This is a genomic window from Desulfogranum marinum, from assembly GCF_016918565.1.
Classification (GTDB): Bacteria; Desulfobacterota; Desulfobulbia; order Desulfobulbales; family Desulfobulbaceae; genus Desulfogranum; species Desulfogranum marinum.
Map to the genome: position 1 here is coordinate 346,029 of NZ_JAFFQD010000001.1, position 57,671 is coordinate 403,699.

The 57,671-nt window shown below is 47.5% G+C and carries 49 protein-coding genes and 1 pseudogene (2 of these 50 cut by a window edge); 7 read left to right on the forward strand and 43 right to left on the reverse strand.

The genetic code is table 11. The features are described 5' to 3' along the window. Positions 1-88, forward strand: partial view of a TRAP transporter small permease subunit gene (locus tag JWH17_RS01510; protein ID WP_205220782.1) — the final stretch only. It extends 473 nt beyond the left edge of the window; only the last 88 of its 561 coding nucleotides appear in the window; the start codon falls outside the window, past its left edge; the stop codon is at positions 86-88. Continuing rightward, positions 78-1,469, forward strand: a complete 1,392-nt coding sequence (locus JWH17_RS01515) for a TRAP transporter large permease (protein ID WP_205220783.1) — start codon at positions 78-80, stop codon at positions 1,467-1,469. The genes JWH17_RS01510 and JWH17_RS01515 overlap by 11 nt, the downstream gene beginning before the upstream one ends. An 81-nt stretch (positions 1,470-1,550) precedes the next feature. Here the strand turns inward: JWH17_RS01515 and JWH17_RS01520 are convergent, their stop codons facing one another. Next, on the reverse strand, positions 1,551-2,777 hold the full coding sequence (locus tag JWH17_RS01520) for an aminotransferase class I/II-fold pyridoxal phosphate-dependent enzyme (RefSeq protein ID WP_205220784.1): 1,227 nt from the start codon (positions 2,775-2,777) through the stop codon (positions 1,551-1,553). Between the two features lie 142 nt (positions 2,778-2,919). On the opposite strand from JWH17_RS01520, the gene JWH17_RS01525 reads away from it, so the two are divergent. Beyond that, positions 2,920-3,408, forward strand: a complete 489-nt coding sequence (locus JWH17_RS01525; protein WP_205220785.1) for an Lrp/AsnC family transcriptional regulator — start codon at positions 2,920-2,922, stop codon at positions 3,406-3,408. A 115-nt stretch (positions 3,409-3,523) separates the two neighbouring features. Further along, positions 3,524-4,699: an amino acid aminotransferase gene (locus JWH17_RS01530; protein ID WP_205220786.1), complete on the forward strand. Its 1,176-nt coding sequence runs from the start codon at positions 3,524-3,526 to the stop codon at positions 4,697-4,699. Between the two features lie 418 nt (positions 4,700-5,117). Here the strand turns inward: JWH17_RS01530 and JWH17_RS01535 are convergent, their stop codons facing one another. The 27 genes from JWH17_RS01535 to recN all read right to left on the reverse strand — a co-directional run bounded on the left by JWH17_RS01535 (position 5,118) and on the right by recN (position 37,907). Then, the gene (locus tag JWH17_RS01535) at positions 5,118-5,729 is read right to left on the reverse strand and encodes a response regulator (protein WP_205220787.1); all 612 of its coding nucleotides are present in this window, start codon (positions 5,727-5,729) and stop codon (positions 5,118-5,120) included. Beyond that, complete coding sequence (locus tag JWH17_RS01540; RefSeq protein ID WP_205220788.1) at positions 5,729-8,050, reverse strand: PAS domain-containing sensor histidine kinase; 2,322 nt, start codon at positions 8,048-8,050, stop codon at positions 5,729-5,731. The genes JWH17_RS01535 and JWH17_RS01540 overlap by 1 nt, the downstream gene beginning before the upstream one ends. A gap of 215 nt (positions 8,051-8,265) precedes the next feature. Continuing rightward, positions 8,266-9,333: a glycosyltransferase family protein gene (locus tag JWH17_RS01545; protein WP_205220789.1), complete on the reverse strand. Its 1,068-nt coding sequence runs from the start codon at positions 9,331-9,333 to the stop codon at positions 8,266-8,268. 5 nt (positions 9,334-9,338) lie between these two features. Beyond that, positions 9,339-10,895 (reverse strand): two-component system sensor histidine kinase NtrB, encoded by a 1,557-nt coding sequence (locus JWH17_RS01550; RefSeq protein WP_205220790.1) that lies wholly within the window; start codon positions 10,893-10,895, stop codon positions 9,339-9,341. Beyond that, positions 10,804-12,603: a radical SAM protein gene (locus JWH17_RS01555; protein WP_205220791.1), complete on the reverse strand. Its 1,800-nt coding sequence runs from the start codon at positions 12,601-12,603 to the stop codon at positions 10,804-10,806. The genes JWH17_RS01550 and JWH17_RS01555 overlap by 92 nt, the downstream gene beginning before the upstream one ends. Positions 12,604-12,845: 242 nt before the next feature. Beyond that, positions 12,846-14,063 carry a cell division protein FtsZ gene (ftsZ, locus tag JWH17_RS01560; RefSeq protein WP_205220792.1) on the reverse strand — a complete coding sequence of 406 codons (1,218 nt, stop codon included), beginning with the start codon at positions 14,061-14,063 and terminating at the stop codon, positions 12,846-12,848. An 87-nt stretch (positions 14,064-14,150) separates the two neighbouring features. After that, complete coding sequence (ftsA, locus tag JWH17_RS01565) at positions 14,151-15,374, reverse strand: cell division protein FtsA (protein ID WP_205220793.1); 1,224 nt, start codon at positions 15,372-15,374, stop codon at positions 14,151-14,153. A gap of 6 nt (positions 15,375-15,380) precedes the next feature. Continuing rightward, on the reverse strand, positions 15,381-16,262 hold the full coding sequence (locus tag JWH17_RS01570) for a cell division protein FtsQ/DivIB (protein ID WP_205220794.1): 882 nt from the start codon (positions 16,260-16,262) through the stop codon (positions 15,381-15,383). Positions 16,263-16,341: 79 nt separating this feature from the next. Continuing rightward, positions 16,342-17,271, reverse strand: a complete 930-nt coding sequence (gene murB, locus JWH17_RS01575; RefSeq protein ID WP_205220795.1) for a UDP-N-acetylmuramate dehydrogenase — start codon at positions 17,269-17,271, stop codon at positions 16,342-16,344. Continuing rightward, on the reverse strand, positions 17,271-18,662 hold the full coding sequence (gene murC / locus JWH17_RS01580) for a UDP-N-acetylmuramate--L-alanine ligase (RefSeq protein ID WP_205220796.1): 1,392 nt from the start codon (positions 18,660-18,662) through the stop codon (positions 17,271-17,273). Before murC ends, murB begins: the two co-directional genes overlap by 1 nt. Before the next feature lie 5 nt (positions 18,663-18,667). Beyond that, positions 18,668-19,774, reverse strand: a complete 1,107-nt coding sequence (gene murG / locus JWH17_RS01585) for an undecaprenyldiphospho-muramoylpentapeptide beta-N-acetylglucosaminyltransferase (RefSeq protein ID WP_205220797.1) — start codon at positions 19,772-19,774, stop codon at positions 18,668-18,670. Beyond that, complete coding sequence (locus JWH17_RS01590) at positions 19,765-19,977, reverse strand: hypothetical protein (RefSeq protein WP_205220798.1); 213 nt, start codon at positions 19,975-19,977, stop codon at positions 19,765-19,767. Before JWH17_RS01590 ends, murG begins: the two co-directional genes overlap by 10 nt. Then, a complete protein-coding gene (murD, locus tag JWH17_RS01595) occupies positions 19,974-21,359 on the reverse strand; it encodes a UDP-N-acetylmuramoyl-L-alanine--D-glutamate ligase (RefSeq protein ID WP_205220799.1) in 1,386 nt (461 codons plus the stop codon). Before murD ends, JWH17_RS01590 begins: the two co-directional genes overlap by 4 nt. Positions 21,360-21,361: 2 nt before the next feature. Further along, on the reverse strand, positions 21,362-22,441 hold the full coding sequence (gene mraY / locus JWH17_RS01600; RefSeq protein WP_205220800.1) for a phospho-N-acetylmuramoyl-pentapeptide-transferase: 1,080 nt from the start codon (positions 22,439-22,441) through the stop codon (positions 21,362-21,364). An 11-nt stretch (positions 22,442-22,452) separates the two neighbouring features. Continuing rightward, positions 22,453-25,470 carry a UDP-N-acetylmuramoyl-L-alanyl-D-glutamate--2,6-diaminopimelate ligase gene (locus JWH17_RS01605; RefSeq protein WP_205220801.1) on the reverse strand — a complete coding sequence of 1,006 codons (3,018 nt, stop codon included), beginning with the start codon at positions 25,468-25,470 and terminating at the stop codon, positions 22,453-22,455. 6 nt (positions 25,471-25,476) lie between these two features. After that, on the reverse strand, positions 25,477-27,186 hold the full coding sequence (locus JWH17_RS01610; RefSeq protein WP_205220802.1) for a PASTA domain-containing protein: 1,710 nt from the start codon (positions 27,184-27,186) through the stop codon (positions 25,477-25,479). A gap of 146 nt (positions 27,187-27,332) precedes the next feature. After that, a complete protein-coding gene (locus JWH17_RS01615; protein WP_205220803.1) occupies positions 27,333-27,701 on the reverse strand; it encodes a cell division protein FtsL in 369 nt (122 codons plus the stop codon). A 41-nt stretch (positions 27,702-27,742) separates the two neighbouring features. Then, positions 27,743-28,639 carry a 16S rRNA (cytosine(1402)-N(4))-methyltransferase RsmH gene (gene rsmH / locus JWH17_RS01620; RefSeq protein WP_205220804.1) on the reverse strand — a complete coding sequence of 299 codons (897 nt, stop codon included), beginning with the start codon at positions 28,637-28,639 and terminating at the stop codon, positions 27,743-27,745. Between the two features lie 7 nt (positions 28,640-28,646). Next, positions 28,647-29,135 carry a division/cell wall cluster transcriptional repressor MraZ gene (gene mraZ, locus JWH17_RS01625; protein WP_319550510.1) on the reverse strand — a complete coding sequence of 163 codons (489 nt, stop codon included), beginning with the start codon at positions 29,133-29,135 and terminating at the stop codon, positions 28,647-28,649. A gap of 357 nt (positions 29,136-29,492) precedes the next feature. Further along, a complete protein-coding gene (gene ruvB, locus JWH17_RS01630) occupies positions 29,493-30,539 on the reverse strand; it encodes a Holliday junction branch migration DNA helicase RuvB (RefSeq protein ID WP_205220805.1) in 1,047 nt (348 codons plus the stop codon). 35 nt (positions 30,540-30,574) lie between these two features. After that, positions 30,575-31,195: a Holliday junction branch migration protein RuvA gene (gene ruvA, locus JWH17_RS01635; RefSeq protein WP_205220806.1), complete on the reverse strand. Its 621-nt coding sequence runs from the start codon at positions 31,193-31,195 to the stop codon at positions 30,575-30,577. 109 nt (positions 31,196-31,304) lie between these two features. Further along, complete coding sequence (ruvC, locus tag JWH17_RS01640) at positions 31,305-31,808, reverse strand: crossover junction endodeoxyribonuclease RuvC (RefSeq protein WP_319550508.1); 504 nt, start codon at positions 31,806-31,808, stop codon at positions 31,305-31,307. A gap of 2 nt (positions 31,809-31,810) precedes the next feature. Beyond that, positions 31,811-32,560 carry a YebC/PmpR family DNA-binding transcriptional regulator gene (locus tag JWH17_RS01645; protein ID WP_205220807.1) on the reverse strand — a complete coding sequence of 250 codons (750 nt, stop codon included), beginning with the start codon at positions 32,558-32,560 and terminating at the stop codon, positions 31,811-31,813. A gap of 128 nt (positions 32,561-32,688) precedes the next feature. Further along, on the reverse strand, positions 32,689-33,300 hold the full coding sequence (locus JWH17_RS01650; RefSeq protein WP_205220808.1) for an SAM-dependent methyltransferase: 612 nt from the start codon (positions 33,298-33,300) through the stop codon (positions 32,689-32,691). 336 nt (positions 33,301-33,636) lie between these two features. Then, entirely contained in the window at positions 33,637-35,157 is a 1,521-nt protein-coding gene (locus JWH17_RS01655) for a tRNA nucleotidyltransferase/poly(A) polymerase-related protein (RefSeq protein ID WP_205220809.1), read from the reverse strand. A gap of 12 nt (positions 35,158-35,169) precedes the next feature. After that, positions 35,170-36,216: a thiamine biosynthesis protein gene (locus JWH17_RS24280; protein ID WP_205220810.1), complete on the reverse strand. Its 1,047-nt coding sequence runs from the start codon at positions 36,214-36,216 to the stop codon at positions 35,170-35,172. Further along, on the reverse strand, positions 36,213-37,907 hold the full coding sequence (gene recN, locus JWH17_RS01665) for a DNA repair protein RecN (RefSeq protein ID WP_205220811.1): 1,695 nt from the start codon (positions 37,905-37,907) through the stop codon (positions 36,213-36,215). Before recN ends, JWH17_RS24280 begins: the two co-directional genes overlap by 4 nt. Positions 37,908-38,622: 715 nt before the next feature. Between recN and JWH17_RS24285 the strand changes: the two genes are divergently transcribed. Continuing rightward, positions 38,623-39,126, forward strand: a complete 504-nt coding sequence (locus tag JWH17_RS24285) for a metal-dependent transcriptional regulator (protein ID WP_319550505.1) — start codon at positions 38,623-38,625, stop codon at positions 39,124-39,126. A 19-nt stretch (positions 39,127-39,145) separates the two neighbouring features. On the opposite strand, the pseudogene JWH17_RS24290 reads toward JWH17_RS24285, so the two are convergent. Continuing rightward, a pseudogene (locus JWH17_RS24290) lies at positions 39,146-39,331 on the reverse strand (Rdx family protein); the annotation flags it as partial. A 212-nt stretch (positions 39,332-39,543) separates the two neighbouring features. On the opposite strand from JWH17_RS24290, the gene gspF reads away from it, so the two are divergent. Continuing rightward, positions 39,544-40,767, forward strand: coding sequence for a type II secretion system inner membrane protein GspF (gene gspF, locus JWH17_RS01680; RefSeq protein WP_205220813.1), 1,224 nt, complete (start codon positions 39,544-39,546; stop codon positions 40,765-40,767). On the opposite strand, the gene gspE is transcribed toward gspF, so the two are convergent. The 13 genes from gspE to JWH17_RS01745 all read right to left on the reverse strand — a co-directional run bounded on the left by gspE (position 40,760) and on the right by JWH17_RS01745 (position 55,902). Then, positions 40,760-42,484 (reverse strand): type II secretion system ATPase GspE, encoded by a 1,725-nt coding sequence (gene gspE / locus JWH17_RS01685; RefSeq protein WP_232370813.1) that lies wholly within the window; start codon positions 42,482-42,484, stop codon positions 40,760-40,762. The two genes, gspF and gspE, sit on opposite strands and share 8 nt — an antisense overlap. A gap of 51 nt (positions 42,485-42,535) precedes the next feature. Continuing rightward, a complete protein-coding gene (gene gspD, locus JWH17_RS01690; RefSeq protein ID WP_205220814.1) occupies positions 42,536-44,764 on the reverse strand; it encodes a type II secretion system secretin GspD in 2,229 nt (742 codons plus the stop codon). Between the two features lie 105 nt (positions 44,765-44,869). Then, positions 44,870-45,625: a type II secretion system protein N gene (locus tag JWH17_RS01695; RefSeq protein WP_205220815.1), complete on the reverse strand. Its 756-nt coding sequence runs from the start codon at positions 45,623-45,625 to the stop codon at positions 44,870-44,872. Between the two features lie 2 nt (positions 45,626-45,627). Then, positions 45,628-46,560: a type II secretion system protein GspN gene (gene gspN / locus JWH17_RS01700; RefSeq protein ID WP_205220816.1), complete on the reverse strand. Its 933-nt coding sequence runs from the start codon at positions 46,558-46,560 to the stop codon at positions 45,628-45,630. A gap of 73 nt (positions 46,561-46,633) precedes the next feature. After that, the gene (locus JWH17_RS01705) at positions 46,634-47,164 is read right to left on the reverse strand and encodes a type II secretion system protein GspM (protein ID WP_205220817.1); all 531 of its coding nucleotides are present in this window, start codon (positions 47,162-47,164) and stop codon (positions 46,634-46,636) included. Between the two features lie 5 nt (positions 47,165-47,169). Further along, complete coding sequence (gene gspL / locus JWH17_RS01710; RefSeq protein ID WP_205220818.1) at positions 47,170-48,636, reverse strand: type II secretion system protein GspL; 1,467 nt, start codon at positions 48,634-48,636, stop codon at positions 47,170-47,172. A gap of 23 nt (positions 48,637-48,659) precedes the next feature. After that, the gene (locus JWH17_RS01715) at positions 48,660-49,709 is read right to left on the reverse strand and encodes a type II secretion system minor pseudopilin (RefSeq protein ID WP_205220819.1); all 1,050 of its coding nucleotides are present in this window, start codon (positions 49,707-49,709) and stop codon (positions 48,660-48,662) included. Then, a complete protein-coding gene (locus JWH17_RS01720) occupies positions 49,699-50,379 on the reverse strand; it encodes a type II secretion system protein GspJ (protein WP_205220820.1) in 681 nt (226 codons plus the stop codon). Before JWH17_RS01720 ends, JWH17_RS01715 begins: the two co-directional genes overlap by 11 nt. Beyond that, positions 50,363-50,788 carry a type IV pilus modification PilV family protein gene (locus JWH17_RS01725; RefSeq protein WP_205220821.1) on the reverse strand — a complete coding sequence of 142 codons (426 nt, stop codon included), beginning with the start codon at positions 50,786-50,788 and terminating at the stop codon, positions 50,363-50,365. Before JWH17_RS01725 ends, JWH17_RS01720 begins: the two co-directional genes overlap by 17 nt. Positions 50,789-50,795: 7 nt before the next feature. Further along, positions 50,796-51,332, reverse strand: coding sequence for a pilus assembly FimT family protein (locus JWH17_RS01730; protein WP_205220822.1), 537 nt, complete (start codon positions 51,330-51,332; stop codon positions 50,796-50,798). A gap of 29 nt (positions 51,333-51,361) precedes the next feature. Next, entirely contained in the window at positions 51,362-51,823 is a 462-nt protein-coding gene (gspG, locus tag JWH17_RS01735) for a type II secretion system major pseudopilin GspG (protein ID WP_205220823.1), read from the reverse strand. 42 nt (positions 51,824-51,865) lie between these two features. Next, complete coding sequence (locus JWH17_RS01740) at positions 51,866-54,577, reverse strand: delta-60 repeat domain-containing protein (protein WP_205220824.1); 2,712 nt, start codon at positions 54,575-54,577, stop codon at positions 51,866-51,868. Between the two features lie 284 nt (positions 54,578-54,861). Beyond that, the gene (locus JWH17_RS01745; protein WP_205220825.1) at positions 54,862-55,902 is read right to left on the reverse strand and encodes a molybdopterin-binding protein; all 1,041 of its coding nucleotides are present in this window, start codon (positions 55,900-55,902) and stop codon (positions 54,862-54,864) included. 352 nt (positions 55,903-56,254) lie between these two features. Here JWH17_RS01745 and JWH17_RS01750 point away from each other — a divergent pair, with 352 nt between their 5' ends. Next, positions 56,255-57,328, forward strand: coding sequence for an esterase/lipase family protein (locus JWH17_RS01750; protein ID WP_205220826.1), 1,074 nt, complete (start codon positions 56,255-56,257; stop codon positions 57,326-57,328). A gap of 68 nt (positions 57,329-57,396) precedes the next feature. Here JWH17_RS01750 and phnE read toward each other — a convergent pair whose 3' ends face one another. Continuing rightward, positions 57,397-57,671 carry the final stretch of a phosphonate ABC transporter, permease protein PhnE gene (gene phnE / locus JWH17_RS01755; RefSeq protein ID WP_205220827.1) on the reverse strand. It continues 526 nt past the right edge of the window, so the window shows 275 of its 801 coding nt (coding positions 527-801); the start codon falls outside the window, past its right edge — the gene reads right to left on this strand; the stop codon is at positions 57,397-57,399.

Here is a 57,671-nt window from a genome sequence, read left to right on the forward strand (position 1 = left end):
GTTTTTTTTGGCAGCCCTGGCCCGCATTGCACGGGCTGTACTGTATATAACCGGCAGCATAGAAAGGAATCAGCAGCATGGAGCCTAACGATATTCTGGTCATCGCCATGATGCTGACCTTCATAGGTCTACTGTTCACCGGGTTTCCCATTGCCCTGATTCTGGGGGGAGTGGCCATGCTGTTTACCCTGGTTGGCTATCTTTCCGATATGTATCTGGACACCATGACCGGTCTGGATTTTATGGCTATCGGGATGGTGGTCAACCGCATGTTTGCCACCATGAGCAACTGGATCATGGTGGCGCTGCCCATGTTTATTTTCATGGGCCTTATGCTGGATCGTTCCGGCATTGCCGAAAAAATGATGCACAGCATACAAGCGCTTTTCGGCAAGGTGCGCGGGGGGCTTGCGGTTACCGTCACCCTGATCGGCATTATCCTGGCGGCAAGCACCGGTATCATAGGTGCATCAGTGGTACTTTTGGGGCTCTTGAGCCTGCCGGTCATGCTCAAGCAGGGGTACTCCAAGACACTGTCCATCGGCACGATTTGCGGCGCAGGTACGCTGGGCATCCTGATTCCCCCCAGTATCATGCTGGTCATGATGGCCGACCGTCTGGGCCTGTCTGTGGGCGACCTGTTTATGGGCGCACTGTTTCCTGGCCTGCTTTTGGGCACTCTTTATATTGTTTATATTTTAGTCCTGGCACTGATTAAACCAGGTGAGGCCCCCCTGCCGGAAGCCCAGGCCGACACCAGGATGGATGTCTGGCTTGTACTCAAGGTGCTGTGGACCTGTATTCCACCTGTCATACTTATTTTCACGGTGTTGGGCAGCATTTTTTTCGGGGTTGCCACCCCAACGGAAGCCAGCGGCATTGGTGCCGTGGGCGCGTTGGTGCTGACCGTGGTTAACAGGCGAATGAGCCTGACCGTTCTTAAAGAAGTGGTGTATCAAACCTTCAGCACCACGGCCTATATTTTTGCGATCGTACTCGGAGCCACCTGTTTCGCTCTGGTGCTCAGGGAACTGGGCGGAGACGCGTTCGTTGAAAATGCCTTAACCAGTCTGCCGTTGGGCCCTTATGGTTTGGTGGCTGTTATCCTGGGTGTGGTCTTTCTGCTGGGATTTTTCCTGGACTGGATTGAGATCACCTTGATCATCCTACCGCTCCTGGCGCCCATCGTGCCCAACTTAGGGTTGGACATCGGCCACTGGCCCCATCTGGATAATCCCACCCTGATCTGGTTTGCCATCCTGGTGGCAGTAACCCTGCAGACTTCGTTTCTCACGCCTCCGGTGGGATTCGCACTTTTCTATCTTCGCGGGGTGTGCCCCCCTGAGATAGAACTGCGCGATCTTTACAAAGGGGTGATTCCCTTTATCATACTGCAGGTCATCGGCCTTTTGCTGGTGGTTTTCTGGCCCGAGCTGGTGTTGTGGCTGCCTTCTGTGGCGTATCAGTAAAAATCAGATCATAACAAACAAAATCCTGATGCGTTTTCAGAGTACCTATCCAAAAGTTTCTTGCAATGTCGGTAGATTTCATCACTCAACTCCAGTTAAAACTTTTTGAACCCCTCTTTTCATTTGCACCATCCGAGTTTCCAGGTCGCCGGTGTATCCCAAAGCAATCCTGAGCAGTCCTGGTGATAAGCCCATCTTCTGCTGGTCTTCAGTCTTGATCTCGGAAGATGTGGAGGAGCCGGAGCAGCTGATCAGCGTATCGAAATACCCAAGGGAAACGGCAATCATGCCAAAAGATTCTTCGTTCTGCAGTACATCCATCAATTCTTCCGCTTTTTCCCGTGTTCCACAGTCAATGGTCAGAATGCCACCTAAGCCATATCCGTCATTGCCTAATTCCTGAGCTTTTTCATGTTGGGGATGCTCCGGTAAGCCGGGATAGCAAACCTTGACGTCCATCTGTTTCAGCATTTGCGCCATTGCTTGCCCTCTTCTACTGTGCTCCCGCATACGGATGGGAAGATGTGGGATCCGCTGCAGGATATCAAAAGCTACCCGAGGATCCATAGTCGGTCCCAGCAGCATGATTCGGCCGGTATGCAGATCCATTAAATCCTGGATAAAGGACTTATCTGCGCAGACCGCGCCTGCGATTAGGTCACTGGCCCCGTTGATGTACTTTGTCAACGAATACACCACCACATCGGCACCGAGGATCTTGGGCGTAAAAATCAGCGGTGAAAAGGTATTGTCTACCACCAACTTGATATCCCTTTGGTGTGCTGTTTCTGCAAGCGCAGGGATATCAGCAATTTTAAGGGTGGGGTTACCCATGGTTTCCGTGTAAATCACTTTTGTTTGTTGCGTCATTGCAGCTTTAACCGCTTCAAGATCCGTGATATCAACAAAAGTTGTTCTGATATTCATCTGGGGTAAAAGGGATTCAAAGAGAGCATGGGTCCCTCCATATATACTTTCACTGGCCACAATATGATCGCCGCTGTTACATATTTGCAGGATAGTACAGGATATGGCTGACATGCCGCTGGCTGTGCAGATTGCGGCTTCAGTACCTTCCATGGCGGCAAGATAACGGGACAGAACATCTACAGTAGGATTGAAATGGCGACTGTACAAGAAACACCCACCTTGTTCAGGGCCTCTGAGACCAGCAAAAATTTCCGGCATGGTTTTGGGGTGCATGACCGTAAATGTAGAAGACCTTGAAATGGATGGGGCAACACCGCCGTGTTCTCCGAATTCTCTACGCGCTTTTAATAGTGCATGCTCAGGGTTGTAAGCTTCCATAGTTAACCTCTGGTGACTCATTAAAATGAAGGATTCAATGAAAACTTTACCATCTAATCATTGGAATATCCTTGCTTTTCCTTCTTAATATAAGGCAATATTCGAAAGATTATTTCATTTTTAACCGCACAGAGGAAATAAATTGCCAAAACATAAAATTGATGAAACAGATTGCGCCATACTCAACCTGCTCCAAGAAGATGGTCGAGCACCCAACGTAAAACTGGCAGAGACACTCAATTTGAGCGAAACACCCTGTTGGCGTAGACTTAAACGCCTCGAAGAAGAGGGGTACATTCAGGCCTATCAGGCTAACCTGAATCGTAAGCTTTTAGGCTTTGGGGTATTGGCTTTTGTGGAAATCAGTTTTTCCACACATATGGAGCAAACTTTGGTTAAATTTGAACAGGCTGTTCAGGAAATCCCAGAAGTCTTGTTTTGCCACAATATCTCAGGAGAGTCGGATTACCTGTTGCAGGTCGTGACGGAAAACTTGGAGTCTTATGAAAAATTATCACGAAATGTTATCCGACGGCTTCCAGGAGTAACGTCGGTAAAAACAAGTTTTGCTTTAAAAGAAATAAAAGCGTCGACAAAGTTGCCGGTATCTACTAGTCGGAATTTCTCATGACCATTTTGCCTTTTTATTAAAAGACCAATTAGTTCAAATTTATACTATTTCAATCAATCAGATAGAAAATGAACAAAATGCTCATTTTTTTATAATATCAAGTGGAGATCAACTCATGTTACATAACTTATCTACTATGGCTGGAGACCCTCTATGGGAGCTGACTAGCCTGTTTAACCAAGACAATCGAAAAGAAAAAGTTAACCTGATTGTCGGCGTTTATCGGGATGAAACAGGAGTAACTCCCGTTATGCAGGTTGTGAAGGACGCTGAGCACGAATTAGCAAAACAAGCGAAATCAAAGTGTTACGGCGAATTATCCGGCAATCTGAAGTTTAATGACCAGATAGCCAGTTTCCTATTGGGTGACAGTGAGAATCTTAACAGGCAGTGCACCATTCAAACCGTGGGTGGTACTGGTGCTTTACGATTGCTCGCAGAGTTCGTTGCTCACCTTTCCCCAGATTCTATTATCTGGAACACAGATCCCGGCTACATCAATCACAAGCCAATAATGGAGAGTGTTGGTCTTACAGTAAAGCCATTTAGATGGCAGCAGCAAGCAGGAGAACTGGATATTCAAACTTGTCTCACCGACTTGGAAGATGCACATGAGGGGGATATCGTATTGCTCCATGGATGTTGCCATAATCCAACCGGAATTGACCCAACCCCTGAGCAATGGCAACAGTTTGCTGATGTTTTTAAAGCAAAGGGCATTGTTCCCCTTGTCGATATTGCCTATCAGGGATTTGCTGAAGCTCCTGACAAGGATGCAGCAGGATTAAGGTTGTTTGTTGACCAACTGGACCTGGTCCTTGTTGCAGCCAGTTGCTCAAAGAATATGGGGCTTTACTGTGAACGAACCGGGGCTGCAATGATAGTAACACCTGACTCCAATAAGTTGCAGAGCATCCGTACCCTTCTGGAGTCTCTTACTCGTGCAAACTACTCGATGCCGCCGGAACACGGCGCTGCTGTTGCCAACTTGTTATTCGACAACCCCGTTCCATGGCTGAATGAATTATCGGTTTATCGAAACCGTATTAAGCAAACTCGTCAGAAGTTGGGGGCTATTCTGGCCGATCTCAACGCTGCACCCGAACTACAGCTCATTTCGCAACAAAACGGTATGTTTTCCATGCTCCCTCTCACCAAAGAACAGATGGCTGTGTTGCGAGAGAAGTATGCTATTTATGGAGTGACCAATGGTCGTATCAATATTGCAGGGCTAAAACAATCACAAATTGAGCCTCTTGCTGAAGCTCTCGTTGGTGTAATGAACCAATAAAACAGTACGAATAGTCATAACCGAAATTTGTGATACAGGGGCATAAATGCATAATATTTTTTGCTCACTTTTTCTAGCCCCGATTTTTCATCAATAAAATTTTTCGCAGGGCAAGGCACAAACCGCGCAACAGGTAAGCGAAGACTCCGGTAATAAACTACCGCAAGCGGTTAGTAGCTTAGATCCTGCGGAAAAATCTATTGGCCCGAAAGGGAAACCTTTTGATTGAAAACGAAAAATAGACGGTTAATTAAAACACTCTTCTTTAAACAATAATATCAATTATTTGAGTGTAAAATCAAAACGTTCATAAGGAATTCGAGCTGGTGAAGTGTCGGATACAGTAAAAAATATTTGATATTGCCGGCTATCGCTTGCATCATACTTGCGTTTTCGGGCCAAACCCGAGGCCGCCTGCTTATTCTTTCCTTGTGGGCTGGTTCGTCTTCTTCATGAACAGATCCAGCTCCTTGATCTTTTTCTTGTAACATTCCGGACAGATACCATGGCTCAAGTCACTGCCTGTGGTCTTGCTCAGATACTTTTCAATGCTAATCCAGTTTTCCCCTTTTTCTTTTGTTGTCGAACTGTCATCACGTATTTTTTTACATTCGCTGCAAATGGACAACAGGTTTTCATACATTTTAAGAGTTTTCTCCATTTTCTGCATGGCCAGACAACGTCCAACTCGAAGAATCATCTCATCATAGTCGTAAGGTTTCAGCAAGTAGTCTGTTGCCCCTAGCCGCAGCGCAGCGATTGCCGACTCCAACCGCCCGTAACCGGTAAGAATAAATACAGCCTGCTCTGGACGCTTTTGCTTGATAGCATCCAGTAAATCAAGACCGTTCATTTCTCCCATTATAAGATCGGTAATAATGAGAGAATATTCCTTCTTGGCCAGCTTTTGCAAGGCGATCTCGCCCCCTTCTGCAGAATCTACCAAATATCCCTGGTCGAGTAGGTCCTGCTGCAGGGTATGGCGTACAATGGGCTCATCATCTACTATTAAAATGGAATGTTGTTCCATTAGTACCTCACCGTATTTGAAAGTGGCTCAACAGGCAGCAATACCTTAACCACCGTTCCTTTCCCAGGGGTAGCTTGCACATTGACATCACCGCCATGATTTCGAACAATACTCTGCGACATGGCAAGCCCTGCTCCCCCTCCTCTTTTCGCAGAACAGGAAGAATCAAGTGGATCCCAAAGCCCCATGACTTCCTCTGCGTTAAGCCCTTGGCCATCATCGGCTATAACTAGTTCGATGTGGTCGGCGTGACGAGTTGTGGTCAGAATAATAGAGCCTCCGGTTTCCGGTATGCTATTTATGCTTCTGATGATCAAAGAAAGACAAACCTGCTTGAGCTGATCCTTTGCCCCTACCACCTGAAGCGTCCCTGTGTAGGCAAAATTAAGCGACACCTTATTCTGCTTAAGATATTTCTTTAAAAACAATGCAACACTGTCCAGCATTGTATGCAGGTCAAATGCAACTTTTTCTGTTGTTGGCGGCACACTGAAATTTTGAAGATCGCGTACCATTTGCTCGATCCGTTTACATTCATCCAGAGCCAGCTGCATGAGAGAGGACTCCATCTCACCCATATCAGCCTTGCGAAGTACTCGCTGCAGAACATTCTTTATGCCACAGACAGGACTATTAAATTCATGGGTAATCGAAGCTGTCAAGGCACCGATTGCGCTGAATTTTTCCGCCTGTATCAGTTGTTTTTGCGTATGTTCTAAATCTCTCTGGATTTTTCTCTGAGCCGAAATATCCAAAAAAGTAAGCACTATCCCTTTTAACTTTCCAGCGGTGTCCTTGAATGGGACAGCATGCACTGTACAAATCTTTTCCTGCCCATTAATGGTACGTTCAACATCCTCCACTATGTTTGCAGCCCCTGCTGCAAACATTTTTAAATAACACTTGGCAGTGTGGCAATGGTTGCATAACCACAACTCTTCACCCGTTTTTCCCAGTATATTTTCTTCGCTCAAGCCAAGGAAATGGCAAAAGGCCTGATTCACCCTGACGACTCGACACGCAGTTGAAAGCAGGCAAAGAGGAATGGCAACGTTATAGATCTGATCAAGTTCATTATACGCCTGTAAGGCTTCTCTTTCGGCCTGTTTTGCGGCAGTAATGTCAAAAGCAGTAACAAGCAAATCGCCCTGAGCTTGATTTTCCTTCACAACTGACTGTACACTTAACAATACGTTACAATACGTATTGTCCTTCCTGCGCCACAGTCTTTCAACGGGCTGGTTACTATCGTCCTGATCACTATTGTTGTTCATCTCAACAACGGAATTGGCTCTGTCGGAAGAGGTGAAAAGCATCTCCCACTGTTTACCGACCAGCTCTTCAGCCTTATACCCGGTAAGTTTCTCCATGGTGTCATTGACATAGCTGAATATGCCTTGGCTGACAATACCGATTCCCGCTGCAACGGTATCCAGTGCATTTTGCAAGAGCTGAGTATTTATAAACAGTTCCCGGGTTCGGATTTCAACCATCTTTATCAAACGCTGATTGAACAAATGGAGTTTTTCTTCATACTGTTTTCGTTCTGATATATCTCGCACTATCCCCTGAACGCCTGCAATCCCCTCTTTTTTATAGTAAGGGGTTGCATGAATCTCCATCCACACAGGCATCCCGTCTTTGCCGAATGTATGCAGAATGAGGCTTTCCTTGTCCTTACCTGCAAGCAGTTCTGAAAATGCTTTACCGGCAAGTGCATGATCTTCATGGGCTATACCTGAAAGGTAATGACGGCCATCCCACTCCTCGTGATTGACACCGAGCAACACACTGCTTGCAGGCGACAGGTACGTAATGCGCCCTGTTCTGTCGAGCCTGAAAAAAACATCCTGCGATGTTTCAGCAAAGGAACGAAAAAGAGCTTCACTCTGCTCTAGTTGCTGCTGCTGTTTCCTTTGCCTGGTGACTATTCTACCGCTGCCCATAGTACCGATCAGTGTCCCCTGGTCATCAAAAAGCGGTGATTTATATACATCCAGATAAAGAAATTTACCTTGGACGTTGCCAAACTCATCAAAGCGTTGCGCTTTGCGCTCTTTGATAACAACCTGATCTGAATCCATACACAGTTCGCCAAAGGTATGCCAGTTGGGATTGTCAGGGTAAAGTGCCCGTTGTCGATGGGCAAAAAAGAGATCTGTTTTTCCCAAAGGCTCTTCTATCCCGTCGGCGATCAGCAATTTTTCGCAGACGACACTGTTGACAAAAATATATCGCCCTTCCAGGTCTTTTGCCCACAGAAGATCCGTAGAATTTTCTGCAAGTAAGCGGTATATACTGTCCTTAGGTAAATTATTCATGGCATGAGCAATGGTATTTATCCTGACGGGGTTGCAATTATTAGCCTTTGTGAAACAACGCTACACAACAAACCTTGTGCAAAAAGGACAAACATACAAATACACAAAAAGAATCAAGTACATAGTAGCTGTGACACGTTTGCAAAACAAGTGAAAACAGCCCATACCCAGAGTGAAAACCGGAATACTTCATGGCTCATCCCCCCGAGCTCTGGTCAGGCGAGCCTAAGAAGAAAATCAGCTATATGTTCGGCACCGTTCTCCTGGACCGGAAAAAACGCCTGCCCCTTGAGTGCGATAAGATCATCAAGTTCCTCCGCCCACCTGCCGCTGTAAAACGCTTCTCTTGTTATCTGCTTCGAGGCCATATGCTCTGCCGCAAACTTGCACAACACTTCAGCCTCCGGAAAATAAGGCCTGGATATGTAGGCAAACACACTTCCTGCCTGATAAACCTCGGCCAGGGTGGAATAACCGACTTTGCCAACCACGATATCAGCTGCTGCTACAAGATCCGGATGATACACTGAAGAGCACCGGTCAAGATAACAAATATTGCCATCATTTATCGTTGGCCCCTCATTGCCCGTGACGACAAACGAGTACCCTTTTTTGGCCCGTACCCCTACCGAGGAAAAGGAATCCCGATTCGTACCGCCCATGGTAACAAGTACCAGTTTGTCGCTGCCTTGACTAAATCTGCTCCGCAACGCCGGCGCTGATGCTTTTATACTCCTTGCAACCGGCGGGACACGGCAATCACAGCCTATAGACAGGCAGACAGGTTCTGTCTGCACGTGAAAATCGGCCTGTTGAAAAAGGTGATCGAGATAGTCTATGTGGCTACGAAGGGAGGCACTTTTCTGTTCATAAGCCGCATAGATCCAATCCCATGTAAAATTTTCCACCAATATCGAAGGAATTTTTGCCTGTTTTGCAGCCAGGATTCCCAATGGCGCAATATCGCAAATCACCATTCGACATTGAGAAAAGAAAGCAGCGCAAGCCTCTATTTTTGACCGAGTCAAAGGATAGAAAGTATCCAGGGCTGCTGCTGTGGCTGGAATATTCTCCTCCAGTCCCGTCAGCTGCACCATGCCGATATCAGTGAGTATGGAATGATAGTTGAAGGGGGCCTGCAAAGATTGGCTGAAAAACCATTTCGGAACAGTGGTGGCAATAACAAACTCCACACTCTCTCTTTTAGCCAGAGCCTGCATCACCGCTACGGCTCTAGCTGCATGCCCGAAGCCATGAGAGGTAATGCAAAAGCCTATCTTCATGGGCCTCAGTTTGGTTCCGCTGGTTGCACAGGCAGAATGATGGTAAAGCTGCTTCCCACTCCCATTTGACTCTGTACAGTTATCTGTCCGTTGTGCTTTTCAACAATGCTTTTGGCAATAGACAACCCCAGCCCGGTCCCTCGATTTTTCTCAGTATAAAATGGGGTGAAAATCTGTTCCTGTTTATCAAGCTCAATACCCGGTCCAGTATCATCGACCGTCAACCACACCTGCTCTTGGTCAATATCAAAACCGGTTTTCATCGTCAACGTCCCGCCTTGTTCCATTGCCTGAATTGCGTTGAAAACAATATTAAAAACGACCTGGTAAATTTGCTCGCTGTCCATAGAAACAAGTGGCAGATCAGGGGAAAAATCCACCTCAACGGCTATCTGTTTCTTTGCAAATTCTGATTCCATAAAACGCATCACCCGCTCGCCGACATTATTTATGAATTCCTGCTTCACGGCACCTTCCCGTGGACGTGCAAAATCAAGAAATTCTCGGACGATGTTATCCAAACGGGTTGTTTCTTCTACGATAATGCCGGCAAGATGCTCATTTCCAGGGGCAACAGACGCAATTCGTTTGAGTAAAATTTCCGCAGTGGATCTAACGATACCCAAGGGGTTTTTTATCTCATGGGAAACAGAAGCCACCATTTTACCAAGTGATGCCAACCGCTGAGCCTTGTTGAGTTGTTCTTCCAGCTGAATACGTTCTGCTGCGCGCCGAGTCATGGTACGGTTAGCCTTGACAACTATCAAGCTGAGGATGGCAAAAAGAACGCCCATAATGGATAAAGAAAAAACGATGATCCTGGCCTGGAGCTTGATGATAGCTTTTAGGTCATCGGAAAGATCCTGGCGAATTTCAACCACACCCATTATTTCGCCGGTACGCTTGCCCAATCGGTCTTCCTGGTGAAAAGGGACAAAGGTTTTGAGTGTACAAAAAACTTCCGGCATTCCAGGCAGTAAACTGAAAAGCGACCCACCGGTTATGACGATGGTTGTATTCTCTCCCTCCAACGCTTTTTGATATTCGAGACCACCCATATTGAGTTTGCCCATTAATTCCGGCTTGGTCGAATAGCTGATCCTGTTTTCACCTGCATCAAAAATGGTCACAGAATCGATACGTAATCCACGGGTAATATTACGAACAATCTGGTCAAGACGGTTATACTGTTTTTCTTCGGACAGAGCGATGCGCCCATAGCGAACGACGGTAGGCAAAACAAATTGAAGAAAAACCTGACGATTAAGATTATCTGCAAAAAGTTGCGAATAGGCCTCGCTTCTTTTGAGCAGTACACTTCGGGCGTTGTTTGAAATCATCCAGGAAAGGACGAAAGAGGTAATCAGCATAGCCAGCAAGGCTGTAAAGGAAAAATACTTTACCAGCTCAAACGGCAGTAGACCGTCACCTTTTTTTCCGTGTTTGAAAAAATTTCCCAGCCGATGAATATCAGGACGGGGGATTTTCGCCACATATACCGCAGCGGCGGCATAGAGTTGTTTCGCATGGCGGAGTAAATTGCCCTGCCATTGATTTTGCATATTCCTTCCAGAGATATCCAGGTTTCAGCCCATGATCAACGACTTCCCAGCACATACGTTCATCACCTTCCCGAGGTCGAACAGCATACTGCCAGCTACTGAGATCATATTGTTTAAGAGCCTGTTTAAATGTTAACCGGCCCATGCCCACATCAAGCAGCAACGGGGCAATCCTCCTGTCTGCTCTGGCATACACGGCCTGCTGTAAAACCCGTTCAGGACGATCGACCTTGATCCGAAAATTGGGCACTTTAGTCAAGGCTTTTCGAAGATACTTTATTTTTTGTTTCAACGCCATGACTGACTGGGCAGTGGACTGTTCTCCCGTTGCCTGCTCAGTATCAATCCCTCCAAAAGAACAGTATTGAAAGGGAGTCCATGGTTTAGGTACAAAAGAATTCACGGACAGGCTGATTTCCGTTAACCTGCCACGTTTGCGGCCAATGGGTAAAAGTGCTTGCTGTACTTTTTTAACGAGGTTGACAAACTCCTCAAGATCCTGGTTGGTTTCCGTGGGTAACCCAATCATAAGATAGAGTTTCAAGTGAAAAATCCCTACCTCTGCTAATCTGATGGCAGCAGAAAGCAGATCCTCTTCACTCAGTCCTTTATTGATGAGCCTGCGTAACCTCTCTGAAGCACCATCTGGAGCGATCGCAACACTTTTGAGATGAGAGGCGGCGAGCAGTGAGAGTAATTTATCAGAAATATGATCCGCTCGAAGAGAGGAGAACGAAAGCGAGCAGTTATTTGTGTGCAGGTACTGGGCTATGGTATCAAGGGTTTCGGAGTGAGCCATCTCCATGCCAAGCATTCCTACCCGATCGACACTTGCCGGTCGCTCAGCAAATGCTTTTAAAATTGCTTCACTGTTCCACAACCTGGGAGGACGATAGATGTATCCGGCAGCGCAAAAACGACAGCCTCGACTGCAGCCGCGCCCGAGTTCCACCATGTACATATTAAGTTCGGCCTCAGGTGACAGCAATTGCGAATGTCCTGCTCTTTCCTGTGGCGGAGCTATAACCTTTTTAATTCGAGCCGGGATTCCCGGTGGAGCGGTCACTTGCTCCACTCTTCCCAGATCATCATAGGCAACAGTATATAGGCTCGGCACATAGCATCCTTGACATTGCCTTGCTATCTGCTGCAAAACATCTTTCCTGTCAGCGCCGGCACACTGCTCCACCACAGTGAGCAGACTCGCAAGAATGCCTTCAGCCTCGCCGATAACCATAACATCGGCAAAAGGCGCGAGTGGCTCTGGATTCATAAAAACCGCCACTCCCCCCAATATCACCAGGGGGCTGCCTGGAGCAATGAAAGCAGCTCTTTTTTCCGCAAACGGTTCGACCCGTCCAGCAGGCAGCATTGCTGCCAACCGGGTATAATCCTCTTCAAAACTGATAGAACCACAAATTACAGGGAAATCACAGAGGGCTCGCCCACTTTCAAGAGAGCGAAAAGAGGAACCTGTATCAGGATAGACAAACCTTTCACAGACAATCCCCTCGTATGCATTGAGCAAATTATAAACAATTTGCAGGCCAAGGTTGGAAACCGCTACGGAATAAGTATTGGGATAAATTAAGGCAACAGGCAGGCGGTTTGCCCATTTTTTGTGGACAGTACCGATTTCTTTAGCGAGTAAGGGGAACAAGTATACAATACACCGGTTGAACTGCACATAAGGTAGAACCAGCACCATCTTGTGGATCCAGGCGTCGACGGTGCAGTTGTTCTGTTAACAGGGAGTCGATTCGATAATGTTATTTTCGCCCGACTCAGGGGGCATACTCACAAAATAAAGTTTGGAGGTAAACGCAGGCTCTAATATCGTATATGTGCCAGTGCTTGTTTTTTAAGCGCCCCCTGATACAAATAAAATGCCCTCTTCTCGGACAAACTCCTAGTCCGACTCAGGGGCATCTTCTCTCTTTCCCTTGAAATTTAATTTGCCTTCTTCCTCAGGTAGGCAGGCTCATCATAATCGTGGTTTTCACGATCTTCAAAAATCGGCCTTGGCATCGAAGGCAATCCTTGGGGCTGTCTGTTAGGTTTGGCTGCGGCAAAGGAGTTACTTTCCCCCCCTGTAAATTTGCCATCGGCTTCCGCTACGGATTTTACCTGGCTCGTTTTGGCGGTGGGCTGTGGCGGCTCCTGATTTCTCCTCACAACTTCGAGCTGAGATATGGTTTCCGTTTCATCAATGCTTGAAATACCAGTGGCGATGACAGTGACCCGTAATTCATCTCCCAGCGATTCATCAAACAAGGCACCGATAATAATATTAGCCTCATCATGCGCCTTTTCCTGAATCAAGGCAGAAGCCTCCATGAACTCATTCATGGTCAGGGTTTCTTCGGCGGCCGAGATATTAATAAGGATTCCTCTTGCGCCATCTATACCGACATCTTCAAGCAGTTGATTATCGATCGCCCGCTTGGCAGCCTCACTGGCACGATTCTCACCGACTGCTGCACCAGATCCCATAATTGCCGGCCCGACTTCTTTCATGACTGTTTTAAGGTCGGCAAAATCCACATTGATATGACCGGGGAGATTAATAAGGTCGGTAATACCTTTTACGGCCTGTAAAAGGACATTATCAACCATCTTCATCATATCCACCAAGGTGGAATTTTTGTTCATCAAACCAAGGAGCCGATCATTGGGTACGGTGATAATGGTGTCGGCATACTCTTTGAGTTTTTCCCAACCAGCCTCTGCGTTACGCATCCGCTTTTTGGCCTCAAAATAGAATGGCTTGGTCACAACCGCAACCGTCAGTGCTCCTGCTTCTTTACTGAGCTTCGCTATCTCAGGTGCAGCGCCTGTTCCCGTGCCGCCACCAAGTCCGGCGGTGACAAAAACCATATCCGCACCCCGCATAGCTTGCTGCAGGTCCTCGTAGCTTTCCTGGGCAGATTCTTTCCCCATCTCGGGGTCAGCACCGGCGCCCATGCCCTTGGTTATCCCTGGTCCCAGTTGCAGACGGACATCAGCACGTGATTTCTCAAGTGCCTGCATATCCGTATTGGCCACAATAAACTCCACTCCGGCCAACCGGTTTTCAACCATTGTATTGATAGCATTACCACCACCGCCACCAACACCGATTACCTTGATTACAGCAACAGATTCTTCTTCAGCCATTCTAAACGGCATGCTCATCTCCCATGAACAATATTCCTAGATTAATTGCACTCGAATATACCATTAATTGTTCTTAGACCAAAGGTATTTTAAGGAAATCTATACAATTTGTTTCAACCAATTTTTCAACTTACTCACCATCGTGCTGCTCTCTTTCGGCACGTAGTGATTTGCCTTACTGCCATACAGAACCAACCCTACTCCGGTGGTGCAACGAGGGGAATTAACATCCTCCATTCGACCCTCCATCCCACTGGGATAACCAATCCGCACCGGCAGATCAAAAATCTGTTCGGCCATCTCGACAATATTGGCTAACAAAGCGGTACCGCCGGTTATTACCACCCCGGCATTTATCCGGTTACGATACCCTGAGCCACAGATATTTTTGTTAACCATCTGCAGAATTTCTTCCATCCTGGCTTCAAGAATTTCGACCATCACCCGCTGTGAAACCTTTCTCGGCTTACGGTCACCCACAGTCGGAACTTCAATGATCTGATTTTCTTTTATCATTGACGACAAAGCACCACCGTACAGGTATTTTAATTCTTCCGCCTCCTGGAGGGGCGTACGCAACCCCACACTCAGATCACTGGTTAAATTGTTCCCCCCAAGGGCCAGTTCCCAGGTATGCTTGATGGTGCCGTTACAAAAAATGGCCAGATCAGTTGTTCCGCCGCCGACATCAATCAAGACAACACCCAACTCCATCTCATCCCGAGTTAAAACCGCATGGGACGAAGCCACTGATTCCAATACAATCTCTGATACGGCCAAACCGGAACGATTGCAGCTTGTAACCAGATTATGCAGAGCAGTAACATCAGCGGTAACGATATGGACATTGGTCACCAAACGAACACCGGTCATACCAAGAGGATTTTGAATACCAGTATGGTCATCGACCATGTATTCCTGCGGCAGAACATGAACTATCTGCTGATTATCGGATATTTTGACGGTCTGGGCAGCCCTGATAACCGCCTCAATATCCTTTTCCTTTATTTCCTGATTATTAACGGCAATGATCCCTGGAGAATTAAAGCCCTTGATATGATTGCCGGCAATACCGACGTAAACTGTCTCAATATCACACCCAGCTTGATCTGAAGCAGCGGCAACAGCCTGGCGAATCGCCTTGACCGTTGCCTCAATATTGACGACAACACCATTCTTCAGCCCAGATGACGCAGCAGTGCCCACCCCAACCACTTCAATCCTGTCTTCAAAAATTTCGCCGACAACAGCCAGGACCTTTGTTGTACCTATATCCAGCCCGGCTATCAGCTCACCGGATCCACGTACTTCGATTTCTTCCATGCTACCCTACCTGTCAAGTTCAGCTCGAGCGACTAAGACCTTATTTTCCATGTAATCCATCCGGATGGATGCAATCCCTTCTATCTTTTTTTTGCGGTACAGCCGTTCCAGAATTTTTACTAGACGGTAGTACCTGGTATAAATTTTTTCTGTCCCGAAGTAGATAGGAAAAGGCTGATCAACCAAATAAACTATCAAACCCTGCCGATTATCCACATGTACTTCAGATATTGATTGTATAGGGAGAATAGCATTCCCCTTGGCGGCCAGCTTCAGCAATACTAGTGCCGATTCCGCCAAGGTACCTTGAGGCAGTTGGTTTGCCGATTTTACTGTTCCCCACTTAATACCGGTAATGACAGGATAATCAAAATCCTGCCCCAAAAGCAAGGGCGCAAACAACGCCCCCTTATTATTAAGATAAAACAACTTACTGCCGGAAGCATTTTCGATATTCACCAGTGCCAGCGGTCGATGCTCCCTGACCTTGATTTCAATTGCCGATGGCCATCGCTTTGTAAGAGTAACCCGCTCTACCCAAGGCAAACTGCTGATCGCCCTTTCGGCTGCTTTGGTATTCACGGCAAACAGACTCTGCCCCTGCTCAATGTTTCCCTTTTTTAAAATCTGTGGCAGAGCACTTACCCTTTGCCCTTTTACCTGTATCTCGGTGAGTCGAAAAACATCTGAGCGCATGAGGAGCGCATAGGCCCCCCAGGAAAAAAAACCGGCAATAACGCAAAGAAAAACCAGAGTCGCCACGCCCCGTGAGTACCACTTAATCTGCGCCTGACGCTGGACACCCACAATAGAATGCTGCATTCCCGGTGGCGAGGGATTGTGCTTTTTCCTGGTAATTTTTCTTTTCAAGCGATCCAGTATGCGCACCAATACCCCCTTCTTTTTGCTTGGTGGGCGGGGAGAAAAGCCTCCTGGTGTGTAGGCGACCATACTGTTTCGATATCCTTTAATAAATGTGTACTTCCGGTTCCAGCTGAACCCCTATTTCTGTTTCGACCTTTTCCTGTATAAGTTCCATGAGATTGATGATATCCTGCGGTACGGCACCACCATTATTTATGATGAAATTAGCATGTTTGTCGGAAATTTTAGCTCCACCCAACTGAAAACCTTTTAAGCCAACCGCCTCTATCAATCGCCCGGCTGAATCGTCCTTCGGGTTTTTAAAAAAAGACCCTGCAGATCCCGATCCGCCTGGCTGGTGCAACTTCCGCCAATGGGCGTATTCTCTGCATCGTTGCTGAACCTGTTGTGCTTCCCCTAATGTTAACTGCAAAGTACAACCGGTTATAACATATCGCTGCCCTGCTGATTCACGGGGCAAACAAGTTGTCCGATACCCAAAAGTAATCTCTTCTGCAGGCACTTCCCACTCCTGCCCTGTGTGGTCCATCAGCATCACCGAATGCACGATATCGGCCATTTGACTTCCATGGGCACCTGCATTCATACGAATCGCGCCCCCCACTGTTCCGGGAATGCCTGTCGCCCATTCCATGCCGGTCAACGCCTTTTGCGAACAAAAGGAAACCAGCTTGCCTAACCTGCATCCAGCACCAACACTAACAAAAATATTGCCGGCAGTTTCCCTTTTTCCCGCCACTTGAATTTCCGTAAAACGGTCACCAAGCTGGAAAAACATACCTTTTACATGCCTGGTTACAACAAGGATGTTCGACCCGCCGCCAAGTATTGTCCATGATATGCCCTCTGCTTCTGCCCAGAGCAAAAAAGCGGCAAGTTCGCCTCGTGTTTTCACTTTCACCAACGCATCCACCCTACCGCCGACTTTAAAGGTCGAATGGATCCCCATATCCACATGCCACTGCACATGCGAAACGCGCTGCTCTAATTGTCTGCGCTGGTTGCTGGTCATTAATCCCTTCTATTTTTTTCGGTAATAAGGTGCAGCATTTGTTCGCCGGTACGCACAATATTGCCTGCTCCCAAGGTTAACAGCAAATCATTTTCCTGCAAAAGAGGAAGCAGTTCGGACGGTGCATCAATGAGCCTTGGAATATAGAAAGTGTTGCGTTGTCCATGCTTTTTTATTGCTTCCTGCAAGGCCAAAGCAGTTACGCCCTCAATCGGCGCCTCACTTGCCGGATAAATATCAGTAAGAATCAATACGTCCGCCCGGTGGAAAGCTGTAGTAAACTCATCAAACAAGCCCTGCGTCCTGCTGTAACGATGGGGCTGAAACGCTACCACCAGCCTCTTCTCCGGCCAGGCTTCTCGTACCGCATCGAGGGTTGCCCGAATTTCTGTCGGGTGATGCCCGTAATCATCTACCACCAGCACCCCCCCGGACTCGCCTTTAACCTCTATACGTCGCTCAACCCCTTGAAAACCTTGCAGTGCAGTGGCGATAATGGAAAAATCAATTTCAAGTTCCAGCCCCACTGCGATAGCTGCCAGACTGTTGTAGATAGTGTGTCGTCCCGGCCAGTTGAGGGTTACCTGACCCAATTCCTCCTGCCGTCTCTTGACGGTAAAACTGGTACCACCATCGGCAGAGACAATCCGAGTAGCATACAGATCAGCCTGTTCAGTCAGCCCGTACGTTATGGTTCTTTTATGGATCTCCGGTAGCAACGCAGCGACATTTTTATCGTCAAAACAAACAATTGCAACGCCATAAAAGGGTAATCGGTTAATAAACTCCAAAAAGACATCTTTGATATGCTCTATGTCACGGTAGTAATCCAAATGCTCCAAATCAATATTGGTTACCACTTCAATCACAGGAGACAATTTCAAGAAAGAACCATCGCTTTCATCAGCCTCCGCCACCAGGAACTCACCTTCGCCCAGCTTTGCATTACCTCCCAGGCTTGCAACCTTGCCCCCAACCACTATGGTCGGATCCAATGCAGCCTCACCTAAGATAGTAGCAACTAAAGAAGTAGTAGATGTCTTACCATGACTGCCGGCAATTGCTATACCGTATTTTTTTAACCGCATCAGCTCGGCAAGCATCTCTGCCCGTTGAATCACGGGTATATGTTCTTCCAGGGCTTGAGCGACTTCCGGGTTGTCTTCTGCAATAGCGGTAGAGGTGACGACAACATCAGCACCACCCACCCATTGGCGTTCATGTCCACGATAGATTTTAGCGCCAAGTTGCTCCAGTTTTGCGGTTATATCTGTTACCTGCAGGTCAGACCCACTTACGGTATAGCCAAGATTCAAAAGCAGTTCGGCGATCCCGGACATACCAATCCCACCGATTCCGACAAAATGAATATGTTTTGTTTTTCTGTACATAGCTTTTAATACTCGTTTTGCTTGCCCTGCTTTTTATTTTCAATAAGGCGCAAACACTGTTCCACGATTCGATCAGTAGCTTCCGGCACTCCCATTTCCCGCATATTGGCTGCCATTGCACACAACTCATCTTCCGGTTTGAGCAATAAACTTCGCAGCAACGTTGCCAATTCATCCCCTGAAAGAGTATCCTGATGTCGTACTAGACATCCCCCTCCATTGGCGTAATATTCTGCATTAGTTTGCTGATGATTATCCGCTGCGTAGGGATAAGGGATCAGCACTGCCGGCAGTCCTACCACGGCAAGTTCAGCCAAGGTTGTGGCACCCGCTCTCGATACCACAAAATGAGCACGCCTGTAAAGCTTTGCCATATCTCTAAAAAAAGGCTGTACCTCGGCCTCCACATCCAAGTCATCATAAGCTCCGGCAACCATCTGGTAATCCTGCTGACCTGTTTGATGTATAACATGGAAGCGGTGTCCTTTTTCTACCATTTTCCTGACTGCTTCAAGAAATAAAACATTGATCCTGTGCGCGCCTTGACTGCCCCCTAAAACAAGTAATGTTAACGGTTCCTGATACACTTTGGAAACTTTGGCTATATCCAGGATTTCCCGGCGTACCGGGTTGCCGGTCTGCACGACCTTTGCCGCAGGAAATCTATCACCGCATGGAATTGAAGTGCAAATAGTATCAGCTATCCTTCCGGCAAGCCTGTTTGCAAGTCCCGGCACAGAATTCTGTTCATGAATGCACACTGGTATAGCCAGTAATTTTGCGGCAACCATCACAGGTCCGGTAACATACCCACCAACTGCAAAAACCAGATCGGCTTTAAATCGTCTTAAAATTTTTATAGCGCTTAGCACAGCTGCGGGCTGTTGAACCAGGCTGCGAGCCTTCTCGATAACCGTTGACCCTTTCAATCCACTGCAGTTGAGTACCACTGTCTCCATATTCGTCCCGGCCAGGACCTGCTGATCAATCGCCCTTGAAGTTCCAATAAACAAAACCTCTGTTTTCTCAACAGCTTGCTGCATTGCCTTTGCCAGAGCTAACCCTGGAAACAAGTGCCCTCCAGTTCCCCCACCAGTAACAACTAAACGCATTCGCCACATCCGCCATGGTGCAATTGCAAGCTACTGCCATCGAGATCCGGAGCAAACATTTTCTCAATTTCCGCCATGGTTTCTTGAAAACACTGCGGACAATAGCCATGGCTGACAACAGCCCCTTCGACGAAACGATTGCTATACCTCCATATGCCGCTACGCTCTACCCTGTTGCAGAGACAGCACACTTTGATTGTCATTGCACCCCCTTTTCTTTCTTCTCATGCTGCAATCGATGCACACTCTCCATGAACACCCTTCCCCGCTCTTCATATCCGGCATACATGTCAAAGCTTGCACATCCCGGGGCAAGCAAAACCAAGTCTCCACGCTGTGCACACCTGCGAGCTACCTGAACGGCATCATCCATTGACTCTGCAATGGCAACAGGCACTATATCGCCAAACACCTGCTTCATTTTTTCTGCTGCCTCTCCAAGCAGTATAAGCCGGCGCACTTTTTGTGCTACGACATCGCGCAACAACTGCCAGTCGCCACCTTTTTCTCTGCCTCCCGCGATCAATACCACCGGCTCCGTGCACCCTTTGAGTGCAGCATGCATTGCACCATAGTTGGTTGCCTTCGAATCATTTATGTATCGAACACCTTCTATCACTGCGACTTCAGTCATTCTATGTAGGGGAGGCTCAAATACCTTGAGTCCACCTTGAACCTCCTCTCGTTTACAACCGGCAAGCCTAACTGCAAGAATGGCTGCTGCTGCATTGAGGCGATTAACAGAAGAGGTAAGATGCGTATCTTGCAGGTTATAGGTTTCCTGCCTCAACACCCCGTTCTCTTTGAAGTTCAACTCTACTGCATCTCCGTTAACGACTGCCTCGAACCGCTTGCCTGTCCCAAACCGATAGACGTCAACATTATCCACGCTGGTAATTTCAGCCAAGCGCTGATCATCTCCCCCCAAAATAAGTCGATCACCTGGACGCTGATGGCTGACCAGCTTGAGTTTGGCGTCGACATAAGCGTCTATTGTATGATGACGATCCAAATGGTCTGGCGAAATATTTAAAACCAGGCCGATATCAGGTCTAAAAGCTCCAGCCATGTCCAATTGAAAACTTGAAAGCTCTAACACAACTACACTCGATTGCTCTTTGCTTGAAAAATACTCAAGCAAAGGGGTACCGATATTACCTCCAACAAACACCTGCTGCTGAGCATGGGCCAACAACGAGCCGACTAGAGACGTCACAGTTGTTTTGCCATTGGAACCAGTAACTGCAATTACAGGGACTTGAAAAAGTCCGGCGGCCAATCCGAGCTCCCCTACAATCTTAATCCCCTTTTGCCTCACTGCATGCAATACAGGCAGATCAAGTGGGATACCAGGACTGGGCACGACAAAATCAAATGAACTTAAAAATTCTTCTGTATGCCCTCCAAACTCAAACTGCACCCCTTTGCTCTGCAAATCAGCAGTCAAAGCAGCGTCCAGTTGATCTGCAGTCCTTCCTTCAGATACCCCTACGCAAACATCACGATCCAGCAAAAATCGAACAGCAGACAGGCCGGCCTTTCCGCAACCGACCACGACACCTTTCATTCCTGGAAGAAGCAGCACTGTTACCTCAACTTTAAAGTAGCCAGCCCAATCAGGCCAAGTATAATCGAAATTATCCAGAACCTGACCACTACTTTGGGTTCAACCCACCCCTTTTTCTCAAAATGGTGATGAATTGGAGCCATGAGAAAAATCCGTTTCCCTGCTGTGAGCTTAAAATATCCCACCTGAAGGATGACGGAAACCGCTTCCAGCACAAATATACCGCCAACAATGGCCAGCAGTAATTCTTGTTTGGTAATAATGGAAACAGCACCAAGTGTTCCCCCAAGAGAAAGTGAACCGACATCACCCATAAAAATCTGGGCAGGATAGGCATTAAACCAGAGAAAACCAAGACATGCGCCGACCAAAGTGCCGCAATACACGGCAACTTCACCAGCACCCTGGACAAAAGGAATCTGTAAATACTGGGCAACGACCATGTTTCCTGCAACATAGGAGAAAACAAGATACACCGCCCCGGTAATAACAATCGGACCGGCAGCCAGTCCATCAAGGCCATCGGTCAGATTGACGGCGTTGGAAGCACCCACAATCACCAGCACTGCTAAAGGAATGTACCACCAACCCAAATCCGGCAGAATGGCCTTAAAAAAAGGTAAACTCAACACCCCGTCGTAGACTGGATGCAAGATAAGATACAAGCCGACAATAGAAGCACCCACCACCTGCAGCGCTAGCTTTTCCCTGGCTGTCAACCCCCTGGAATTGCCCTTTCGGATCTTTTTCCAATCATCAACTGATCCGATAATGCCAAAAAAAATGCTAACCCCGAGCAACAACCAAACCAGGCCATTGGTTAAATCAGCCCAAATGAAGGTTGAAAAGATCATGGCCGCTAATATGAGCACGCCTCCCATGGTGGGTACGCCCTGTTTTGAAAAATGTGATTCAGGGCCGTCCTCCCTTATTACCTGGCCGATTTGTTTCTTTTTTAGCCAGGCGATAAAAATCGGGCCGACTATAATCACAAAAAGAAGGGCCGTAATAGAACTGCCAATGGCCCTAAAGGTAATATAACGAAAAACATTGAGCCAGCTGTAGTCGATATGAAGAGGATAGAGAAAGTTATAGAGCATAGCGCATCCCGTTAAAGTTTCAGGAGCTGTTCCAGCTCTTCGATAATAGTTTCCATCCTCATTCCCCGCGACCCTTTGGCAAGAAGCCAGTCATTTTCGGCAACCACTCCATTGGAGATCAGGTGATACAACCAGGTAGCAATAGCCTTGGGATCGGCGAAAATATGAATGCTCGATTCTGCCATACCGCCAGCCAGCGCCCCTTTTGAAACAGTAGTTGCGTATTCTCCGGTAACGGCAAGCTCGTTGTAACCAAGTTCAGCTGCCAGACGTCCTACCTGTTCGTGAGCTGCCTCTGCGAGCTCACCCAGCTCAAGCATATCTCCCAGCGCAGCAATACGCTTTCCCTGCTCGCCAAAAGAAGCGACCGTTTGCAAGGCAGCCGCCATAGAGGCTGGATTTGCATTATAGGTATCGTTTACAACCTGCAGGCCTCCAGGCAACGTAACAGTAACCATACGCTTATCATAGGCAGCATAGGACTCGAGCCCGGTCACGATATCTGCAACAGGAATACCTGCAGCAACAGCTATCGCTGCTGCCGCCGCTGCATTACTCACATTGTGATTGCCGGGCACCTGTAACGAAACCCGTTTTTTTTCACCCTGGACATCCAGGGTGAAATTGGTTCCCAAATGCCCTTTATTAAAAATACGTGTTACCTGCACAGCAGGTTTGTACCTTCTCCCTGTTGCGGTAACGGCAAACCCGATTTTTTTTCCTTGGTCGCCCTTTAATAATCTGCGAACGTGTGGGTCGTCATAATTAACCACCTTAGTGCTCTCTGGTCGCATGCCGGCAAATAATTCGCCCTTGGCAGCAGCGACCCCTTCAACGGTTCCCAGCCCAAGTAGATGTGCCGGCTGCACATTATTGATACAACCAATATCAGGATCGGCAATGGCTGTCAGCTTTGCAATCTCGCCGAAAGAATTCATGCCCATCTCCAGAATGGCTGCTCTGTGGGCGGAGGTAACCGGCAGCAGTGACAATGGGAGCCCAATTAAGTTATTGAAATTGCCTTCGGTTTTCAGCACCGAGTCTCCGTATGCTTGTTTTTGTCCATCGCAGGCAGCAAAAATAGCAGCGGTCATCTCCTTTACTGTTGTTTTGCCGGAGCTGCCGGTTATAGACGCCACAAGCAACCTCTTTCCCAGCAACCTGCGTCGGTAAGCAGCAAGTGCGCCCAAAGCAACCAGTGTATCAGCAACCTTTATGACAAGAACACCAGGATTGACAGGACCACACTCCCGATCGACCACAACCGCGGCAGCGCCGTTTTCAACGGCTACCTCAATAAAATTATGACCATCAAAGTGTTCACCATGAAGGGCCACGAAGATATCGCCGGGCTGTATTTTTCGGGAGTCGGTTGACACTCGCTTATAGCAATCTTTCCGGCTCCCTGAAACTATCTGTCCTTTGGTCGCAGCCAGCAAATGTTTAACAGACCAAACCAATAACCCCTGTAATGCTTCGAATCGATCATCAAAATAATGTTTTTCACGACCAACTATCTGGTATGTTTCATGCCCCTTTCCGGCAATAACAACCCAATCTTTATTTTCAGCTTGACTACAGGCAAAGCTAATGGCTTTGTGCCTGTCAGTGACCACGGAAAAACTTTTTGTATCTTGTGACCGTTCAAAAAGCTCTTCAGGTGAAACCATGATTGCTCCCGATGCTTGCACACCGGGAATAATATCTTGTATTATTTGCTCTGGATCTTCCGTTCTCGGATTGTCGGAAGTGACTACAATACAATCTGCCCATTGACCAACTATCTTGCCCATTTCGGGCCGTTTACCGCGATCACGATCACCCCCGCAACCAAACACGCAAACTAACCGGCCCCTGCAGAGTTGTTTGACTGTCCTTAAAACATTATCCAGCGCGTCAGGCGTGTGCGCATAATCAACAAAAACTGCAGGCTGTTGCTCTGGGTGTTGTTCATTTAGCACCACTTGTTCCATTCTCCCGGGAACGCTTTCAAGAGCGGCCAACCCATTGCGTACCTGTTGGCAACTCAGTCCCAAGGCATGACTGACTCCCCCTGCAGTGAGCATATTGAGGATATTAAACTCTCCAGTCAAAACAGATTCCACTTGCACCTCTTGATCAGCAACGTGAAGGGTACAACTCGTCCCGCTTTTCCCCTGTACTGTTTCAGTGGGCCAGATATCATTTGTAGAGTCCAAACCGCATCGATACACTTGCAAAGACGGGAGAGCATCAGCAAGTCGTGCTCCCCAGTTTCGTCCTTCCGCGTTTTCCCTATTAACGATGACAGCAGCGCCATCAGTTTTGAGATGCAACTGAAATAGACGCTTTTTTACCGCGAAATACTCCTCCAAATCATGGTGGTAATCAAGGTGATCCCTGCTCAAATTTGTAAATGCAGCAACATCAAACAACAGGGAGCCCAATCGCTTCTGATCAAGAGCATGGGAGGAAACCTCGATGAGTACATGTGTCACCCCATTATCAGCCATGCGTCGTAGCGTCTTCTGCAATGTCACTGGGTCTGGAGTGGTAAGGGGTGCCTCTTGCAGTACTGTTGTTTCTTTTTGTTTTACATACCGGTAGTTTACCGTACCAATTACACCAGGAACGTATCCGGCTTCCGCCAATATTTTCTCCAGCAACCATGTGCAGGTTGTTTTGCCGTTGGTCCCAGTCAACCCAACCAGCACCATCTCATCAGCCGGTTTTCCATAAAAAACAGCAGCCAACTCCGCTAAAGCAGCTCGCGGATCGTCAACCAACCCAACCAGTTGTTTTTCCCTCCCGGCTTTAACCGGTATAGTGCAACCTTCCTGAGCAACCACCAGGATAGCTCCCCTGGAAATCGCATCAGCGATAAATGTATGCCCGTCTTGATGCACACCTTTTACTGCTATAAAAACACTACCAGGACGCACCTCTTTACTGTTGCAGGTCAAGAGGGTAACCTCCTGCTCCATATCAACATCTTTGCCGTTCAGGACAGATGGCTCAAGTACTGCAAGTATTTTTTTTAGAGTCGGCATGGGTGGCTAAATCTCTTTTTGTAGAGTTAAAGAACACTCATCAACACTTGCCAGAGGTTCTCCCGGCGCTGGATCCTGTGCGACAATTTTTCCGGTTCCACTTATCCGCACCCTGATATTCTGCGTATTGATTCTCTGCAGCCCCTTGCGTAAGCTCAACCCTATCAGCTCCGGCATATGCACGGTTGCGGCAACGGCTGTTTCCACAGGTTCTTGGAAATCAAGTCGCTTGCTAATAAAAAACTGATGAAAATTCTCAGGATTTTTTTGTTGCGGATAGGGTGGTCTCTCCACATGCGGCTTATTCATTAATTGGCTCAGCACATCCTTACCGATATTGGCCAACTTCTCTTTTTTCTTGTTTCCGGGAGATGGCAGCAGGGTGTCTTTTTCAACAGCCATCACCAACATATAACGCGGCATTTTTACAGGTAAAAGTCCCATGTAGAATTCTTGCATCAGATACTGTGACAACCCATTGTTCACGTTTAAGGCTACATGCGATGTAGTAAAATCAACCAACCCTTCCATCTCACCTTTTTTGGGATTTTGATTGCGAAACAATTCTCTTCGTACAATGACCCCTGAGGCAGGGTCAAGAATATGTTCACGCTCCGTAAACTCCTGATCTCTTACATATTCCCTCTTAGTGCCGTGATCATAGATTCCCTCCAGAATATATGGCGCTATTCTCCACCCTCCATTAACAAGACTGGCCAGCGCAACGCTCATTTGCGCGCCGGTCAGTGTGTCTTCTGCGGGACTTCCTGCCGATTCTTTTTCTAATTGTTGATCCTTGGTGTTCGTTCCCCACTGGTCAAGCACATGCTTTTCCAACCCTAACCGCGTTTCAAACTGTTGCAGAGTCTGTTCATCAACACCGTACCTGGGCGCAGCAACGGTGGGAGGCAACATTTTTTTGATTGTCAGGCCTTCTCTGGCTATGGCTGCAGCTTTAGCAATGATCGGCTCAATCAGTGCCTTATGAAAATCGTGCCGATAGACCCTGTTCAACCGAACTTGATCATCAGCCTGCCAGAAATAATTGGGATTAAAAGAGGGATAGTTCATTACCGCCAGAACCTTACCAGTCAATGGCTCGAGTAAAACCCCCATACCCTTGACGGCTCCCTGTTGATCCAGATAACTGCGAAAACGCTTTTCAAGCTGCTTTTGAATGTCGATGTCAAGGGTCAACACCACATCCGTCGCTTTTCTGCCTAAAATTGGTTGATCTGACAAGTCAATCTCTTGTACATCCTCCTTTCTAAAAGCCCCCGGCTGCAGCAGTGTATCATATCTTCCTTCCACCCCGGCCAGTCCAATTCCCTCGCCCACGAAACCCAGCACATGGGATGCGGCAGTATGCGCCGGGTAAAAACGGACCTCTTCGGATTTACAGTAGACCCCCGGCAAATCTGCTTTATTGACCGCCTCCGCCTGCTCTTTATCCAGATCATCTGCCAACTCGATAACGCGTTGACGACTTTTAAGTTGAACTTCCAGTATATCCGGGCTTTCTTCCAACACCTGCCCTAAAAGCGCAGCGGCCTCTTTTCGGTCCTTAATTTCAGCAGGATGGACAAACAAGGAAAACAAGTGATACGAGACAGCCAGTTCCTTCAAGGATCTGTCGTAAATAGTACCTCTTAAAACAGGTTCAGCGAACGATTCGCCCGCTGAAAACCATGCATTTTTATCTATCAAAGCAGCCATTTTTCCACCCAAATCCTGAATTACCACAGGATTTCGGTAGAAAAACACACCGCCTATTATCAGCAAAACGCAAACTATGGTACTAAGGCACCGTCGTCGTCTTCGCTGCTTTATTATTCGTGGAGAAACTGTGCTTACCATTTCACCTACATCTTGTGCACCTGCCCCTGGGAGGGCACGTAAAGTTCCAGACGTGCCCCTGCCAAAGCCTGGATATGGCTTTCCGACGTGAGCTGTGCCCTTTTTGCCAACAGTATCATGTGTGAGTCATCAAGCACTTTCCGTTGCTGTTGTACCTGTTGCAGTGTTTTTTGAGCACGTTGAATCTGCCAACTGAAAAGCTGACTTACACCGGCAACCAAAACCACCGCGGCAATCAAGATAACAGCCAAAGGTCTCTGCAAATGTTTAAGTGGCGAAATCGCCAAAGGTTTACGCCTGACTTTTCGCCTTGCCACGGAAGTAGTACATACCGTTCCTGGTCTATAAGGCCTAACACTTACATTTGTAATCATACTCCTGCCTCCACAGTTCAATGAGAGCTAAAGTCGTTATATTAATGACATCGCGTAGCCACTCTCATCTTGGCACTGCGTGCTCTCGGATTACTTGTTATTTCTTCTTGGGAAGCCTGCACCGGTTTCTTGGTTATCACCTGATACGCATCGCTCTTTGCAAAAGCCTGTTTTACAATCCTGTCTTCGATGGAATGAAAACTAATCATGCAAATCCTAGCGTCTTCTGCGAGCACCTGAGGAGCCGTGCTGATCAACTTCGTTATATTTTCAAACTCACGATTGACCGCTATGCGCAAAGCCTGGAAAACCTTGGTTGCCACATGAATCTTTTTTGGATGATATTTAAAAGGGACGGCACGCGAGATTACATCAGCCAGTTGTGCTGTCGTATATATGGGTTCCCTTTCCCTTGCTTCGACAACAAACCGCGCTATGCGACGGGCCTGACGCTCCTCTCCGTAATGATAAAAGATGTCGGCCAACTCTGCCTCGCTCAACTCTGCAATAAGTTTTGCCGCCGTCAGGGTAATGTCCTTGTTCATGCGCATGTCCAACGGAGCATCAGCTTTAAAGGTAAACCCCCTTTCACTACGATCCAAATGAAGCGACGAAACCCCCAAGTCCGCAACTAAACCGTTGATGCGGTCTACACCGATACGATCCAGTTCCTCCTGCAGATGGGCATACGATGCCTGAACCAAAACAAATTGACTGCCAAAAGAAGCCAGCCGCTCTGCAGCAAGCTCTGCAGCATCACCATCCCACTCAAACCCGATTACCTTTGCGATGCCGGGCTCAAAGGTCAACAAAGCTTCGGTATGCCCGCCAAGCCCCAACGTGGCGTCCACATACACGCCCCCAGGCACCGGTGACATCCAGTACAAAACCTCTTGGGTGAGTACCGGAACATGTATTTCTCGGCCTCGATTACCCATAATAGCCTTAAAGAATTCCTAAAGAAGAAAGTCCGGAATTGAAATCCGGAAAACGATTTCTGGTCTTGCGGGTCTGCTCAATCCAAGCAGTTTTATCCCATATTTCGAAATGGTGGAGCATACCGTTCAACACGACATCTTTGTCAATTTCAAATTCTGACCGCAGCGTTGCAGGCACTAGAATTCTACCTTGCTTATCTAACGTACACTCTGTCACACCTGAGATAACGTAGCGAACAAAATCTCCAAAGCCAGGCTCCATCTGCCCTTGCCCAAGGAGCTTTTCTTCAAGTTCTTCCCATTCGGAAACAGGATAGGCTCGGAGGCATTTTTCCCAGTTGGTCACAACAAGAGTCTCTGTATACACTTCGCGTAATACTTCCCTGAATCTAGTAGGAATATTGAGGCGCCCCTTGCTGTCAAGCGTGTGCTCGGAACGGCTGCGAAATCTGTATTCTGAAATATTGCCTTTCAATGCACCTACCGTAGTTACCACGCAACCCTTTTAAACCACTTTACACCACTTATAACCATTTTTTATACCAAGGAGGTGGGTGCGTCAAGGAAATTTCTCAGAAGATCAATGGCTTGTCACCCCACCCTAAACAAAGAGAGCACAACATATTGTATGCCAACCACTCACGAGGCACAAAAATCAATCTAGACGAACATCCTTAACAGTGGCAAACAACAGCTTCTGGGCGTGCGACCTGGGATCAACACGTTGATATAAAGATACTTTTTCAGGCGAAGTTGGAGAAAAACAGAAGGGGAGAAAAATCACAAAAAAACGAGGGGGCAAAGTGGGGAAAAATTACCAGCAATAGAAAAACAGTCTACTTAAGGAAGTAAATCAGTCAAAGAGTCGCGACTGTCGCAATGGTGTTGGTGCTGTATAATCAAAATGTTTATAGGCCGCTTCGGTGGCCATCCTGCCGCGGGGTGTACGGATTAAAAAACCAGACTGGATAAGAAAAGGTTCGTAAACATCTTCCAAGGTGTTTTTTTCTTCACACACTGCAGTGGCAAGCGTTTCCAGGCCAATAGGGCCACCCTGAAACTTATCTATCAAGGTCAACAAAATCCGGCGATCCATGTCGTCGAGACCCAACCGATCGACGTTAAGCATATGCAATGCCTTATCTGCGATGGGACCGGTAATAATTTCCTGACCAGCCACTTCAGCAAAGTCGCGAACCCTCCGTAAAAGACGATTGGCAATCCTCGGCGTACCACGAGAGCGCCTGCCAAGCTCCAGCGCTCCTTCCTGGTCGATACTGACTTGAAACAAACCGGCAGCCCGTTGAACAATTGTCTTCAATTCTTCCGGGGCATAAAACTCAAGACGTAAAATCACGCCAAACCTATCGCGAAGTGGCGGGGTCAACAAACCGGTTCTTGTCGTTGCTCCAACCAAAGTAAACCGGGGCAGATCCATTTTGACCGAACGGGCTCCAGGCCCCTGGCCGATGACCAGATCCAGTTGATAATCTTCCATGGCCGGATAGAGTATTTCTTCCACCACATGGTTCAACCGGTGTATTTCATCAATGAAAAGCACATCCCCAGCCTGCAAGCTGGTAAGAATAGCAGCCAGGTCGCCGGGACGCTCAATAACCGGGCCTGAAGTAACCTTGATATTTGCCTGCATTTCATTGGCAATAATATAGGCAAGAGTTGTTTTTCCCAGGCCAGGAAAGCCATGGAAGAGCACGTGGTCCAAAGGTTCTCCACGCCTGCGCGCCGCCTCGATAAAAACGCGCAGGCTTTGCTTCAACTGTTCCTGGCCGATATACTGATCAAGCCTGTCAGGACGCAACTCCAGCCCTGGCTGTTGATCCGCCTGCAACTCGGAACTTGACACCAGGCGCTTACCGGTGAGGTCTTCTTCAAAATTCATAACTCACCTATTGTCTCTCCAATTACCATTGTCGGTCATGCCAAACCCTGTAAAGCAAGACGGATAAGCTCTTCCACTGCCATGGCATCAGCCCCCTCACCATGCTGTTTCTGTACACGACGCAAGGCCTGCCATGCAAGGTGTTGTGGATAGCCAAGATTAATCAGGGCCGACACAGCATCCTGGACAGCATTCCCCTGAGCGGGACTTCCTGATACCACAGATGGCTGCCCTTCAACTCCAGAAGGCGCTAAACGACCTACCTTCTCGCCCAATTCAACGCACAATCGTTGCGCTGTTTTCTTACCAACTCCGGAAATTGCAGTTAACCGAGCATAGTCCTCCATACTTATCGCCGTGGTCAATTCTTCACTCCCAAGCCCGGAAAGAATTGCCAACGCCAGCTTAGGGCCGATGCCGGATACAGTTACCAGCAAAAGAAATAACTCCTTGGTCTCCTGCTTTTCAAACCCAAAAAGAGTAATTGCGTCCTCGCGGACATTGGTCTGAATCAGCAGAAAACACTCTTCACCGATTGCCGGCAGCAAATCATAGGTCCTGGAAGAGATAAACACCTCATACCCGACACCCTGCACATCAAGTACAATGGAACCAGGCGACTTAGAACGTACAATACCGTTGAGCGAAGCAATCATGAACGTATGGCGAAAATGCCAAAGAAATCAAACCAACATGTCGCCGAGCTTGCTAAAAAAGGACTAGCAACCTCGGCACCAAAATACCCTGTATCAACCATTGCACCTCTCAACAATTCAACCGCTCCCCATATCTTAAATGATGAGCATGGCAAATGGCCACCGCAAGGGCATCGGCTGCGTCACTGGAAGGACTTTTCTCCAACTCAAGCAACACTTTGACCATATGCTGCACTTGTTTTTTATCAGCCTGGCCATAGCCGGAGATAGCCTGCTTGACCTTCCTTGCTGTATAATCAAAAGCCTCCATGGAATGCTGCATAATGGCAACAATGGCTGCACCTCTCGCATGTCCGAGCTTCAGGGCCGATCGAGGATTACGATCGACAAAAACATCTTCAATGGCAGCAACCTCGGGCTTATGGGTAAGAATGACCTCATTCAAACCGTTAAAAATAACAGAAAGGCGTCTAGAAAAGTCCTTTTCATGGGTAGTGCGTATCGTCCCGCATGCGATAAACCCAATATTTTGTCCCTCGGTAGCTATCACCCCATATCCGGTTATTCTGGACCCGGGGTCTACCCCAAGGATACGCACCACCTTTGCCGACACGCTCAGGAAAGAGCCTCTATCAACTCATCCGGGATATCAAAGTTGGCATGCACTTTCTGCACGTCATCATGGTCTTCAAGGTTTTCCAACAATTTCAACAATGATTTGGCAGGCTTTTCTTCATCTACCTCAACCACATTTTTAGGAATCATGGAAATGGTGGCCTCGCTGCATACCACTTTATTTTTCTCGAGTTCGTCAACCACTTCGCTGAAGTCTTCAGGCTCGGTGAGAATCTGGAAGTTATCTTCTTCCTCAACCACGTCTTCTGCACCCGCTTCCAAAGCAATGTCCATCAACGCTTCTTCATCAATACCTTCCTTATCAACCAGGATAGAACCTTTCTTATCAAACATCCAAGCAACACAGCCGGATTCGCCAAGGTTGCCGCCGCTTTTTGCAAAATAATGCCGAATATCGGCAACGGTTCTGTTCTTGTTGTCGGTCATCGTCTCAACCAGGACAGCCACCCCACCTGGACCGTATCCTTCATACAAAATCTCTTCATAGACCGCACCGTCTAGATCACCGGTACCTTTCTTAATAGCCCTGTCGATATTATCCTTGGGCATATTTTCAGATTTAGCAGCTGTTATCGCACTTCGCAGACGAGGGTTACCATCGGCATCTCCGCCACCCATTTTGGCGGCAATGGTAATTTCTTTAATTAATTTGGTAAAAATTTTTCCACGCTTGGCATCGTTTGCCCCTTTCTTACGTTTAATGGTGCTCCATTTAGAATGTCCAGACACTGCGAAACTCCCCCTCTCTAGTATTTATCTCAAACCATGTAGTTAATGGTTATTTTTCGGTTATTTCCACTTAATTTTTTTTTATTCGGCGCCACCTGAAAGGGACACTCCTACACAAAAGCCACTCTTTACTTCTGCACGGCTTTTTGACGAAACCCCCGCCCGAGAATAAAAACCTCTCGGCTTTCTTTACGCGAACTCTTCGGCTTGACCACCTTTACCGTCTGGAAAAAAGCTTTACACGCCTGTACCACCGCTGGAAAGTCTTCTCCCTGAAAGGCCTTTACGTACAATGTCCCGTTTTCATGCAACAGATTCACAGAAAGCTCCAACACTCTGCGCACCAACCGCATCGATTGCTGATGATCTGCATATTGACTGCCGGTTGTCCTTGGTGCCATATCACTGAGAACGACATGAAAACCAGGCCATTTTTCACGAAGCAGGGTAACCAAGTCGTCGGCGTACACATCATAACAGAGCCAATGAATTTCAGCATTGGGTTTTTGACTGGGAAAATCTGTTGGCTGGATATCGACCCCAACAACAGTTCCACGTTCACCAGCCACCTCTGCTGCATACAAACTCCAACTTCCGGGATGGCAACCAAAATCAATAATCCGCTGCCCTTTTTTCATAAACTTGTATTTCTGCTGCACCTCATCAAGCTTATATACAGAGCGAGCCGGATAATTGTCTTTCTTTGCCTTTTTAAAATAAAAATCATTTACCTTACGCATTCTCTCTCCATCTTTTTCTAACCCAATTTCCTCATGAACTTTTTGATTACAAACTCAATTAATTGATATTATTGTTTAAGATTAATTGTACAATTAACTGTCTGTTTTTCGTTTTCAATCAAAAAGTTCTCCCTTCGGGTCAATAGATTTTTCCGCAGGGTCTACGTTACAAACCACTTGCGGTGGTTAACTACCGGAGTCTTCGCTACCCGGAGTCTACGCTTACCTGCTGCGCGGCTTGAGCCCTACCCTGCGAAAAACTTTATTTATGAAAAATCCGGGCTGAGTGTCACGGCAACGCTGATGCAAAAAACTTCAACGCCATATGCCGACATTTCATCGTTGACGTGCCCCTGACTTCTCCTGCATATCTTCCGCAATAGACCGAGCCATAGCCAAAGCCTCATCGCGGGTTGTTATCAACTGTTCCATCTGCGCCTCCAGAACCGCCTCCAGAATCACTTTAAAATGCGGACCAGGAACAAGAGCCAATTCACCAATAAGGTCGTTTCCAGTGAGTAACGGCGTCCCGGCAAGAACCGGCGCAACATTCTCCACCTGCACCAATTCCACCTGTGCAAACAATTGCCCTAGCTCCATTTCTATGTTCAGCGGTCGCATCCCCCTCTGACCGGCTCGCGCATCAGCCATGGCCAACAGAAAAAGGCCGGCAAGGTCGGTTCCCATACTTTTAATCAAGCGAATGCAGGCCTTGGTCGATACGCTACCTTTACGTGCCACGTTAAGTAAATGAAACGGGCGCATGTGATGACTAATTAAATTCGCTACCTTTTCAACAACATAATTACTCCAGCGCTGCCTTTTACCGATTGCCCTGACAATCCGCGCCCCTTCATTATCATGGTTATAAAAGGTTATTCGATCATCCCGACTTTGATCAATAACATGGGTCACCGGCTTCCCTACATCATGAAGAAGAGCAGCCCAAGTAAGTATAGCTGTACAGTCTTCACCAGCCAGATACTCTGCTATAGAATCTTTCCGTTCCGGATACCCATGAGCAGTTGACCGAAGCAACAGCTCCATTTGAGCCAGTGTCTCAATATTATGAAAAAAGACGTCCAAATGATGGCTGGCCGGCTGCTGCATGCCTAATCCTTGGCGTAACTCCGGCAATATCTCCCACAACAACCTGCTCTCAGCCATTTCTTTGAGAGCGGCAGCAGCACGCCCTGACCCCATGATTAAATCAAGCTCATGACAAATTCGCTCAGGAGCGACATGGTCAACAAGGCTTGCCTGACGCCTGACGAGATCACCTGTACTTGACTCTATGTCAAATCCAAGCACGGCCGCAAACCGGAATACGCGCACCATACGCAACGGGTCACGCTCAAAGGCCTGCTCTGATGTTACGCGAATTTTTCGGGCTGCAATATCCGACAAACCTCCGGAGGGATCGACGATTGGCAACAAACAGTTTTTTATCTCCCTGCCTTGTTCCAACAGAGGATCAAGACAAACGCCAAGGGAGTTGATGGTTAAATCACGTTTATTTAATTCCTCTGCAAAAGTTGCAGCACCTTCTCGAAAGGCTGAAAAATCAACGCTCACTCCGTGGAACACGACCCTTGCAGCATCTTCTTCCCGACCAAGGGGAACAAAAGCCCCCCCTGTCTGCTTAGCCACTTCCCCTGCCCACAAATGTGCTCCATCAGGCACTGTAATATCAATATCCCCCGGAACATAACCGAGGAGCAAATCACGAACCGTTCCCCCTGCAAGATACACTGATTGCCCATGTTGCTCCTGCAATGCAGCAAGCTTCTCGCATAGCCAGCACGGCAGGACACGGGCTACCTGCTTTCCGGTCAGCGCTCCCTGCCCTTGAACCATAAAAGCTACCTTTTATTCCATCCGCCACAACTGAAGCTTTGACCCAGCAAGCGGTTTATACATTTGAGAGACACGTCCCCTTCCAGTGGTAACAGTCACCTCTGCGGGAATTGCCTCACCGTTTACTTTTTTACTGTAGGAAACCACTATTCCGGCAGCAGCATTAACAACTTCCTCTTTACGATGCCCCTCTATCTGCGCGTCACCGAGGCGTAACAATGCGGTAGGACCGGGATGGGTCGTCATTTCAAACAGCCAATCACCCGGTCTCCAGTAAGAGGCTATCCGATCATTCTCTTTTTCATCTCTACCTACCACCAGCCAAAATTTATCAAACAGTAAAAATTGACGCCCAACGAGCAGCAAATTAACATCATCAACAGAAATATCCTGCGAATCAGGCGTGTAGGCACCAGCGTAATATTTTTCTATCCGCCCACCAAGGTTTCCGTCTGTAAGCATGCAGCCACCAGCCGCATTTGGATAGTCCTTTATCCCCAAGGCCTTTGCCAATGCCATCTGCGGCTTTCTTCCCCTACCCGAAAAACCGTAGAGTTGTTCCCGATCAACAAGACCTTCCTGTTCGGCCCTGGTCGGCGCAAGCAACTTGGCGCTCAAAGGCCGCAACAAAATCCCGGCGCAGCCTGCATCACGCTCTATGACGCGCAAAGTATCCCTTCTTTGCGACATGGGACGTTGTCCCACCACCTCACCGGTTACCAGAAAAGAAGCGTTATACCGTGCCATCAGTTCCCTGGCCCTGGTCAACATAAGTATCTTACAATCAATACAGGGATTAAAATTTTTACCAAACCCATGGGCAGGATTTCGCAACAGATCCAGGTACCCTTCACTCAGGTTCACCAACTCAACGTTGAGCCCATACTTACGTTCCACCTCTGCGGTATATTCATCTTTTTTTGCAAGCAGGTCATAATCAAAAAAAGGGGTCACGAATTTCAATGCCACCACCTTAATCCCCTGCGCTGCAATAACCCGGCAGGCAAGAATAGAATCAAGCCCACCGGAAAAAAGCCCTAAGGCTACTGTTTGTTTCACACGCTACTCCTTTTCCGCCTACGTTCGGCCAGTTCTTTTGCATACATCATGGTCTGGCCGGTAGGATCCTCTCCACCAAGCATCCTTGCCAGCTCTACTACTTTTTCCTCTTCATCAAGCCGAACCAACACGGTTTTGGTCCGCCCGTCCTGAATGCGTTTTTCAATCCTGAAATGAAGATCAGCACCTGCAGCGATCTGGGGGAGGTGGGTAATACAAAAAACCTGGTGATGGCTGGAAAGCTCACGAATTTTTTCAGCAACTGCCTCTGCAGCCTGACCACCTATCCCGGCATCGACCTCATCAAAAATGACCGTATCGACCTGATCTCGACGGGCGAGGATGCATTTCATGGCCAGCATCAGGCGTGACAACTCCCCACCAGAGGCAATGCGAACCAGCGGCTTAGGTGGTTCACCTGGATTGGCGGAAAAAAGAAACTCCACCGTATCCCGGCCACTTACCTGTACTCCATCCAGACCAAGCCCTTCCGGAACGGCCATCTGCACTTTAAAAATCGCCTGATTGAAACTCAGGGAAGCTAACTCTGATTCCATGACTCTCCCTAGCCGCAGAGCAGTCTCTTTCCTTGCCTCTGACAGCTCCGTCGCCTTTAACAATGCCTTGGTACTGACTTGCTCGAGTTCAACCTCCAGGTCATCAATCCGTCCCTCAAGCCCTTCCAGCTCTTTCACCTCCAGGCGAACCTTTTCTGCAAACGCAATAACTTCCTCCAAAGTAGGACCATATTTTCTCTGCAGCTGCTTTAACAATGCCAATCGCTCTGCTATAGCTTCCATCCGTGACACATCCGTTGGGATAGTCTGGAGATAACTGCTCAGTTCCTGTTCTATATCACTGATTTCATAGCAGGCTGAAACAGCGCGCTCAGCAAGTTCAGCAACAGAAGGGTCAAGGGTTGTCAGCTGTCCCAGGTCTTTTCTGACCTCTGAAAGGGTATCTAAAATAGTTCCTGAAAAAAGATGTTGCGCCTTTTTGGTAATCTGGAGCAATGCTGCTGATGACTTGAGTTTATCTCGCTCCTGCAAGAGCTGTTCATCCTCTCCCGGCCTCAGTCTCGCATTTTCGATCTCTTCCAGCTGAAAAAGAAGAAAATCTTTCTGCTGTTCTTTTTCCTGTTCTTTTTCAAGTAACTGTCTCAGATCGGTTGAAAGCGCCTGCCACTGTTTAAACAAACGGGAAAACTGCTCTCTCAGCGGCCAGAGTTCCCCATAGGTATCAAGAAAATCCAAATGATGACGAGTATTCAGCAGCTGTTGATTATCATGCTGGCTGGCAATATTGACTAAACCATCAGCCAATTCCCTGGCCGTACGGGCAGTTACAAGCTGGTCATTGATATACAACTTGCTTCGCCCTTGACTGGTAATAACCCTGCGGACAATACACGTCGCACCGTTATGCAATGCATGGTTGTCGAGCACGTCCTGCAAAGCACCTTGCTCCTCACGAATTTCGAACAGTGCTTCAATGTGTGCCTGGTCGCAGTCGCTACGTACCCAGGACGAAGAGCTCCTGCCGCCCCCCAGCAGGTGTATTGCCTGCAAAATTATAGATTTACCAGCACCTGTTTCACCTGTTAACACAATTAACCCGGTTGCACGTTCCGACACATCGAGATGAAGTGCATCAACCAAGGCGAGATTTTGTACTCTGAGTTCATGGAGCATGACGACTGACCTTAGGGGTGTTACCTTTTGGATTCATTATATCTATTATTATTACGAAAAGCAGGTGGTCTCTTCCACCCTTGCTGCCTGCCTGAAGAAATGAAGTCACCCCGTATTGCTCATCAATTCAGGTGGTGCCAGGCTCAAAATTTTTAGGAGTAAAGAGGAGAGCGAAGATTCCCGGTAAGCGAAGACTCCGGGTACAAGTAGACTCCGACAATATGCTATCGGAGTCTACGCCAACCTTTTACTGCCAAAAGACTGAACAAGATGGTACCGCATGGACTGACCGTTGGTGAACGTTGTGAAAATTTACAACTCCATCTATTTATACTCAACATGATGAGGTTGTTTACACGTAGACGAATTGACACAACGTTTATGAGAAATTCGGGTTGAGCGCGTGCTCGCCCTGCTCTTCCATCTAATTTAAGTCCGCAAACGGCACTGTGCTTAAAATTTCATCCTCGTAGCTGAGCCAAGACGCTGTTCTCAACTCTCTGTCTGCTGTAAAATATTCAGCCTACCTCGGAGTATGTTGCTTACCCGCCCGCAAACCAAAGTCCCCACTTCCATGCAGACACAAGATAAGACCGGTCCATCCCTACTTTTTCCATTTTCCCAGGCTCAGGGCAAGCGACATTCCCCTTGACGGGTCCTCCGGCAAACAGTATTTTCGAAGAGATACCTATCTTTTACCATAAAGGGAGTTACCGTGTCTACCAGTCCACAGTTAAGCGCCAGTCTTGAGGATTATATTGAAGCCATTTACCATATCATTACAGAAAAGCAGGTTGCGCGTGGAAAAGATATTTCTTCACGGCTTGACGTCAGCGGCCCTTCAGTAACAGAAGCACTTCGAGCCCTGTCTAAAAAAGGTCTCATCAACTATGTACCCTATGAAGTCATCACCATGACAGAAAAAGGACGTGAGGTTGCTGAAGATGTCATTGAACGGCATAACGCATTAAAAAAATTCTTTACAGAAGTACTAGCTCTTGACCATGATACAGCCGAAGAAGGAGCATGCAAGATTGAACATACGGCCCCAAGAGAAATCATCAACAGAATGGTACTATTTATTAAATTCCTTAACGTTTGTCCCAGGGGAGGGGAGGAATTAATTGCCGGATTTGCCAGTTTCTGCCAAAAAGGTGAACTTCGAAGTACCTGTGCTGAATGCATCTCTCAATGCCTTGCCCCCAAGCAGGAACAATAACAGCTGCAGCTGTTTGCTTTTATCCGTTGGCCCGCATCAACCCTATAATTTCATTTGACTCGGGAAAGCGCCCTGATTCTCTCTTAGAAAACAAAAGGTTAGCATCCAAAGTAACATCAAATATACCGTTTGAACCGGGAATCAAAGTTACCTCAAGCTTTTGGCTGAATGCCTGTTCTAACGCAGCTTCCAAACTGGAAGCACGTGGTTTATAGTTTCATTGCACGCAATATTCTATTGTTACTCGCATACCACCGTCCATTTTTTTTTTGGCAAGACGCCATTGCTCTTTTTATTAACAGCGCGCTATACTAGCATATTGGTTAGCCGGTGCAATGAATATGAAAGAGTTTTTTCAACCACGCACCTTTTTCCGTCACGCTCCTTTATTCACAATTTCGCCACCATCTGAGACCTATGCCTGTATACGAATTCACAGCTCTCGACAGCTCAGGAAAAAAGACCAGAGGTATCCTTGATGCTGATTCCCAGACCGCAGCACGGCAAAAAATACGAGCGCAGGGCAACTATCCAGTAGAGATCAAAGAGACTGTTGCCAGGAAAAAGACACAAAAAGCCGCTACACTTTCCTTTCATATCGGCAAAAAAATAACCGCTCAGGAAATCCATGTCTCCACGCGCCAGCTTGCCACCTTACTGGAGGCAGGCATCCCCCTTATCCAAGCTCTTGATGGTCTCGTAGAGCAAACGAATAATCGTTACTTAAAAAAAACTATTGCCCAGATAAAAGATGCCGTCAATGAAGGGAACTCCCTTACCGCTGCTCTTGAAGAACACCCGCGTCTTTTTTCCAAAATCTACATCAATATGGTCAGAGCCGGAGAAGCATCAGGCTCGTTGGATGTAGTTCTCGAACGGCTGGCGGAATTTGGTGAGAATCAGGCTGCTCTTCGCTCAAGGGTCAAAGCAGCATTACTCTACCCCATCTTCATGGCTTTTGTCGGCATCGCTGTCCTGGTTCTTTTGATTACCTTTATTGTCCCCAGCATCACCTCCGTTTTTGAAGGAACCTCGCAAGCGCTTCCCTTGCCGACTATCATCCTCATTGCTACCAGTTCCCTGCTTCAACAATACTGGTGGCTCTTTCTGCTCGTCATTACCGGAACACTCTTTGCCATCACAGCCTTTCTTCGAAGACCGAAAGGAAAAAGAATGTGGGATACATGTAAACTTTCCCTTCCCGGCTTAAGGGATCTGAATATAAAAATAGCCTCAGCTAGGTTTGGCCGAACCCTTGCAAGCCTGCTCAGTTCGGGTGTATCACTCACTGCCTCACTGCAGATAGTAGAAAACATCGTCAACAATAGCGTGCTTGCTGAGGTTATTGAACAGGCAGAAGAAGAACTGGAAAAAGGGAAGAGTCTGTCCCAGATTTTTAAGGCCAGCGACTATTTCCCACCAATGCTGGTGCAGATGATTGCAGTTGGGGAGCAAAGTGGGGCATTGGAAAAAATGCTTGAAAAAGCTGCAGACAGCTATGAAAAAGAAGTCGAAGCCAAGATTTTAGCCCTCACCTCGATGATTGAGCCGGTCATGATTCTGGTCATGGGAGTGGCGGTTAGTTTTATCGTTATCTCGATCCTGCTGCCGATTTTTGAAATGAACCAATTGATCAGGTAACGCGGAAGACTTCCTCCAGGGTGGTTTGCCCTGTAAGTATCTTCCTCAATCCGTCCTGACGCAGGGTAATCATGCCGGTTTCCTCCATGGAAAGCGCTTTCTGTTTTATCAACCCAGCATCAGAGGTGGTAAGGGTAAACCGCTTTAGTTCATCGGTTAAGATCATCAATTCAAATATGGCAATCCTTCCTTTGTAGCCTGTTTCAAAGCACTCAGGGCACCCTTTCCCCCTGTACAAACTTTTATCGCCAACGTCCTCTACACTAAAACCAGCTTTCTCCAGATATTCGCTGGTCGGCACAAAAGCCTCTTTACAATGCGGACAAATCTGACGGACAAGCCGCTGGGCAAGGATGGCGTTTACGGAAGAAGAAACCAGAAACGGCTCCACTCCCATATCAATAAGCCGGGTTATGGCACTGGCGGCATCATTAGTGTGCAAGGTGGAAAACACAAGGTGACCAGTGAGTGCTGCCTGAATGGCTATTTCCGCTGTTTCCAGATCACGAATCTCACCGACAAGAATGACATCAGGATCCTGGCGAACAATGGTCCGCAGCCCGCCGGCAAAGGTGAGGCCGATCTTAGCGTTCACCTGCATCTGCGAAATACCGTCCATCTGGTATTCAATGGGGTCTTCAACCGTTATAATATTTATATCCGGACTGTTTAAAATTCCCAATGCGGAATAAAGGGTGGTTGTTTTTCCGCTACCAGTGGGCCCTGTGACCAGAATAATGCCATGAGGTGCTTTAATTAGCTGGAGGAAATGGGCAAGATCATTAGCCACAAGTCCCAATTCTTCCAACGGAAGATAGACGCTTGACTTGTCAAGCAGGCGCATAACCACTCGCTCACCAAAAGCCGTGGGTAAAGTGGAAACACGGATATCGACATTTTTATCAGCAATGCGAATCTCGATCCGTCCATCCTGAGGCAGCCTTTTTTCGGCAATATCCATCTTCGCCAGTATTTTGACGCGAGAAATTAACTTCCCTAAAACATGCCGAGGCGGCGCATACATGTCGTAGAGGATACCATCTACCCTCTTCCGTATCTTGACCCTATTTTTATAAGGCTCAATATGGACGTCACTGGCATTATCGCGCACAGCCTGCGAAAGCACCAGGTTAACGAGTTTAATCACCGGTGCATCACTGGTATCATCCAGCAGGTCGGCTGTTTCTTCTATCTGAGAAAAGATACTGTCCGGATCTTCTTCATGCATATCCTGCATAACCTGATCAGCAGCCTCGTTACTGGTCATGTCATAGGCGGTATTGATGGCTATAAAAATTTCGTTTTGGGGTGCCAGCACCGTCTCCATTCCTTCCCATTGCAAAAGTCGCTTGAGATCATCAAGCTGCTGCACACAAAAGGGCTCAGCAAGGGCTACATACGAACAATAAGGCGTTGCCACCGGAATCATCTTAAAGCGTTTAAGATATCCGATAGGAACCCGCTTCACAAAAAACGGCTCAATTTCTTTTGGCAACTTTTTGACGACTTTCAGATTGCACTGGATGCTTCTTGCCTGCAGCAACTCCTCTTCGGTAATCTGCTTTTCCTGTACCAGGATTTCACCTATCCGCCCCCCCTTTTCCTTCTGACTCTCCAATGCGGCCACAAGAGCTGTTTCGTCCAACCCAAACTGCTCCTGAAGTATATTTCCGATAGGTTGCATAGCTCCAAACACCCTTCCAGCGTTATCTTTCATACAATCGGCAGAATGCCTACCCTTTCACCCTGCCTATTCATGATCATACTCTTATTGTCCACTGGTGCGAAGATGTTGTATGTTTTCTCTGGCGAGCTGTTTTAAGGCATCATAAGGGCTTTGCCGCCACTCATCCTGCTGTTCCTCTCCAGGGTTAAGCTCCAAAACCTTTTGATACATCTCTCTAGCTCCCTTTACATTGCCTTCACGTTCGTAAACGACTCCTAGATTAATGGTTGCATAAGGATTTTCAGGATCAATATCCAAAGCCTGTAGAAAATAGTCCTTGGCCTCTAAAAATTCACTGCGTTGCAGCTTAGCAAACCCAAGATCGGTGAGGGCAGCAGCATGCTCCGGATTTGGTTTCTTCTGAAAAAAATCATCAGCTATCTGCGAAGAACCAGGCTGCACATCTTCCATGACATCACGTTTGTTGTAGTAAATTTCCGCCAATTCGGCAGGATTTTCAACTATATGGGGCGTAATAAAGATAAACAGATTTGTTTTGGTCTCGCTCTCGGTTCTGCTTTTGAAAAGCCAGCCTAAAAGTGGAATATCGCCAAGCAGCGGCACCTTGTATTCGCCAGTACTGGTATCCTGGCCGATAATCCCGCCAAGTACTACGGTTTCCTCATTATGAACGACCACGGTTGTATCGGCTGTTCGGTTAAAGGTGGTCGGGTTTCCATCACCCAGATCCTTAAGCTTTATCACCTCCACCGCGATTTCCAAACGTACAACGTTAGCCTGATTGATCTGCGGGGTAATGGTAAGGGTCGTGGCCACATCCTTATATTCGTAGTTGGTGTAATCCTGCTGGGAAGTAGTAGTATTTTTACTGGTAATGTAGGGTACATTCTCTCCCACCTTGATACTGGCCTTCTTATTATCTGTGGTTAAAATCTGTGGGGTGGCGATGATGTTTATGTCTTCGTCATCCTTATAGGCGTTGATCACCGCACCAAGATTGGGAAAATAAACGCCGCCGATTTCGATCCCTTCTTTCAAAACACCCATGGTAAAGCCACCTGGAAGGACTGGCTGATCCCTGGTAAGCCCCTCTAAAATCCCATAGGCGTTGTCCCCGGACTCGCCGCTGAAACCTCCAAACAGCGTACCGGTTTCATCGGCAAAGGTTCCGGATCCGCCATACTGGACCCCAAGTCCAAAATCCTTTGAGACCTGCACCTCCATGATAAGCGCTTCCATATACACCATACGCCTCGGGATATCTAATTTCTTGATCACATCTTCAAGGACCAGGTACTCCTCGCGGGGAGCTGTAATAATCAGGGCATTTGTCTCTGCATCAGCCACTACCTGTATATCAGAGGAAAGCACAGGCCCAGCCTTACCGCCGGTTTGCTTGGTGCCGGTTGCCTGCTTACCCGGCAGACTGGTCAACACCTTGACCATCTCTTCAGCATTGGCGTGCTGCAGGTAATAGACGCGTATCTTACCCTCCCCCCTGGGAACTTGACGATCAAGCTCTTTAAGCAGGTCATAGATCTTATCAATCTGCGCCTTTGGAGCAACAATAATAAGTGAGTTGGTCCGTTCATACGCTATAATTTTAATCGTTTCCGTCCGCTTCCCTTTTACAACCCGTTGTACAAATAATTCACGGATGGATTTTGCCACCGTGACCGCATCTGCATGCTCAAGGGTAATGGTCACGGTTTCCTCACCAATGGACGGCACATCAACCACCTTGATTATTTCCATTAACCTGGAAATATTAGACTGCACATCAGTGATAATAAGCATTCCCGACTCGGCATGGGCAATAAGGACACTGGTTTTAGAGACAAGAGGTGAAAGAATTTTCTTGAGATCATCAGCATTAGAATGCACCAAGGGGATAATCTGGGTGACAACCCTATCTTCCAGTATATCAACATCACCTTGGTACAGAGTGGAAATATTTTTCGATCTGGCCTGGACGGCAGGTACAATTTTCACCACCGTACCACTGGGAATGGTGGTGAATCCGTGGACCTCGAGCACTGATTCGAAAACCCGATAGGCATCTTCTTCGCTGATCCTGGTAGGAGAAATAATGGTTACATTCCCCTTTACAGCCCGATCAACAATAAAATTTTTCCCAGTGAGTTCGCTTATATACTTTATAAACAGGTTGATATCGACATCATTAAAATCGATGGTCACATACCTTTGCGGTGTTATTTTTTGAGGTGCACCGTTTGCTTCGCCGAAAATGCCTGTAAACAGCAGACAACAACTCAAACAAACCAGAGATAGAATCAATTTCTTTATCATAAAGCCACACCCGCTCTTCATTTAACAGCCCCTTTCACAACTCCACCTCGTTCCACCTGGCCATCATCTCTTTTGACAAAACAACCTGCGACCAAATGATGTTCTTTATTCATTTTCGAGCCCCTCATCAGGCTCCTCATTTTCGTGCCCCTCATCGGGCTCCTCAATCTCTTCATCAATGCCCTCCTCACGAGCTCCCTCTTCAACCTCAAGGGGCTCAAACGGCTCTTCCACCGCCTCAGGCAGTTGGGGACGACTTTCCCGAAAGCTGATACGCCTTCTGGGCCTCACAACAGGCACCCTTTTTTCGACAGCTGTACTGCTGACGTTTTGTTGCCTCGTCCCTCCCGTTAAGGGTTGAGGAGACGGAGAACCACCACCTTTTCTTTCCTTGATAGTCAGCGCTTCAGTACGTCCGTTGACCTCCAAGATCACCTTTCCTCTGACAATCTTGCGGATCCTGGCATTTTGCACGCTATCGCCTATACGAAAAAGATCCTGCTTTTTTTCCTTTTCATCGATAATAATCGCTCGAGCATCCGTTTCATCGCCCACAACCGTACCGAGAAGTACCAACTTTAATGAAGTCTCTTCATGGTCTTCGTCCTCAACCGGTAGTGATTCGCTGTCACTTGCTTCCAACAATGCCTGAAAAATATTTCTACCGGCAATAACCTCGTAATCTGTCGGCAAAACTGAACGAACGGCACCTGCAACGCGTTCTTCATCAGCAGATTCAACGACCTCACTACCTGTGGGAATAAGTGCTACCAGCCCTTCTTCAACCCGCTCGTACCATAAAGACACTCCTGCGTAAATCAGGATTGTCAAAGACAGTAAGGTTAGCAATACCCGTATCACGATTACTGCTCCGCCGTGGTTGCTGCAGCCTCAAACAACGAAGACAGCTCACCAAAGGTAATACCGGGATCAGCGACGTCTCCACTAACCTTAAAAGTGACGCCATCATCCTGCAATTGATTTCGAATAGCAGATAAAAGCTGCCCATCTGTTACATGAGCAAAAAACTCCGGCCGTGGTAACATGATCCCGGCAAAGCTCAATCCCGATTGGGCATAAGGATGGTTAAGCTCAATGTTTCCGCTAAAGTCAGCTGAAAACAACTCAGACTCCACCTGTCCTCCATCAATAAACAGTTTTTGCTCGTTGCCTGTCACTGTAAAACGCACCTGTGAAAAAGGAAAAACACCATGCCCAAGGATCTTTTTTTTCAGACCTATTTTACCGTTACCGATACTCACTTTCACATCCATATTACCTAATGCTGTGAAGTCGCTTTGCACCTTGCCCTTAAATTGTGCATTCAATTTTCCTTGTATCTCTCTTCCCAAAATTGCTCGTATGCCGCTAACCAAATCAAGCTGCACGTTCTCAATTTGTCCTGCAACGTTAAAAGCATCCAAGCTTGAACCAGTGCTAAAGGTACCGGCAACACGCCCCTGTTTAATCGTCGCCACATAGCCGACTACAGGTTGCATATTCAATAAACTCACAAATTTCGGCTGCAATTCCAAGGTTTCAACCTCCAACAGCGTCTTTTGCTCTGCAGATGAAGAGAACTCCAATCCGCTCAAAACCAATTTTCCAGGAAACCCAACCGCTACGTTAGATAATGCTACCCTCGCGTAAGGGAAACGTGCACCAAGATACTCAGGAATCCACTGGTCAAGGAAATCCACAGGAAAAAGTATCCACAGCATGAGAACGAGCCCTGCCACGGTATAGAGAAAATACCCCAGTATACTCCTTCCCCAACGAAGCGTTTTTGCCATCATCAGCGAGCACTCATATACAGTTCTTGATGTTGATCACAACCACCACACATTAGGCACATTCCAAGCATTTACCCTAGTTAACAGCGTTAACAACCTGATCAACGCTGACAATTTGTAAAATCACATCCAGCGTCCCTTTCTCCTTATTGTTCTCCTGAATGGTAATGCGTTTAATCCCGACGAGATTTTGCGGAGATTCAGTAGTTTTAAGAAAAGCAACGAGCTGTTTCAGACTAACAGCCTGTAATTTCATTTCCACCATGCTTTGCTTCAAGACCCCTTCAGCGGCAAGCTCCGAAGGCTTCATATATGCAATTCGCTCTTTGACCTTAATGTCAGCCGCATTTTGCTCTAAAAAAGAAAACAGACTGAACCCACTGGCCCGCTCGTTGAGCAGGGCCGCAATAGAGCGGCTTTTTTGGCTAAAAAGAGCGTAACGCTGCTGCATTTGTTCCATTTCTTCGAGTTGTCGTTGCCGGGTTACAACATTTTTTGTCATTTTTTCCCGATTTTCCATTAAAGGAAAAAGAACAAATTGCAGAAGCAAAAAAAGTACAAGACTGATCCCGGCAATAATGACTGCGTTTTTTTCTCGTGATGTCATCTGCATCAGCTCTCACCCAACTCCAGCTGTATCTCAAAGCGAATTTTTCGAGTCTTTTTATCCGCGGTCGCTGATACAATCTGCACGTCACCATACAGGGGGGACTGCGAGAGAAGACTTTTAATTTGATTAACCGTATTAAAAGTCCCAGTCATCCCGCGCATGCGGATTGCCTTTTGATCTATCACCATTCTAGAGACATGGAGCGACAAGGTAGCAGGAATACGAGCTGAGATATCTGCCAAGAAATCCAACATCCTCTGCTGGTCGGCATATACAGGCATGTTGGTTTCAGAAGACTCCAATTCCTTCAAAGCAACCTTCATCTGCACGTAAGGATCCTGGATACGGGTAGCGCTGGTAAACTGGTTCCGATACAGCTGCTCCATCTGCTGCCGCAATCGATTATTCTTTATCGTTAAACTTCTATTTTCCAGGGCATAGTAGCCGACAATAGAACCTATACAGACAAGGACGGAGGCCGCAACAGCGACTATCTGTTTCTTCGAAGTAAAAAGTGTCTTTTTAGATGCCAGTTCTCCTTGCCGTAAATTAAAATCTGTGTTTTTGCCGGGCCTGTACAGCGAGAGGCTTAACGCCGTTGCAAACTCTCCCGGTGGCATATGCTCGAGCCCCGTTGGAACATTGATTCCCGACAAAGCAAGGAGGTCCGCAGGTTCCACGTCCATACCCAGCTGCGCCTTTAAGGCAGCTCGAACCTCTTCACTTTCGACGAAACGTCCGGTTACCAGTGTATGTTCAATATCATCGACCGGGAAGCCAATGGATCGTAAAAATCCCAAAGTTCGCCCAACCGTCTGCTGAAGCGCACCTAATTGTGCCCCAAACTCATCGATCTCAGCCCCACCTGACATCGTCTGCGACAAAACAGGTAATTTACGACAAAATTGACAGATACCGTTATGCAACAGCAACAGGGTTGCCTCAGCATCGTCTGCCTCCAAAACCAGGTGCCACCCTTCAGGAAAACGGTGCCCAACAAGCTCTGCCACTGCGACCGCAGCCGGCACAACAACTCCAGGCTCGGCATCATGTTGCTTTAGGCGTTCAAGGACATCACTCAGCACTCTCTTTTCAACGGCAAAAACCAGGAGAGAGCTACTTTGGTCAGTTGTCCTTAGTACATTAAAATCTGTGACCACCTCTTCCATAGGCCGGATGAATTGATCTTCCAACTCAAAAGGGAGGGTCTGGGTAATATTTTTTTTATCGGAAAAAGGCAGCTCCAAGTTACGGGTACTCACTGCTGCAAGCGATAGCCCGCAAACACATTCCCCGCCCTGCCAGTGAAGCTTTTCCAGAAGTTCTTCCACCGGTGTAGCTGCAATACCATCCGTGGATAAGGGAATAGAAGCACTCGACTCAACGACCACGGTTTTCCCCTGTTGTCCAGTCACAACACCTGTGAGGCAATCGTCACCGTAATAGAGTCCGAGAAACTTTTTATTCATTTCTATCTCGTTTACTTCTCAATTTATTGTATCTGCCAGTGAACAAGTGTCTGCTCGTGATTTTCCCCACGCAAAAGTACCCCTTTGCCGATACATCTGCCATCTTCGGTTGCAGCCGTAATGGTTAGAGCAAAAGCCTTGGCTGAAACTGTAAGCAGATTTTCATCCAGTGTTATATCTCCAGGAAAACCGCTGACGTTTTTATACCAGGTTGGGTCGGCAAGATTGTCGCTATTATCCGGCTCCTCCCTGTATGCTTGCAACTCGCTTATCATATCCTCGTTTAACTCAGGATTCAACGCGGCCAAAACCGCATCCGGCGCCGTATTCAAATTAATTTTTCCGTCATCGCCCGCCACGGTAATATATGCTGCAATGCCTTCATGTTCCTCATCCCCATAAAAAAGCGCAGGTGTCACGCCCTTTACAAACAAAAGCTCTTCTACAGCCAACATGGCCCCATTTCGACACGAATAACCCGGAGAAAGTGATTGATAATATGCATTTTCCGCGCCATTTATCCGTGCATCATCATCTTCATCTATCCAATCACGAATGGCATCAAGTAATGCTTCCACCTGCTGCTCATCATCAATGGCAAATTTACCGGAGAGCAGGAACCTTGTCCAAACCTGTTCGACTTTTTCAAGCTGTTGTTGCTGTTCTTGAGCAGAAGTTTTATTTGTATTGTTGGCTCCATTACCGCCTTGTAAAGGATTCGCCAGCAGGGCATGAATCTGCAATTTCCCAGAAAGATCATTCACAGCGCAGGTAAGTGAGATATCGTCTGTCAAAGAGGTAAGCTGTTCCCCGTCAATGCCGGCCCAACTATCAAGAAGGGAATCATAGGTCGTTGCCTGCTGATCACTATACAAGGCTGCCTGAACAATACTGAGCCCCGAATACACTGCATTTTCCATGGCAAGCGTTTTCTCCACTAGTGCGGCATCCTCAACCTGCCCGTCAACATCAACCAGGAGTTGCATGGTCATGGTAACCAAAAAACTGACGGTCAATAGAGCCAACAGCAAGGCAACACCTTTTTGATCCTTGAGCAAATGCTTATGACTCACCGTCTTGCTCCTCTTTTATACTACCGGTGGGAAGCCACACCCCTGAGCGAAAAGGAATAACGGTCTTGTGCTCACTATCCTGCCAGAACTCCAACGTAATAAATACTGCTGCCGGCAGTAGTACAGGCTCTTGCTCATTTTCTTCGTCCGGCTTACTCGCCCAGCTGTCATTTTTTTGACCTTCAGCATCCCAATACGTCAATTGCAAAGAGCGAAGTCCGGCACACAAGGTGTACGCTTCTTTCTCACCGCTCTCCTCTGCAAACACTGAAAGTGTATCCGCTCTCAGTAGTTTGAACGAACCAGGATCATTTTCATCTTCTATCACCTCATAGGCAATGGTGGTGCTCCCCTTGTCTGATCGTCCATCGTCAAAAGCCAGGTGCGCCATGGAACTGAAGATCAAACCGGCTGCCTGCCGGCCGTTAATCTCATTTTTCGTCCCTACAAATCCGACCTCACCATCGACTACAGCAGCAGCCAGATCACTCCTCATCCTATCCAGGGTAATACGTGCCTGCCGATAGATATCTTTCTGGTTTGCTGTTGCAGCCAACAGATCCACAGTACTGTTCAAGGCGAATCCAACCATTGAGCTCACCACTGCCAAAATTGAGACAGCAAGCATGACCTCCAGTAAAGTGAAGCCTCTGTTATTGACGTTGGTCATCGGGAACTATTTTTTTAAAAATCGTTGTCTGTACAGTAAGACGCTGTGTTTCATCTTCGGCAAGGGCAACAGTTAAGACCACCTGCTTCAGCATTCCGTCTGTGTCCGGGATCGAAATGTCGTCTTCCAAGACTGGTACCACTTCCGTATTCCAGGAAAATTCACTAAACCCATCTTCAAAGATTCCGCTCTCACTCTCTACCTGTTCAAAATCCTGCAGACGAATTTCCGCCATCTTTTCCTGAGCCAGCAAGGCAGCAATCGTATCAAACCGGGCATCAGTGGCAATAGAAATCGTTTGTGACTGAGATCCTAAAAGGCTGACCAGAGCAATTGCCAATACTGCCACCGCAATCATCACCTCAAGCAGCGTGAAGCCTTGTGCACTGGATTGCCTGCTTAAGTTCATAATCGGGTTACCGAAAGGTATCCTCTTCGAGGGAAACATACCCCTGATGGAGTGTGACATGGCCGACAAAAGGAGAAAGTTTAACAGTCATCTCGTCACCGCTTTGCTCCTGAAGATGGATCAGGCACGGCTCAAGATAGCCTTTTTCGCTGAATCGCAAGGAAAATGAGCCAGATTTTTTTTCTTCTGCGGCTGCAAAAGTAATATCTTTGAGCAACACCGAGTCAGGAAGTTGAAGAGCAGGAAGGTGGCTCGACTCGTCATTGACAGCGCTTTCTGTTTCTGTTTCTTTTTCGTCGATAGCCACCACCTCGAAGCTACGAGTCGAAGAATCGTATTGCAACTGGTAAGGACGGGATGTCCGCACCGCCAGCCGTGATGTCTGGGTGATCAGGAGGGTAAGTTTGCGGGTGCTCTGTTTGAGCGGATCGCTAAAAACAAAGCTGGAAAGACGAGGCACAGCAAAGGCCATGGTCACTCCAATGAGCACCATGACCAATATAAGTTCCAGAAGAGTGAATCCCCTTGTATTTCGTACAGGCAATGTACACCTGTAAATATACAAGAAGAGGGTTACTCGATTTCCCAATTGTTAATATCGGCGTCATTACCATCGCCGCCAGGTTCATTGTCCGGGCCATAGCTAATCAGGTCAAAATCCCCGTTTAGCCCTGGGCTTATGTATACAAATTCGTTCTCCCAAGGATCAAGAGGTGTTTTCCCTTTTTCCAGATACCCACCCTCTCGCCATCTCTTTGCCAGTCGACCCACAGAGGGCGGCTCCACCAGGGCCTGCAAGCCTTGCTCGGTTGTGGGGTATTGCCCATTATCGAGTTTGTACAGCTTCAGAGCCTGCTCCAGTGAGCGAATCTGAATGGCTGCCTTGGTTCTTCGGGCCTCCTCGGGCCTATCCATGATTCGGGGTACAATCAATCCGGCAAGGATCCCTAAAATCACCATGACCACCATCAACTCAATAAGGGTGAATCCCTGCATGTTTCCAACGCGCAGGCTCTCCCTGTTCCATCCCTTCATATAAACAATCCTCATTGTTTTCTCTAAAATATCGGCCTGCAGTTACTGCTGCACCCGCATACTCAAAACACTTTTTGTCCGTACAACTCCATATCCTGCCAGCCATACGCCAACCACACTTATGCCCACAGCCTGCCAGATCCCCGTATGCAACGCCAACCATGAAAAACCGACAAACGGCAGCAAGAGCAACCTTACAGTAAACCGCATCCATGCTCTGGAGGCAATAAGATCTGCCACCGGCGGGGAAACCGCGTAGTAAAAATCAACGAACTTCCTGCCTGGTTCAACTTGCAGGAGATACGAATCCCTGAAATCGCGGAGAATTTCCACCATCGGGTGAAAAACAGAACCATAAGAAGCCGTTGCAATAAAACAGGAATCATCGGTCCTGAAAGTAATTTCATCGCCGTAATATACGGTCCCACCAACAATCGCATAGGCCCGCGCGTAGAAGATTGTTCCCGGCTTGAGGTTTTCCAGAATCGAACTGTATGTGCCGGTGCCGCTCCCGTCTTCTGTTTCGCCTTCCTCGTCAAAGCCGTCGGAGGAACCACCAAACAGTCCACCTGAATCTTCTTCACTGTCATCATCATCTGCTGCCACGGCCTCGGCCACTAAAAAATTCCCTGTAGTCTGCAGCATTTTCGCAATTAAGGCTGTGGCAGTGTTTTCAGTAACAGCCACAGTAAAAATGACAGAATCTGCAGCTTCCTGACCATCAGCTGTTTGACAGCGGACATAGTAAGGAGGGTCACCATCAGTACTAGAATCAAGTTCCTCAGAGTGGGAGGTTCTATAAGAATCCGAAGAATCCGAAAACGGTGTCATCAAATCGAACTCCTTATCCTCTCCCGAATTGTAGCCACATTTGCTAGAAAGAGAGGTTTCGACAGTAAGGGTAAACGATTCGCCCTCAGTATCTCCACTAGTAGGATTAGTAATGGTGACGGTCAAATCGTCATCGTCATCGTTATCACTGCTCACGCTACTCTTGTATTGTGGATAAGGTGCAATACTGAAAACCACTCCTTTTTTCGTTACTGTCCCTAATCCTGGCAGAATCCTGCCCCCGGTCAGGGCTCCGGTACGGGTGATTGCCGTCACCGGAGTGGTACTAATATAGCTGCTGGTAGCACTGGCAAGGGAAACGGTTTCCGAGCTCTCTGTAGTACTGGAGAGTTGTGTAACAGTCAGCGTATCGGTGTCATTCTGGTCTGTGCTTGTACCAACGACCACAACTTCGCCGCTATCCAGCACAGAAAGGGCATTGCCGGAGGTATCACCCTCCTCAGAGTCAAGAATGGTCACTGTGACCGTGTCTTCATCGTCGGAACCCTCTTCAGTGCCCGATTCGGCGGCCATGGCCTGCCCTACGAAAAAAGACGACACACTATCTAAAAGACCATGCAGTATCGACGTTACAGGATGGACAGCTGGTGTCGTCCCCTGCATAACCGTTTCCGTCTCTTCAGCTGTTACCTGTTCTTCATGCACAAACTGCTCAAAAGAATCCAGCACTTCTATCTGCTGGCTGTCCTCATCCCCCTCAACCTCATCAATCAATTGTCCGGATACAACCTGCAAAGAGGATATACGAACAGGCTCAGCCAAAGAACCGTCGGATTGCGCAACAAAATCCGGCGAATCGCTTTCAGTAGCGTAAGTTGCCACCAAAAGGCGACGAATCCCCTTCTGGGTCGCATAACCGGTAACTACTACCTTGTCCTCATTCAGTAGTTCTACGTCATAGATAACATCGTCCTCCGGACCGGCATAAATGGTTGTAGAACCCTTGCTGTTAAAGCTCAAATCAGGTGCACCATCAATCGTAAACCGAAACAGTTCCGCATCAAGCTGGTTGTCGTTTTCCACTGCAGCGGCCAGATAAATCTGCCCCTCTGCAGCAGCGGTTATGCCATACCCTTCCGATATTTCTGCATCGTCAGTGGGGATTGCAACCCCCTCACTACCAAAAGTAGCATCAATAATCCCGTCGGCAGTCAACCTGATCAGGAGCAAAGATGCCACATTGTTTTCCGCATATGACCCGGAAATAATAATCTTGCCGCTTTCCTGTATCAAAACGTCTTCGGCCACGGCAGCATCTCCAACACCAATCAGGCTTACGCCCTCTTCGCCAAAGCTTGCATCCAAGGATCCGTCATCATAGAAACGACCGGCCACAATCACACTACCACTGGTACCTTCGGCTACCCCTGCAATGACAATCTGATTTTCAGGGGTAACGGCAAGAGCGGTAATCTCATCGTGCCCGCGCCCAATCTGCATGACAACCGTTCCCTGATCACCAAAGCTTGGATCAAGCCTGCCGTCTGGAAAGTAGCATGCCAAGGCAAAATCACGATCTGTATCATTTTCACTGTAGCCTGCGGCAACAATCCTTCCATCGGCAAGCAAGCCAACTGCTAAAATTTCATCATCTGCCCGCCCGATGGATGTCACCACCCTGCCATCAATATTAAATGACGAATCATAGCTGCCGTCTGCCAGGTAACGAATGAGCGAAAAGTCCTGATCAGCAGAACTGGATTTCGAGCCGGCGACAACAATAGCCCCATCCGGCTGCACAACAACGGCAAACCCTTTATTACTTATACCGCCAAATGACTCACTGACCTGCCCATTATCGCCAAAATCGGTGTCCAGAGTATACGCCCCGTACGATGACTCAATACAAAGAAGGAACACCACCAGTAAAATGCACCAGGTAAGAATATTTTTTTTGCGCATGAGTATAGTCTCCATCTGGCTTTTTAACCTGCACCTTTTCTTTATCATTTCAAGGCCATTACGGACGAACCAAATCCCAATTTACCGTATAGTATAGCTTATTCAGTACAACATCAAAACCATTTTAAAGCATATTCCATGCCACTCGACAGACATGTCAGGCGCATTTGCACTGCCAAGCCACCCTGCCTTGATTTCAGATAAAACGTGGCTCATACTTGTGCTTTGGGTTAGCTCTCTTTGAAAGTTTAACGAACCTCTTCTTGAGAATCAATCGTTGTTTATCATTTTCCAAAGCTACAAACAGGATACCGGCACTGCTTGCAGTTACGACAAAGCCCACCATGTCCCATCTCGGCAAGCTCTCTTCTGCCTATGGATTCGCCGGCCAGGATACGCGGTAATACAAGATCCAGAACAGTAATATGGTGAAACATACCGCACGCTGGTACCCCTATGACGGGAACCTCACCAATTCGTGCAACAAGAAACATCGCGCCGGGAAGAACCGGTGTGCCGTACACCATATCAGACGCTCCTGCCTCCTTGATCCCCAGCCGGGTAACATCATCCGGATCAACCGACATACCACCGGAGGTGACAATCAATTCCGCTCCCATTGCAAGGCTTTTATGAATTTCCGCTGCTATATGCTGCGGATTGTCAGGGGCAAAGCCAACACTTACAACTTCTGAATCCAATGCCTTGAGCTTATCTCGCAGGACCTGCTCAAAACGATCTTCTATCCTTTTATAATAAACTTCACTGCCGGTAATTACCAGCCCAGCCTTAACCGATCGTAATGGTTTAACACTGATAACCCCTTGCTCCACGGTGGCTATTGATACCGCGCGGTTGACCAGCCTCCTCCGTGCCACTAACGGAATCAAGCGAGTTGCCGCAACCTGTTCTCCCTTTTGTACTGGGGTATTTGCCTGTAGAGTGGCACACATCACCTCCCCCAGCATATTAAATTGCAGCAGAGCCTCTTTATTGACTTTTAAAATACCGTTACAAGCTGCCTTAAGTGTCATTTTCCCTTCAACAACTTCATCGGCAAACTCAATTTGAGGACCTGCCAAAGCCTTTGCAAGTAATAAGCCCGCCTCATCCTCATGTATCTCTTCGGCAGTTAACCGCAAAACATAAATGTGTTCTTTTCCGAGGCGGCGCAGATGATCAATATCTTCAGCACGAATAATATGCCCCTTTTTAAAGGCACGCCCCTTAAATTCATCACGAACTATCTCCGTGATATCATGGGGAAGAACCATCCCAACCGCCTGCCCCACCGGGATACTTTTTTTATGAGATACATCAGCCATCTAATCGTTCCGCACAAAGTTAATTTTTAAGAATTAAATACAAAAAAAGAGTATAACAACTACAGAGAATTACCAGCGTCAAATGTACCCCTTACCATAAAAAAAGCAACTCAACAGACATATCCAACAAACATATCAACGGATGCATGTACACAAGCATTCACCGGCCCCTTGTTATCACCAAAAATATTACCGACACCTTTAAATCAAAAAATTGACAATGCAAGGGGATGTTTCTTACCTTTTTTCAGCCATGGCCTGTTGAACAAAAAAAACCGGGAAGGACAGAGTGGATGTGAAGAATGACCATTCAGCCGAACCGGCACACCTTCAAAGCTGATAGCACATGCCCATGAAAAAAAATCGCACCAAATGGCTAAAAAAAACCTTTTCGCCCCTGAAAGTAACAGGGCTGGCCCTGCTGTTGATTGCCTTATGGCAAGTTGTCGGCAACATGCACTCAGAAAACAACAAACAACTACGTCACCAGGTTCGACAAAAAATAGTGGCAACCTTTCCGGAACAAGCAAAAGTTTTTTCTCAAAACATCGGTATATTTCCCTACCTAGAAATGGCGCAAGATGCCCGCCCAATTGACCTCAATCGCCCCTCAGTTGTTCTGGTACACGGACTCGATGATCCGGGAAAGGTGTGGATGAATCTTGCTCCGGCACTTGACGCCCTCGGATATAATGTGTGGCTGCTCAATTACCCTAATGATCAACCCATAACCGAGTCGAGCCTGCTGTTTGTCCGCGAGTTGCAGGACCTCAGAAAACGGGGCGTTACCACCATCAATATTGTCTCCCACAGCATGGGTGGCCTTATCTCCCGCGATCTGCTGACCAGCCCAAGTGTACAGTACAAAGAATTACAGGTTGAAGACCGTGTCCCCAAAACGAACACGCTTATAATGGTGGCACCCCCTAACCATGGATCACAGGTTGCCCGGCTCCATTTACTTGGAGAAATCAGAGACCACTTTGTCCGGTTGATGAATGGCGGGGCCAATTGGCTGGATGCTTTTTTCGATGGTGCGGGAGAGGCTCAAGTAGACCTCCTGCCGGACAGCGTTTTTTTGACGGAACTCAATCAACGACCACTTCCCAAGGAAGTCGATCTGCTCATTATTGCAGGTATCTCCTCGCCCTGGAATAAAGGTGACATTACCCGGATGAAGAACAAGATCAAGAAAATAGTTCCAGAATTCGGGCAACAGGTCGACATGATAGGCGAATTCATGCAGTCCATGATTAATGGCCTGGGCGATGGCCTGGTTACGGTAGACTCAACCCGCCTGCAAGGCATTCCACATATCACGGTCAAAGGAACGCATCTGTCGATGATCCGCAACATCACCACGGAAAGCCGGCGAGTTCCGCCGGCTATTCCTGTTATCATAAAAAAACTGGCGGAAGCTCAGTGATATTCCCACAGCCTGTAGCGGCCACACCTTGATCCAACGAGGTAACCTGGAATTCTTTTACGCTCCCATCATATGATATGTTTACGGATTTTCGTCACCAACAACTCCGCTAAAACAACAACCGTAAAAATGCTCAACAAAATGACGGAAACCCTATCCCAGTAAAAAAGGTTAAGCGCCGTATCAAGTACCATGCCAACCCCTCCGGCGCCAACCAGGCCGATAACGGCTGATTCACGTACATTAATATCCCACCTGAAAAGAAAAATAGCCCAGAATGCCGGAACAACCTGCGGCCAATATCCTTTCAAAAAGACAGACGGCCATGGAGCACCTGCTGCCG

Bases quoted from the DNA above. Each gene is read 5' to 3' on its own strand.
- JWH17_RS01515 (WP_205220783.1), top strand. From the start codon at position 78: ATGGAGCCTAACGATATTCTGGTCATCGCCATGATGCTGACCTTCATA.
- JWH17_RS01520 (WP_205220784.1), bottom strand. From the start codon at position 2,777: ATGGAAGCTTACAACCCTGAGCATGCACTATTAAAAGCGCGTAGAGAA.
- JWH17_RS01530 (WP_205220786.1), top strand. From the start codon at position 3,524: ATGTTACATAACTTATCTACTATGGCTGGAGACCCTCTATGGGAGCTG.
- JWH17_RS01535 (WP_205220787.1), bottom strand. From the start codon at position 5,729: ATGGAACAACATTCCATTTTAATAGTAGATGATGAGCCCATTGTACGC.
- JWH17_RS01540 (WP_205220788.1), bottom strand. From the start codon at position 8,050: ATGAATAATTTACCTAAGGACAGTATATACCGCTTACTTGCAGAAAAT.
- JWH17_RS01545 (WP_205220789.1), bottom strand. From the start codon at position 9,333: ATGAAGATAGGCTTTTGCATTACCTCTCATGGCTTCGGGCATGCAGCT.
- JWH17_RS01550 (WP_205220790.1), bottom strand. From the start codon at position 10,895: ATGCAAAATCAATGGCAGGGCAATTTACTCCGCCATGCGAAACAACTC.
- JWH17_RS01555 (WP_205220791.1), bottom strand. From the start codon at position 12,603: ATGGTGCTGGTTCTACCTTATGTGCAGTTCAACCGGTGTATTGTATAC.
- ftsZ (WP_205220792.1), bottom strand. From the start codon at position 14,063: ATGCCGTTTAGAATGGCTGAAGAAGAATCTGTTGCTGTAATCAAGGTA.
- ftsA (WP_205220793.1), bottom strand. From the start codon at position 15,374: ATGGAAGAAATCGAAGTACGTGGATCCGGTGAGCTGATAGCCGGGCTG.
- murB (WP_205220795.1), bottom strand. From the start codon at position 17,271: ATGACCAGCAACCAGCGCAGACAATTAGAGCAGCGCGTTTCGCATGTG.
- murC (WP_205220796.1), bottom strand. From the start codon at position 18,662: ATGTACAGAAAAACAAAACATATTCATTTTGTCGGAATCGGTGGGATT.
- murG (WP_205220797.1), bottom strand. From the start codon at position 19,774: ATGCGTTTAGTTGTTACTGGTGGGGGAACTGGAGGGCACTTGTTTCCA.
- JWH17_RS01590 (WP_205220798.1), bottom strand. From the start codon at position 19,977: ATGACAATCAAAGTGTGCTGTCTCTGCAACAGGGTAGAGCGTAGCGGC.
- mraY (WP_205220800.1), bottom strand. From the start codon at position 22,441: ATGCTCTATAACTTTCTCTATCCTCTTCATATCGACTACAGCTGGCTC.
- JWH17_RS01605 (WP_205220801.1), bottom strand. From the start codon at position 25,470: ATGCCGACTCTAAAAAAAATACTTGCAGTACTTGAGCCATCTGTCCTG.
- JWH17_RS01610 (WP_205220802.1), bottom strand. From the start codon at position 27,186: ATGGCTGCTTTGATAGATAAAAATGCATGGTTTTCAGCGGGCGAATCG.
- JWH17_RS01615 (WP_205220803.1), bottom strand. From the start codon at position 27,701: ATGATTACAAATGTAAGTGTTAGGCCTTATAGACCAGGAACGGTATGT.
- rsmH (WP_205220804.1), bottom strand. From the start codon at position 28,639: ATGGGTAATCGAGGCCGAGAAATACATGTTCCGGTACTCACCCAAGAG.
- ruvB (WP_205220805.1), bottom strand. From the start codon at position 30,539: ATGAATTTTGAAGAAGACCTCACCGGTAAGCGCCTGGTGTCAAGTTCC.
- ruvA (WP_205220806.1), bottom strand. From the start codon at position 31,195: ATGATTGCTTCGCTCAACGGTATTGTACGTTCTAAGTCGCCTGGTTCC.
- JWH17_RS01650 (WP_205220808.1), bottom strand. From the start codon at position 33,300: ATGCGTAAGGTAAATGATTTTTATTTTAAAAAGGCAAAGAAAGACAAT.
- JWH17_RS01655 (WP_205220809.1), bottom strand. From the start codon at position 35,157: ATGGTTCAAGGGCAGGGAGCGCTGACCGGAAAGCAGGTAGCCCGTGTC.
- recN (WP_205220811.1), bottom strand. From the start codon at position 37,907: ATGCTCCATGAACTCAGAGTACAAAATCTCGCCTTGGTTGATGCACTT.
- gspF (WP_205220813.1), top strand. From the start codon at position 39,544: ATGCCTGTATACGAATTCACAGCTCTCGACAGCTCAGGAAAAAAGACC.
- gspE (WP_232370813.1), bottom strand. From the start codon at position 42,484: ATGAAAGATAACGCTGGAAGGGTGTTTGGAGCTATGCAACCTATCGGA.
- gspD (WP_205220814.1), bottom strand. From the start codon at position 44,764: ATGATAAAGAAATTGATTCTATCTCTGGTTTGTTTGAGTTGTTGTCTG.
- gspN (WP_205220816.1), bottom strand. From the start codon at position 46,560: ATGATGGCAAAAACGCTTCGTTGGGGAAGGAGTATACTGGGGTATTTT.
- JWH17_RS01705 (WP_205220817.1), bottom strand. From the start codon at position 47,164: ATGACATCACGAGAAAAAAACGCAGTCATTATTGCCGGGATCAGTCTT.
- gspL (WP_205220818.1), bottom strand. From the start codon at position 48,636: ATGAATAAAAAGTTTCTCGGACTCTATTACGGTGACGATTGCCTCACA.
- JWH17_RS01720 (WP_205220820.1), bottom strand. From the start codon at position 50,379: ATGACCAACGTCAATAACAGAGGCTTCACTTTACTGGAGGTCATGCTT.
- JWH17_RS01725 (WP_205220821.1), bottom strand. From the start codon at position 50,788: ATGAACTTAAGCAGGCAATCCAGTGCACAAGGCTTCACGCTGCTTGAG.
- gspG (WP_205220823.1), bottom strand. From the start codon at position 51,823: ATGAAGGGATGGAACAGGGAGAGCCTGCGCGTTGGAAACATGCAGGGA.
- JWH17_RS01740 (WP_205220824.1), bottom strand. From the start codon at position 54,577: ATGCGCAAAAAAAATATTCTTACCTGGTGCATTTTACTGGTGGTGTTC.
- JWH17_RS01745 (WP_205220825.1), bottom strand. From the start codon at position 55,902: ATGGCTGATGTATCTCATAAAAAAAGTATCCCGGTGGGGCAGGCGGTT.
- JWH17_RS01750 (WP_205220826.1), top strand. From the start codon at position 56,255: ATGAAAAAAAATCGCACCAAATGGCTAAAAAAAACCTTTTCGCCCCTG.